Source organism: Pseudomonas shirazensis, assembly GCF_050496565.1.
In the GTDB taxonomy this organism is placed as follows: domain Bacteria; phylum Pseudomonadota; class Gammaproteobacteria; order Pseudomonadales; family Pseudomonadaceae; genus Aquipseudomonas; species Aquipseudomonas shirazensis_A.
Window position 1 is genome coordinate 54,552 of the sequence record NZ_JBNWAE010000017.1, and the last position, 57,671, is coordinate 112,222.

Below are 57,671 nucleotides of genomic sequence, written 5' to 3' on the forward strand. Positions count from 1 at the left end.
TCAAGGTTCTTTTGCGTGGCGCGGCGTTCGGCCTGAACCAGCGCCAGTTCATCGTCAGCAGCCAAGGCAACGAAGTAGCGCTTGGCCAGGTCGACGGTCGCTTCGGCCAAGGTATCTTCCGCCTGCTGACCCTTCTGGTCCTTGACACTCTTGGACTTCTGATAACGCTCCCACGCAGGCTTGTTGTACAAGTACTGAGTCAAGCTGAGCGAGTAGTTTTCGTTGTTGTAGATGTCGCGCGTGTTTTCATTCTTGCGCAACACACGGCTGGTATTGGCATTGGCCGACACTTGCGGCAACAAGCCACCGAGGGCTTCGCGCTGTTGCTCAGCGGCAGAACGCGCACGGGCATAGGCCGCCAGCACACGGGGATCTTCCAGGCGGGCCTCGCGATAGAGACCTGCAAGGTCAAGCGCGTAACTGGAGGCTGCAACTTGCCGGGGAACTTCACCCTGGGGTTGCGCCGCCAGCGCCTGGCTGGCGGCCATGCACATCAAAACACCGGGTAGCAAACGCACAATCATTCCTCGATCAGCGATTCAGCGAACATGTTGCGCGCTGGTTTCAGGAGGTACTGCAACATGGTGCGCTCACCTGCGTTGATCAGGACGTCAGCCGGCATACCGGGTTGCAGTTTGCGATTGCCGAGTTTTTTCATGCCGTCTTCAGATACCTTGACCCGCACCAGATAGTACTGATCGCCGGTGCGCTCTTCGGTCAGGCTGTCGGCGGAGACGCGGATCAACGTGCCTTCGATTACCGGAGTAGTCGCTTGGTTGAAGGCGACGAAGCGGATATCTGCTGTCCTGCCAAGCTCAAGGCGGTCGATATCCTTGGTTGCAACCTTGGCTTCGACGACCAGCTCGGAACTTGCTGGAACGATGTCCAGTAGCGGAGTGGCAGCACTTACAACGCCACCGATGGTGTGAACCTTCATGTCCAGCACCATGCCGCTCTCCGGGGCACGGATGACTACCCGCGACAAACGATCACGCAGCGCCGCTTCCCGCTCCTGAAGATCGAACACCTGAGCCTGGACTTCAGAAAGCTCATTGGCCACATCCGAGTCGAACTTCTTCTTCAATTGCACGATCTGCAGTTCGGTCTCACCGATCTGCAGCTTGGTCTTGGTGATACTCGACTGATGATCAGCCACCTCGGTCCTGAGCAGGTCGAGCTTGCGCTCCTGCTCGAGCAAACGCTGATTGTCGACGAAACCCTCGGCCAGCAATTCTTTCAACTGCTTGATTTCACCCGTATAGGACTTCTCCAGGTTGCGCTTGGTGCGGATCATGTCGTCGAGGCCGGCAATCTGCTGCTTCATCTGCTCGATGCGCTCGCGATTGACTGATATCTCACCCATCAGCGAGTCATGCCGAGCCTTGAATACCTGCAGCTCTCCGGCCAACGCCTCTCTGGCCCGCTCGGAATCGGTGCCATCCATGGTGACTGCCGGGATCTCCTCGAGGCCATCGCGCTCGGCACGCAGGCGCGCTTCCTTGTAGCGACCTACGATCAGCTGGTTGCGGGTGGATTCATACTCGGCGCTCAACTGGGCTTCATCGAGCACGATCAGCGGGTCGCCTTTCTGTACCAGATCGCCATCGCGAGCGAGCAGCTCCTTGACGATGCCGCCTTCCAGATGCTGCACAGTCTTGCGGTAGTTCTGCACGGTTACCACACCGGAACCGTGTACCGCATTGCTCAGTGGGGCGAATGCAGCCCAGGTGCCGAAGACGCCGAAGGTGATCACGATGATGGTGATGCCGATACGGCGAATACCGCGATCGGAGGTGGGCATGTCGTCGAAGTTGTGGTCGAACGTGGTGATCGCTTTACTGCTCATCTGGAAATCCCTTCACACGCCGGGGCTGGTGGTGGTAACCGGCCCTGCGGCGGCCGTCGCTGGTGGCGCTGATTTTGGAGCGGCAGGACCCGCCGCCGGAGGCTGCGCTGCATCGGGCTGAGCGACACGCTGCTGACCCTTGGCCTGCTGAGCCGCCAGCTCGGCAATGACTCGGTCGCGCTCGCCGTACAACGAAATGGTGCCGCCCGACATCACCAGCACGCGATCCAGACGACTGAGGATGTTGGGCCGGTGCGAGACGATAAATACCGTCGCGCCGGTTTCCTTGAGTTTCTGCAGCGCCACACCCAGGGCGCGCTCGCCGACATCGTCAAGATTCGAGTTGGGCTCGTCGAGCACGATCAGTCGCGGGTTACCGTAGATGGCTCGGGCCAGTCCGATACGTTGCCGCTGGCCGCCCGAGAGGTTGATGCCATCCGAACCAATCACGGTGTCATAGCCGTCAGGCAGCATCAGGATCATTTCGTGGACGCCGGCCATCTGTGCGGCCTGCACAACCTTGTCAGGGTCAACCTTGTCGAATCGAGCGATATTTTCGCTGATGCTGCCTTCGAACAGTTCGATGTCCTGCGGCAGGTAGCCGACATAAGGACCCAGCGCGTGCTTGTCCCAGCTATGGATGTCGGCGCCATCCAGACGCACTACGCCATGCTGCGGCGGCCAGATACCCATGATTGCCCGCACCAGCGTGGACTTGCCTGCCGCACTTGGGCCAACGATACCGACGATGGAACCTGCGGGCGCCACGAAGCTGATATTGCGGATAACCGGCGCTTTCGCGCCTGGGGGTGCAACAACCAGATTTTCCACCTGGATGTGCCCTTCCGGCGCGGGCAGTGGCATGCGCTCCGGCTCTTTGTTGAGGTCATCCATGACCTTGCTCAGGCGATCGTATTGAACCTTGGCAGCGACGAAACCCTTCCAGCTGCCGATCATCTGGTCGATAGGTGCCAGGGCACGCCCCAACAGCAGAGAGCCCGCCATCAGCAGCCCGGGATTGATTTCGTGGGTGACTACCAGGTAGGCGCCGATACCCAGCATGATCGACTGTGACCAGGTGCGGAAGGTCTTCGAGATGGTGGTGACGATACCGCCTTTGTCACTTGCCTCGGACTGCAGCAGCATGATTCGCCGCTGACGTTTGGCCCAGCGATTCATCAGTGTCTCGAGCATGCCCATCGACTCGATGACTTCGGCGTTGCGCAAGGTCTTGGTCGTCACCATGTTGGAGGCGACGTTTTCCTTGTTGGCGTTGGCCAGGGCGTTGGCAGTCAAGCGGTGGTTAATGAAGGCCAGGACGGTCAGAACCGCCCCGCATGCCAGGGTCATGTAGCCGAACCAGGGGTGGAAGAGGAACATGACCAAGGTGTAGATAGGGAACCAGGGCGCATCGAAAAAAGCGAACAGCCCGTTGCCGGTGAAAAACTGGCGCAGCGCAGTGAGGTCATTCAGCGATTGCGCGGTAGCGTCGCCGCCACCACTGTTCAGTGCTCGTTTGAAGCTGGCGCGGTATACATCGCGACTGAGCATCACGTCGAGCCGGTTGCTGATGCGCACCATCACCCGCGATCGCACCCACTCAAGGGAGCCCATGGTTGCCAACAACAACGTCAGAATCACGGTCAGCATCAGCAAGGTCGAGGTACTGCTCGAAGGCACCACACGTCCAGAGATCTGGATCATGTAGAACGTTGGCACGAGCATCAGCGTGTTGACGAAGAAGCTGAAGAAACCGACCGAAAGGAAGCTGCTCTTACAGGCTTTGAGGGCGGCTTGCAGGTTGTTTTCGGATAGTGAACTCATGGTATCCATACTGGGGAGGCAAAAAAACGGCAAGCAGTGTAACACTCGATTAGGGGGGCAGCGTGCCTGATTCCCCGTGGCACCGCTTGACGAGCCGATGAAGCGTTTTATTTATGAAAAAATAATGACCAGCGTCAACAAACGAGCATAAGCGAACTTTCAGGATCAACTTAGATATCACAAGGCCAGCAGCGAGAGTGTTCAGCGACCAACGGCACTAAGCCTGGTTGCGCACAACAGGCCTTGAGACGCCCCAGCCAAAGCATTGACGCACGCTCATCTTAACGCTGCAAGCATCTGAAAAATATAATGAATTTCGATGCTGACATAGAGTCATAGGAGCGCCTGCATCGCACTCGGTCCGACCCTGCGATCATTGAGCCAGACATTTAGTTCAGAAAAAAAATGAAAATTATTTTACATGAGTGAGTTGACAACATTTTCACATCCCTGCATCTTCGTCCCTCGCATGGAGCGTCCGCTGTCCGTTCCAGGTGTATGCACGGGTTTGAGCAAGTTAGCTGCCAGTGTTTTTGTTTAAAAGGAGCTTAACAACGCCATGTCCTCGCCTTCACAGCCGCTAGATGGCCTGAAAATCAGCTCGAGAGTCACGCTGCTCGAGCCGGGCATGTACATCTTCCGGTACGCCTCTCAGCCCCCCGCCGACAAGCCAGTGTGCATCGCTTTGCAGCAAGCGCCACTCGGTAAGGGCTCGATCGATTTCTTCCCCGCCGAGGGTGTCAGCAAGAACATGCTGAACAATCTTGGCGACACCATCGTTGCGCGCGTCAAGGGCGGCGTGACCACGGTTCTGATCACCGAATATCACATGTTCGACGACGTGATCGACCCCGTTGACCTGCGCATAGACCGCATCGATAACTCCCCTGCCATCATGCGTACATTTGCCGTGGTCGCCACCAGCGATCCGGAACTGGCGCTGGAAGCCAGCACTGCGCCCATGGCACTGGAGCTCACTGCACACCTGCAACATGCCGGCGAAGTCGTCTCGAGCGAAGGCTGGGTAGGCGCCCCTGACAGCGAAGAATTCATCGAAGCGTTCGCCATTGGTTGGCCAGACAAACCAGCGGGGGTAGACCTGCTTTACACCTGCATGGTGGCCGGCTCCGGCCCCAGCCGCAACGTCTCGACCGGCACTTTCGTCGGCATTCGCGGCGAGGGCCTGCCACTGATCTGCGCCGGCTTCAGCCTGGTCGGGCCGCAGCGCAAACATTACGAACTTTCCGGTCATATCGTTTTCGGCAACGCCGAACCACAACGGTTGATCGCCAATCAGATGATGCATGGCCCCACTGGCAACGAGCCACTGGTGGCGCTGCATATTGCCATAACTCCCGTCACGAAGATGAACGCTGCCCGCTCTAAGTCTCCGTGGGAAAACTCTGCTTACCAGCAGAACATAAGTATCGCAAGCCAATTGGCTTGAAGTCGTAGGAATCGATCATGCAATACGATAGCCCCGTTTCGTCTACCGAGTTTCAGTCCTTCCTGACAGCTACCACGCTGACTGACAGCACTGTCAACGCCATCAGCTCGCTGCTGGGCTTGGACGTTGAAGGCGCAACCGTCAACGTTGCAAGCTTCGACGGCGTGAACCTGGAGCTGCCAGCTGGCGGCGCAGTAGATGTTGTTACTGGCGAAATCGCTGGTGTTGCAACCGACCTGGTGACCCTGGACCTGTCCGAAGCTGAAGCTGCTGGCGCTCGTGCTTACATCCTGGAAAGCGATGCAAGCCTGAACGTTACCCTGCAAGGCCAATCGGGCGCTGCCCCTGCTGCCTTCGCTGCTCTGGCTGCCGACATCGCTGTCAGCGCTGACGCCAACGCCGAAATCGGCCTGGTTGTCACCACCGGCAACGGCAACGACGTGATCACCGTTAACGGCGACCAAAACACCTACATCGACGGCGGCGACGGCAACGACACCATCGTTACCGGCAACGGCAACAACACCGTTATCGCTGGCGCTGGCAACAACAACGTCAAAACCGGTTCGGGCAACGACACTGTCGTCCTGAGCGGCGTCAACCACACTGACATCGTCGACACTGGCGCTGGCTACGACGTGGTTCAACTGGACGGTTCGCGTGCTGACTACGAGTTCGCTACCAACTCCAACTTCAACGTTACTCTGACCGGTAGCCAAACCGCTTCGATCTCGAACGCTGAGTTCCTGACCTTCGTTGACGGCGACACCGTTGAGACCGTTGCACTGGCTCACAGCGAAGCTGAAGCTTCTGCCCTGCGTCTGTACCAAGGTATCCTGGGCCGCGATGCGGACCTGCAAGGTGCCAAGGACTTCGTAGGCGCTGTTAACGGTGGCACTTCGCTGACCGACATCGCCAACCTGTTCCTGAACTCGTCCGAAGTCACCAGCGTTGTCAACGCTGCCGACATCAACGACCTGTACCAAGCTCTGCTGGGTCGTGACGCTGACGCCGAAGGCGCTGCAGATTGGGCTGGCCTGCTGGCCAATGGCGGTTCGCTGACCGACATCGCTGCTGCGATCGCAGTTTCGCAAGAAGCTATCGCTGCCGATGCGTCCAACGGCGACTTCGTACGCGACCTGTACGAAAACGTCCTGGGCCGTGAAGCTGAAGAAGAAGGCCTGAACGCTTGGGTCGGTCAGCTGTTCAACGGTGCAAGCCGTTCCGAAGTGGCTTCCGCCATTGTTGGTTCCGCTGAAGCTCAGACCAAGTCCGATGCAGACTTCATCGAAGGCCTGTACCAGACCGCTCTGGGTCGCGACTCCGACGCAACTGGCAAGGCTGCTTGGCTGGGCCTGCTGGCCAACGGCGGCACTCATGCCGATGTTGCCCTGGGCATCGTTGGTTCGCCAGAAGCTGTTGACCACATCGACAACGTCGTTGTGCTGCACGGCCAGGTGTAACTAGCCCTGTCGTAGCGATGCGTATGCCCGGCCGCAAGGTCGGGTATATGCGAAAAGGGGCGACTTCCGGGTCGCCCCTCTTTTTTATTTTCACTCAAGCCAAGTTTATGTCCAGACACCTCGACCATGGGCGAGAAACGCTCATGGGCATGTTCCACCGCCATCGCCTAGCCAACGAGCAGAGCCTCGCGGCTGCTGCGCTCGAGCGTGCCATGCAGACCGCCGAGTACCGGCCGGAAGCCTTGGTGTGGAAAGGCATTGCGGCACTCCCGCAAACGCCTGACCTGGCTTTTATTTATTTTGCCAATGCAGCCCAGGCGCTGCCCGACCGTGCCGACATCCATGCACTGGTTGGCCGCAGCCTATTGGCGCAAGGCCACTTCGAACTCGCTACCCGCTACCTGACGACAGCCTGGAAAACCCAGCCTAATGACCTGGCGCTGCGCATGACGCTATGGCAGGCCCGCAGTCAGTCAGAGTCTCCCGCCGAGCTGCGCCGGATGATCCTTGCGCATTTGCCAGAAATCCATACAGCGCAGGAGCTCACACAAGTGCTCAAGCTGCTGGCCGCGCAAACCGACGCCCCGGGCAGGATTGGGGTGGTGCGCTACATCCCTGAACAACGCGTGATCCAGGGCTGGGCCATCGACCTGCACCATCTGCAGGCCCCCGTTGCACTTCGACTCGACGCCAACGGCGTCAGTGTCGACACCCACGCCAGCGCACCGCACCCCTTGCTCAGCGCTGCCGGCCTGCCGACGACCCATGGCGGCTTGCGCGTGAACGTACCCAATCCGACTGCGGCAGTTCATCTGCACTTTGCTGATGGCACACCGCTGCTGGGCAGCCCGGTGTTTGCCATGCCTGCGTTTGTGCCGCCACCCGCATCGAGCGGGGGTGGTGAAAAGCACCCAGTGGACGTACTGATACCGGTCTACGCTGGCCTCGATGAGACGCTGGAATGCATCCACAGCGCGCTCGAGGCACGCAAGCTCAATCGCACTGCGCACCGCGTGGTCGTTGTCGAGGACGCCACTCCCCTGCCGGCCCTCGCCAAGGCGTTGAGGGTACTCGCGAGCAAAGGCAAGATCACGCTGGTAAACAATGCGGTGAATCTGGGCTTCATTCGCAGCATGAACCGCGCCATGGCGTTGAGCCCGAACAAGGATGTGGTGTGGCTGAATGCCGACACCCGGGTGCACGGCAACTGGCTTGATCGTCTGCGCAAGGTGGCCTACAGCGATATCAGCGTCGCCTCGGTGACGCCGTTCACCAACAATGGCGAGCTGATGAGCTTCCCCCAGAGCAGGGTCAGCCACCCCATGCCCAGCGCCACCGAGCAGGCGCAGCTGGACGACCTCGCCCGGCAGACCGACAGCCCGCCGGTAGAAATCGAGACCGGCTGCGGGTTTTGCCTGTACATCAAGCGCAGCGCGCTGGATCAGGTGGGTTATCTGGACGAAGTGCACCTGGCGCGCGGCTACGGCGAAGAAACCGACTGGTGCCTGCGTGCGCGCAGTCTCGGTTGGCGTCATATGGGCGCGGCGAATGTGTTTGTCGCGCATCAGGGCGGGATTTCATTCGGCGCCGAAAAAACACTGCGCGTGGCACACAACAACGCCATCCTGCGCAAGCGTTACCCCGACGCGTCTGCTCGCTACAACGCATTTTGCCTTCGCGACCCGATAAAACCGGCTCGCGAGCAATTGCAGCGAGCCCGTGTAGCCAATCTGGCAGGCCTAAGCACGACTGCGCAAAAAGCATTTTGGAGCCAGCAGACCAGCCAAACCCTTTATGTAAGTGGCGGCGATACACATAGCGAATCGGTATTCAGCCTCGCATGGCGCCACGAGCATCACCGCGTCTGGGCCACGCTACAGGCGCCCATGCGGCCGCTGGCGCTGAGCCTGGACTTCGAGCTGCCGGGGCAGTACGAGCAATTGGTTGAGACGTTGCAGGTGCTGCCCATTCGCGACATTCAATATGAGCAGCTGACCCGCTGCCCTGCTGAGCTGTGCGAGCTGCCTTCCCTGCTCGGACTGCCCTACCGGATCATCTGCCAGGACAACCGGCTCCTCAGTCAGGACGCTACCTTCGACTGGCAGCGCTTTGCCAACGCAGCAACTGCCATCCAACTCCCTTGGCACGCGTTGCAGGCGGGCTACGCTAGTGGACTTCCAGAAGCATCCTTGCTGCCTCCCACCCATGCCCCTGCATCCGTAGCGGACTCTGTAGCGGCTGCAACCCACCAGCAGGTGTTGCTGATCGGCGACAGCCTTAGCCGGCCAGCCCTCGCCCAGCGCTGGCTAAGCCTGGCCAGACAGGCCATTCGTGAACAATTACCGCTGGTACTGTTAGCCAAGGATGATGGGCCTTGGCTCAAGGCTCTACAGGCGACCGGTGTCGTTCACCGGCTTCCGCTGCTGCACGATTTCAGTCTGGCCGAGCGCGCTCGCGCTGCGGGCTGCGGCGCCGTGCTAAGCCTCGATGATGCACCAGGCGCCGACTGGATCGCTCCAATGCTCGCCAAGACTCTGGCTGTGCCACTGTTTGCCAACCCAGGCGCGGTGGCGACCGAAGCCGGTGCGAGCGCTTTGACTTCTTTACCCTTTTCAGTGAGCCAGGCCTGATGACTCAAGATCTCTTGGAAAAGCCCCAGGCGGGCCAACACCCAGTACTGCCCTGCACGCATGCCGGTGTCATCCTTGGCCTGCAAGGGGATGTGTTACATGGCTGGGCGATGAACACGGCACAACCAGAACAACGACTGATTGTGGAAGTGATCATCGATGGCGCACCGGTCGCGCTCGCCCGTGCAGACCAGTATGAGCCTTTGGCCCCCATGGGTGACCAGTTCCACGGGTTTACCGTGCAACTGCGGCAGAGTTGGTTGGATGAAGCAGCGGTGATTACGGTGCGGATTGCCAATGATGGTTTCGAGCTCGACTGCAACGTGCTGCTCCCGGCGGGCCCGCCAGATTCGAGCCATGCAATCGCGGCACAGGTTTGGCACACGGGTGGACTTCGACTCAGTGGCTGGTGCTGGGACCCACAGTCACCCAGGCGGCATGTGGAAGTCACAGTCAGCGAGGGCAATGTGGTCATCGCTAGCGCGACATGTAACTCGCACAATCAAGCACTGGCATATCGCGCGACGAGCGATCATGGTTTCTCCATTGACCTTCCCTGGGAGCTGGCTGATGGAATGGTACACAAGCTGGAATTGACCGATGATCGAGGTCAGCAACTTGCTGGGAGCCCCATTAGTGTTTGCTGCTGGCCTGAAGGTGTTACAGGCCTGCTGCAGAAGTTGGAAGTTGAACCAGACCCTGCGCTCATTTCGCTGCTGACAGATGTCGCAAATGAACATACGGTTCTGTTGCCCAAAAGTGCCGGCTGGAACCTGTACCCGAGCTGGTTTGAAGCATTTCAGCGCTTGGACAGTTTGCCGGCGGTGGAACTGCGGGGTAAGGTTGGAGTGGTCCTGATAAGCGACGGGAATCGCGCACAAGAACAGCTAACGCTGGACAGCCTGGGCGAAGACCGGGCCTTGGTACATGAGATTGCCATCACGCCTGCTGAAGACTTAATGCCTGCTGTGGATAAGTTGCTGGCAGCAGGCTGCGATTTTATATTGCCCTTAATTGCCGGCGATCGTCTTGCCCCATCGGCACTTGGTCATCTGTGCGCACTGCTCGACGGCAATAATGCGTGGGCATATGGTGACTGCGACCACGACAGCCCCACAGGCGAGCGGACACATCCCTGGCTGAAGCCGATATGGGATATCGACTTGTTTATCGGGGCCGATATATTCACGCCGGGGGCCATCTTCAGCGCTCCATTCATCGCCCAGGCACTGAGCCTTCTCCCGGATCGAGTAACACGTTCTGCCGTGAATTGGCATGACCTGACTGCAGCAATTGCACTGGCGACAGAGCAAAACAAAGCATCCGTGGCCCACTTACCCCGCGTGCTTTATCATCGCTCAGCTTGCGCTCCGGAAAGCCCCGAGCAAGGGGAACCTTCGGCGCATCGTAGGCGCGCGGTGGAATGGTTATGTGAGTCGCTAGCGACTGGCACAACTGTTAGTTCTGTTGAGCATTATCCAGCGCTTTTGCGGCCACTCTGGCCACTGCCGCAGCAACTACCGCGCGTGAGCTTGATTGTTCCTACGCGCGACCAATTCAGGTTGCTGCATACCTGTGTTGAAGGTTTATTAAACGAGACCGATTACCCCGACCTGGAAGTCATTGTCGTCGACAATCAGTCGAGTGACCCGCAGACCCTTGCGTATTTCGAGGATCTCAAGAAGCGAGGTGTTGCGGTGGTCTCCCACCCCCACCCGTTCAATTACTCGACAATCAATAATGTTGGTGTAAGCCACGCGACGGGCGACCTGATTGGTCTGGTCAATAATGATATCGAGATCGTTGAAGGCGGATGGCTAAAGGAGATGGTTTCGCATGCGCTGCGCCCAGATGTCGGTGTGGTCGGTGCTAAATTATTGTGGCCCAACCATATGGTCCAGCATGCAGGCGTGGTCGTCGGCATCAACGGGCTGGCGGCGCACACTGGCAACCTACTCAACGACCAAGACCCGGGCTACCTCGCGTTCAACCATCTTACCCGAGAGCAGAGTGCGGTCACTGCAGCCTGCCTGTTGATCTCTAAATCCCTGTTCCAGGCAGTCCAAGGACTCGACGAGTTGGCATTCCCAGTGGCATTCAATGACGTCGATCTTTGCCTGAAGGTGAAAGCCGCGGGCAAGCGCATAATCTGGTCCTCCAAGGCCAAACTCATTCATGCAGAGTCGGCCAGCCGTGGCAAAGATCTAACGCCGGAAAAAAAGGCGCGCGCGCTGCGAGAGCAGAAAAACTTTATAGAACGCTGGGTTTCGACCCAAGGCGGTGATCCTCACTATCACCCAAGCCTCTCGCTGGATTATCTGAGCGGCGCCTATGGAGGGTTGGCTCTTCCTCCAAGACCCCCGGTAACGCGCTAAGACAACGTCTATATCCATTACCTACGCGGTCTGCTCAGCAGGCCAAGGCATTAATCTTGACTATTAAAAACCCCAGAAAAAAAGTGCAAAATCTAAAAAACACCAAAGACGCTCGTACGCCAGTACTGTCCGCAGAAGTCGTTAGCCATAAATCGACTGCAATCGCGGCCCAACCGGCGACTACCCCCCAAGATATGCCTAAGCTTGAGCAAGTGGCACCGCCTGTCACCATGATCACCAATCAAGCTGGTTATGTGTTCACCGGGTCGACGAACCCGACAAAAAGGTTTGCAGAGCAACTGATCCGTGACCGGCCTGACATCGACCCGAGTCATATATACAAGTGCCTGATTGATCACAAGAAATATACTGCGAAATACAGCGACGTTCTTAAAAATGAGATGCACGCTGCGGATCACTACTTCACGTATGGATTCAAGGAATCACGCGAGCTGATCCGGCCGGGGTTGGTCAGGCATTCGCAAACCTTCAAGAATACCCACGAAGCAACGCTTTTTCTCTCGAGCGCGCCGCGACGTGACGGCTCATTCGTCTATCGGTGCCTGTTTCAATCACAAAAGATTTCGAAGAATCTGGTGTACCACGGCCAGACCGAAATCCATAAAATGGTTCGTGCGATTTTCAACTGTAAAGAGCTGATATTTTCAAGGCCTGAACATAACGAGATGTCGCTTTATCTCATCGAACTGGCTAAAAATATTGGCGTTAAAGTTACACTTGACTACGATGACCTGCTACTCCCCGAACACTGCGAGTATCTCGGACATGTCAGATCGAGCGACGGTAAAACCGTCGAACATGCGCGCAAGAACATCATGGGGAAGTCCGCATTCCTTCTGTATGCCGATGAATTCCGTTGCAGTACACCATTGATCGCCCAAGCAATGGCGCATCTATCGAAGCCCATTGAAGTGCACAGAAATCAAATTGTTTCGGCAATGGTATTGCCTAAACAGCAGTGCGCTGAAAAATTGAAAAACATTACAAGCCGCAAGGTAAAAATACTCTACCTGTCTGGCACCGCCACCCATAAAAAAGATTTTTCTATTGCCCAGGGCCCACTCCTGAAGCTGGCACAAGAGTACCCGGACCGATTTGAAATTACCTTCCTCGGGAATACCGGCACCCACTCCAACCCGATTGAACTGTTTAACACTAAGGTCACAGTCATCTCTCGCGTCAATTTCAACGAGATGTTAAGTGTTATTTCCGAACATGACATCGCCCTCGCCCCCCTCGAGGACACGATTTTCAATAATGCGAAATCAAACATTAAGTTCATCGAGTGTGGGTCTCAAGGTGTTCCGGTGATTGCCAGTCCACGAGACGAGTTCGTCGAGGCCGTCACGCATGGCGTCAATGGCTGGCTGTGTGAGTCGCAAGCAGAATGGTACTCCACGCTTGAAAAGCTGATCAAAGACCCTGCAGTCATAGCTCGTGCCTCTCTGAAGGCCAGGGAAGCAGTCCTCAAACATCACGTGGTAAGCGCACAATGAGCGGCGTCATCAGATCTGAGCAACTGAATCTAAAGCAGTCCAAGCAGACATTGCTTTATGTGACGAATAACTTTTCGCAAGTGGAGTTGGCGCTGCTGTCTGCGCTCGGCTCCAAGTTTGATTACTTGATATACAACAACAGTCCGCAGAAAGACTACAATCTAGCTACGGATTATGTGCTGCCGGACAATGTTAAAATCACATCCGATGCGAAGTCGGTGATCATGCTCGCGGGCGTCTTTAGCGCCGCGATTACAACGGTAGGTCATATCAGCCCCGTGCTGGAAAAGGGCATTCTTACAGTGCTCAAAGCATGCGTTGCCATTTCGATTCCAATCATCGAGGTACCGCACGGCCTGTATCAGCTTGGTTTCAACTTGTCCGACGATTCCAAATTCGTGAATACGGCGTCACATACATCAGGCGCTGGATATCCAGTTCCATCTTTTGCCGATCATCAGTTGAGCTGGTTTGCCGACGCCTCTATCGGGTATCCCAGAAATCGGGCTCAACGCGTGAAAAAGGAAAGCCCACCGGTCGTACCCGTGTTTACGGTGATTACTACCAACACCAACTGGTACTTGTATAGCTATCAGGATCAGCGTGTACTTGCACAGTCCATATTTGAACTGGCGAGGGCCAATCCTGAAAAACTGTACATCTGGGCGCCCCATCCTGCAGAGTTGAACACTCAGAACTTGATTCATTACATGCTCAGTGCAAAACCGAGTAACCTCCTCCGCTACGGGCATGATAGAGAGATCTACTTCCACTCGATTGACACAACCGAGGAGCTCATCAAGCATGCTTCCGAAGGCGTCTCGACCGTGTCCACCTGCCTACTCGAGTACGAGATGTACGGTGTACCTGTATCGATATTTTGTAATGAAGGCTTGAAGACGGTCACAGATTCCCTCTCAGGGGCATCGCTGTTCTCAACACCTGAAGAGTTACAAGCCAGCAATCCGGCAGTTCCAGCCACCGGGTTGCTTCACAGCTTTAACGTAGAAGGCTTCGACCTTGCGATTAGCCAGATTCTGGCAAAACCTCAGATTCGTAACCCCCTGAAGAATCTGATAATGGAAATTTGATTCAATTTTGCTGGTGGGCCAGCGCAGGCTAGTAAATTTTTAGCAGCCTGGCCCCCTCAAACTGCTCATTACAAGAATGCGTGCGCCCAATACGCTCAAGCTGATCAATCAGCTCATCCATGCCAGGCATTGATATTTCACTCGGCACAACCCCATGCTTGCCTTTGAATATATCCAATGCGGCCGCTACGCTGGCCTCATGGTCTGCGCGCGACGCAATGTTCGACTGCTCCACACTCCACCCGTCATCACCAATATACTTATAAGACTCAGCGATATCCGCAAAGCTCCAGAAAGACGGGTGCATACCCGCCTTGATGATCTCGTAGGTATGATCCACATGTTCCAAAGCGTTAAAATAACGCTCATCTATCAGGCCAACCGTGTCCAGACACTTTCTCGAATAGTAGGAGAATGCACCCACACAGTGCTTATAGATATCCAACTCAACGCCGCCGCTGATAACGCGCGCGATCGGCTTGGGCACACCTGACTTCCTCCTGTTCAGGTTGCCATGCTGGCTAAAGTTGAGATGCTGTATACCGGTACGCTCAGAAGCCGCTATATACCTGTCAAAAACTGTACAGTCTTTGACATAGACGTCATCTTCCACAAGAAAAATATGGTCACAGCCTTTGTCAAGCAGGTACCTTAACGCCTTGTTCTTAGATCGCCCGACCCCGAGGTTAAACTCGTTTGTAATAACCTCAGCACTGACTGAACCTGCCATTTCCGTGCCGTCATTGACAATGACCAACGCGTCCAGGCTAGTACCTTCAAGAGATCGTAGTAATCGCTGAAAACTCTCAGCTCGGTTGCATGTGATAATCCCACAACCTATTCGTTTTCGAGACATATAGGCCCCTGCCTGCGCCAGCTATTCAAATGGAGAGATGAGAAACCTACTTGGCATTGGACCATCCATCTTATCCACGGTCCTTGCCAGCGTCGGTTTCGCCCCCCCATGGAGACAAGGTCCCGGTGCACCGCGCACAACCCAGCGCGGATGCAGATCAATGATGAGATCAGGATCGTTGCTGGGACAGGCAGACTACCCTGCCCGGTTGCACCATTTGCCGGTGTCCTGTAAAGGCAAAGGCACTCGCTAGTCAAAAATTTCTACTACGCCCAATACCGCACCATCATCGCTGGTTACAGCCAGGGCTCTGATCTTGTTTTCCTGCATATATATCTCAGCCTCGGACAGCTGAGCATTGTCATTAATAGTGTGAGGCTTGGCAGTCATGAAATCTGATACGGGCTGACGAATAACCCCCTCATTATCAAGCAGCGCTCGACGCAGATCGCCATCGGTGACAATCCCGACGAGCTTTCCCTGGTCCATTACTACAGCCATGCCCAGGCGGCTTTGAGTCATTACCATCAGGCAGTCATGAAAGCTGGTATGAGGCGACACTGCTGGCGCAGGCGAGTGCATGACATCTTTGACCCGGGTCAACAGCTTGCGGCCGAGGCTGCCACCGGGATGGTACCGGGCGAAGTCCATGGCCTTGAACTGGATAGCCTCGATAAGGGCCACTGCCAATGCATCGCCCATGGCCATGGTGGCCAGCGTTGAGGTCGTCGGCGCCAGATTGTTAGGGCACACTTCGCGTTCGACGGATACATCAAGCCAGATGTCGGCATGCTTGGCCAGGGTGGATTTGCCGTTGCCGGCCATCGCGATGACCTGGTTGCCAAACGACTGCAAACTCGGAATAAGTTTGATCACCTCTTCAGTTTCACCGCTGTAGCTGATGAGAATCAGCACATCGACCGGTTTGAGCATGCCCAGGTCACCGTGGAACGCTTCTGCCGGGTGAAGAAAGAAGCTGGGGGTGCCGGTCGAGGCAAAGGTGGCCACCATCTTCTTACCAATGAGTCCGGACTTCCCCATACCACAGACCACGACCCGGCCCTTGCAACCGAGTATCAACTCAATTGCGCGTTGAAACTCCTCGCCTAAACAGTCTGCAATAGCACTCACCGCAGTAGCTTGAGCCCGCAGTGCTTCTTTGGCGATCTGAAGGTGATTCATAGTCTTCCGTAATGATTTGATTAATACGTAAGCGGCCATGGTACGGTCTAAAACGGCCCTGTGCAAAGTATGCTCAATGGCTGGGCGTGGGGCGGTTGGTGCGCCATCAGTTGAAGACGTCCGCCTTGATCTTGTCGATCAAGTACACCGACCCATGTTTGCTGAGATGGCCAAAGTCGACCACAGGGAGATCGGTCACGTCGTCGCCAAGACGACTCAAGCAGGCTTGCGCCTTGCAAAAAACGTCCAAAGCCGAGATATAGGATGCGCCGATGGCAGGTACGCGCGTTTTGAAGAAACTGTCCCAGGCCATGACTTGTGGGTTGAGCCCGTACTCCATGTACTGCGGGGGCAACTGCTTGTATTGCGCCCAGTAGTCCAGGATCTTCGAGCTGAGATTGCCATTCCAGTGCGGTACCGGGCCAATCACAACCACCTTGGTTGATGGCGATGCCGCGGTTATTTTTGCCACTGTATCGCCAAGCAGTGCCAATGCCTGATTTTGCTCGTGAGGCGCGTTGCTGCCAAATACCAGCCAACTCAGCACCACCACATCTGGCTTGTACATCGCCACCGCAGCCAGCCGATCATTATTCGCCTCGACAACCGGCTTGCCTTCATCGGTCTTGCCCGAGACGGTGAAGAACGGTGGCCCGTTACCGTCCGTCATTTGCGCTATCCCATACTCCGGATAACCGTCATCACGTACTTTCAGCACCCCTTGGTAGAGGGCAGCGGCATACGAATCACCCCAAATGAAGATCATCTTGCGCCCAGATTCGATGCACTGTGCATAGCTCGCATCTTTGGGCACCGAGTGGCACACCCCGTAGCGGATATTCTGCTTGAAATCGAAATATTCGTAGACGTTGGTAATGGCCGACAGGGCTTTGATTTCGTCTGCAATCCGGTAAGGGGCGCCGTTGCTTTTGGCAATGGTATACCCGCTGACAACTACCAAAACGAAGGTGCTGATGGCCAGCGGTCGTCGTGTTCTGGAGCGCCATCTACCAAGCGTGCCCACGGCAGACGCTCGGCGGGTGCCAGACTGCTCCACCGTCCAGTAGGAGGCAGAGCCCAGTGCAAATGACAACGCGATACCACCCACAATTGCCCATGGTTGGTCGGCCAGCCCATGTTTATAGAGATAGACGCAGACCGGCCAATGCCAGAGGTAGGTTGAGTAGGACGTCTTGCCTAGCCAGGCGACCAGGCCATTGGTAGTCAGCCAGGATCCTGTAAAGCCTGCGACAATGACAAGACAGGTACCGGCGACAGGCAGCAGCGCCCATTGCCCTGGCCACGGTGTGGTGCTATCGAGCGCAACCAACGACAGGATGATCAGCCCCAGTCCCGTCAGTGCCACCAATGCTTTAATCCGGCCTCGCAGCTGCAGCGGATAGAGGTACACAACACCACCAATCAGCATTTCCCATGCGCGTGACGGCAGCATGAAGTAAGCAAAGCTCTCTGCGCGGTAGGACAACCACGTTGCCAGCGCAAAGGAGAGACACATCAGTGCCACGATCGCCAACCGGCCCAAACGAGCGCCAACGGTCTTAAGCAACGCCATGATCAGAAGCGGATAAAGCAGATAAAACTGCCACTCGACCGACAGCGACCATGTGTGCAGCAACCACTTCAGGTGCGATGCCGAGTCGAAGTAACCAGACTCGCTGTAGAACACCAGGTTCGAGGTAAAGGTGAGCGCGCCTGCGACATGCGTTCCGAGCTGCTTGTAATCAACAGGCAGGAGGTTGAAATAACCCCAGACCAGCATGGCCGCGCACAGTACCACCAATGCTGGAATCAGCCGCCTGGCCCGGCTGACATAAAAACCAGGCAACGAAAAAGTGCCCGATTGAACCTTGGGATAGATCGCCCCTGTCATCAGGTAGCCAGAAATGACGAAGAACACATCGACGCCAGCAAAACCGGCCGGCAGTAGCGTTGAATTGAAATGAAATACAACAACGGCCAAAACTGCCAGTGCCCGCAGGCCATTTATATCATCCCTGAATCGCATACCTATCCTTTGGTAGTCATCAAATGCGCTTGAAACAACACGCTGAATCTACCACACAATAGGTATCCGACAGTGGCACAAAGCCTTACCGTCTGGCGGGCAATAGGGTGGCTAATTGCAAATCACCAGTCAAACTGCCACGCCCCGCAAATGCAGGCGTTATCTCCCATTATTCGGGTACAGCTTTTGGCAGTATCACCCTCTGATGTTCGACTTGTAGCTTATCGCCTCGTCTGGCCTCGCTGGAGTCCTGTAATCATCCCGCTCAATGACCTGGCAGGTACCGTGTAAAGACGAAGCCCTATATGCTTGTGCTCAATGCCCGCGGTTAAAACGAGAATCTACGGGCCCGTCACAGTGGCGCTCGGACTCCAGTTTTAGCTGGAAATCGTCAGCAGGCTGTTTCATTATTCACTTGTTATTCAATGGCCTGCGCGCCCACAAGCGGTTTATCGTAGAGCTGATCAGCTCACGCAACCGACGCGGCTGCGGCCAATCGCAGACGTGCCAGCCCATCTCACGCGGTAGCTGTCACGCACGCGTCTCTACAGGAATCCTCAACCGCCATGACGGAAGATCCAACCCAGACGGTCGCACCCGGCGTCGTTGCCCAGCCCCCGCACCAAGAACATTCGCCGACGCCGGCTCACAGCGTCGAACCTGATAGCAGCGTTGGCCACTCCTCGCCTCTCACTGAATTGGACCTGCCGTGCGCCGATGGCGTCTGGGAGTGGCAGGACTATGCCCAGGTCCGAGCGCGCATCGCCGCAGCCAAGGCCGCGCACCGCGCTGCCCAGCCTGTTTCGCTGATAGACGTTCTGGATTTCGCCGAAGCCGACCTGCCCAGCCATGCTGAGCAGCTTCGGTTCCAGCCCGCTGGGGCGTTGCCTCTGGTGTCGATACTGATCCCGGTATTCAACAACGCCAAGCTCACCCTCGAGTGCCTTGCATCGATCCAGCAGCACCTGCCCGCCGACCTGGCCGTAGAAATCATCGTTGCCGATGACGCTTCCAGCGACGAGACCCAGACCCTGCTCGAGCCGATTGCCAACATCCGCTACCTGCGCAGTGAAGAGAACCTCGGGTTTCTGCGTAATTGCAACAGAGCGATGGCCGCGGTCAACGGCGCCTTCACCGTTTATCTGAACAACGACGTACAGGTGACTGCTGGCTGGCTGGAAGCGCTGCTGGCGACGTTCGTCGACTACGATCAGGTGGGCGTGGTTGGGCCAAAGTTCGTCTACCCAAGTGGCCATCTGCAAGAGGCCGGGGCAGCACTGGCGCCAAATGGCGTTTCGACCATGATCGGCTTTGCAGAACACCCCGACCAGCCACGTTTCAATTACACACGGCGAGTCGACTACGTATCGGGTGCTTGCCTGATGGCGCCTACCGCGTTGCTCAGGCGCATTGGGGGTTTCTCGGAAGAGTTCTTGCCCTGTTACTGCGAAGACAGCGACCTGTGCCTGACGATTCGAGCTGCTGGTTATGAGGTCTACTACAATCCGCATGCAACCATCGTCCACCACCTGTCCAAAACCACCGCCGCGACGGGCAATGATTTCAAGATGGCTGCCATTGCCAACAACGTCAGCGTACTGAACAAGAAGTGGGGCCCTACGCTGGATCAGCACTTTGATCCGCGCCTCATCACCTTCTTCCTGCCACAATTCCATCCGGTGCCGGAAAACGATCTGTGGTGGGGCAAGGGCTTCACCGAGTGGACCAACGTCAGCAAGGCAAAGCCAAACTTTGTGGGCCACTACCAGCCCCGGGTGCCTGCCGATATGGGTTACTACGACCTGCGCTTGCTTGAAGTGCTGCAAGCTCAGGCAGACCTGGCGCAGCGCTACGGCATCCATGGGTTCTGCTTCTACTACTATTGGTTCGACGGCAAACGCCTGCTGGAACGTCCAGTCGAGCAGTTGCTGCTCAGTGACAAGCCGGACATCCCGTTCTGCCTGTGCTGGGCCAACGAAAACTGGACACGGCGCTGGGACGGGCTGGAACAGGAAGTGTTGATCGCTCAGGCCCACAGTGAAGACGACGACCTTGCGGTTATCAACGATCTGATCCGTTTCTTCAAGGATGACCGCTACATCAAAGTGGATGATCGTCCGCTGATGGTGATCTACCGCCCTGCCCTGTTCCCGGACTTCGCTAAAACCGCTGCGCGCTGGCGAGAGGCGTGCCGCGAGCAAGGTGTGGGGGAAATCTACATTGCCATGGTCGAGTCGTTCGAACTCGCCACAGCCGGCTTCCATCCGTCATTGTTTGGCTGTGATGCGGCAGTGGAATTCCCGCCAGGCGGGCTGGTAGAGCCCAAACCGCCAACCGGTGCGATGCTCAATCCGGAGTTTGTTGGCCACTCGGCTGACTACCGCGACCTTGCGGTAAGCTTCGCCTCGCGTCCTGCCCCTGGATACACCCGTTTCAAAGGGGTGATGCCAGGCTGGGACAACACCGCCCGCCGCCAGCATGCCGGCGGCTGTTTCGAGATGTCGACGCCCGGCGCATTCCAGGCTTGGCTCGAAGAGTCGATTACCGATACCCGTGAGCAACACTTTGGCGACGAGCGCCTGGTATTCATCAATGCCTGGAACGAATGGGCCGAAGGCGCTTACCTCGAGCCCGACCGTCGCTTCGGTCACACTTACCTCGAAGCGGTGAGCAATGCGCTGGACGCCTCGCGTCTGTTGAAGAAAAACTGAGTGGCTGAAGACTGATGACCGATAGCATTAAAGACAGCAGTGACGTATGTCTGGCCGGCCACCCATTCGCCCCAATCGGTATGGGCGAACATGTGCGAGCCACCTTCAGGTCGCTGAACGCTGTTTATCAACCGCCGCAGCTGCACGATATCTACAAGCTCGTGCCCGCCAGCGACGATGAAGTGGCCGAGTTTGGCCAGGCCATGGTTGAAGATCCTGCGCCGATCAATATTTTCCATATCAACGGCAATGAGGTCGCTGGCGCCCTGGAGCACATCAACCAGGCTCGTCCTTGGACCGGCTACAACATCATCTACCCGCTCTGGGAGCTGCCGCGCTACCCGCAGGAGTGGGCAGAGCAACTGGATCGCTTTGACGAAATCTGGGCAGCCTCCCGTTTTGTCATGGACGGCCTCAAAGAGGTCTGCAGCAAACCTGTAGTCCATATGCCTCTGGCCACAGAAATCAAATTGGACGGGTTTTACAGCCGACGCTATTTCGGCCTGCCTGAAGCTGACTATGTGTTTTTGTTTTTCTATGATCTGCGCTCGTACTCGGCCCGTAAAAACCCGCGCGGGGTGTTTGAAGCATTCAAGCAACTGCTCAATAAAAGGCCTTATACCCGCACCCATCTGGTGATCAAAGTGAACGGGGTCGACATGAACCCGCAGGCGTTCGCAGAGCTGCAGGCAGAGGTACAGGCACTGTATGGCCGGGTAACGTTGATCGATCGAATGATGAGCAGCAGTGAGGTCAAGAATCTCTTGCGTTGCAGTGACTGTTTCGTGTCACTGCATCGGTCCGAAGGCTATGGTTTTGGTGTCGCCGAGGCAATGGCACTGGGCAAACCAGCGATCGCCACTGCGTATTCGGGCAACATGGACTTCATGACGCCCGACACCAGCCTGCCCGTGGGTTACAGGTTGATCCCGGTACTGGAGGGTGAATATCCGCACCATCATGGCCAACACTGGGCTGAGCCGGATCAGGATCAGGCTGTGGCCTACATGCTGCAACTGGTCGATGACCCGGCAATGGGCCGGGCGCTAGGCAAAAAGGCGCAATTGCACATGCAGAGCAACTTCAGCTACCGCTACACCGGGCTGCGCTACAGGGCACGTCTGGACGAGATCCGGAAAGCACATCTGGCCTGAACCTCATACGAGGCAAGCGCTCAATGCTGCAAAGTCTGCCTGACGTGCTCTCGCCAATAGCCAAGGATGGCATCCACCGTCTGCGCAAGCGGGATGGTGGGTTGCCAGCCCAGTTCGGCCTTGATGCGCTGGTTTGACCCTGCTGCAACCGGGATGTCCGAGGGACGCAGGCGCGCGGGGTCTGTGTGAATTTCGATAGGCACTGTGGTCTGCGCCAGCATCTCGTCCAGTACGCTACGGATCCGCGTGCTGGCTCCGGAGGACAGGTTGTACACCCGATGCGCAAGGCTGCGGCTACTTACCTCGACCAGACGTGCATACCCGTCACAGACATCGTCAACGCTCAGGAAGTCGCGACTGGCATCAAGATTGCCCACCTTGAGGACAGGCTCCTGCAAGCCAGCCTCGATCAACGCGATCTGCCTGGCGAACGACGCGGTGACAAAATCTGCGCTCTGGCCAGGGCCGATATGGTTGAACGGGCGCACAATCACCCCGCCCAGGCCTTGACGTAGATATTGCGTGACAGCATGTTCGGCCGCCAATTTGCTCGCTGCGTAAGGGTTCATCGGCGCACACGGGGCAGACTCGTCAAGCGCTTGCCCACGCTTGAAGGTTTCACCGTAGACCTCTGATGAGCTCACAAAAAGAGTGAAACAACCCGGCGCGTGTTTTTTCAAGGATTCCATCAGGTTGAGGGTGCCGATGACGTTGGTGTTCCACGTCAGCAGAGGTTCCTTGAAACTCAACGCCACGTTGGAAATGGCCGCCAGATGAATAAGATGGGTCGGCTGCAGGCGTGCGATGACCGCATCCACCGCAGCGCCATCGCAGATATACATCACCTCGTAATCGCCACCCTGATCATCGGGCGACGGGAGGGATGCAACGGTGCCGATGAGTTCATGCTGGTCCTGGCGCAATCTGCGCTGCAGCACCTTGCCAACGAAACCGTTGGCGCCTGTCAAAAGAATCCGGGCCATCGTCCAACTCCAAATCGTGCTCACCTACCGCTCGGGGCAGGCTCGCGGATACGCTCAGCCTTTAGAAACAGACACCCGATTCATTACGGCGAAGGTCTGCTTCGACCATCATGCGGCACAGCTCTTCGAGCGAGGTCCGGGCTTCCCAGCCCAATACTGCTTTGGCCTTTTCCGGATTGCCCAAGAGCAGGTCGACTTCAGTCGGGCGGTAAAACTTGGGATTGACCGCTACCAGGGTCTGCCCGGTGGCATCGTCGATACCAATCTCGTTTTCGTGCTTGCCCTTCCAGACGATATCGATATCGACGGCCTTGCACGCCAGAGTGACGAAGTCGCGTACGGACTCTGTACGGTGGGTAGCAAGTACAAACGTGTCGGGCTCATCGGCCTGGAGCATGCGCCACATGCCTTCGACGTATTCCTGGGCGTAACCCCAGTCCCGCTTGGCGTCCATGTTGCCGAGTTCCAGCAGGCTCAGCTTGCCCTGCTTGATCTTGGCCACACTGTCGGTGATCTTGCGGGTAACAAACTCACGACCGCGCAGGGGCGACTCGTGATTGAACAGGATGCCGCTGGCACCGAAGAGACCGTAGGACTCTCGATAGTTGATAGTCATCCAGTGCGCGTAGAGCTTGGCCACACCGTAAGGGCTACGCGGGTAGAACGGGGTTGTCTCGACCTGAGGGGTCTGCTGGACCTTACCGAACATTTCCGAGGTCGAGGCCTGGTAAAAGCGCACCTTCGGATTGACGATACGAATCGCCTCCAGCAGGTGAACAGCGCCAAGGCCTGTGATTTCAGATGTGGTGATCGGTTGGTCGAACGAAACGCCTACAAAGCTCTGTGCGGCAAGGTTGTACACCTCGGTCGCCTCGGTTGTCTGCAGCAGCCTGATGCTGGCCGACAGATCAGTCAGGTCGTACTCCACCAGGTGCAGATTGGGATGCTGCTCAACGCCCAACTCGGCCAGCCGCCAGAAGTTGACGGAGCTGGTGCGCCGATAGGTGCCGTACACGGTGTACCCTTTGCCGAGCAGAAGCTGCGCAAGATACGCTCCATCCTGGCCTGTAATACCGGTGACGATAGCGATCATGAATCCTCCAGAAAAGTCACCATCACAGCCTTCTCTTGAAGTGCCCTGACGGCTTGATGGACCTGCATAGCGACATGATACTGACTAAGCGCCACGGGTACGAGGTTGAAAGTTAATCCGACCGTTTATGTCGGGCTTACCCTATGTGCCCACTTTTTTAAGTTCTGGTAAGTGTGCGTATGGATTACTGCCAGCAACCATTCCAGTACTCGCTTAAGGCAACTGCGGAACCTCGCTCTATCCCAGCCTGTCCTACCTGCCGACTCGGGTGCTGCACAGCCCGTCGGGCCCGCTAGCTGCGCATCATCAATTGCCGTAGCTGTGGGCTAATCGGGTATACTTTTGCATCGTGTGTATATGATGGCTAAGTCATAACGTGCAGGGACTTATGCAGAGTTCATAGGCTCTGTCAGAACCTCAAGGTAGAAAATTCTCGTGAAGATCTTAGTAACAGGTGGTGCCGGCTTCATCGGTTCGGCAGTTGTGCGTCACATCATCTCGAACACCAATGACTCAGTGGTCAACGTCGATAAGCTGACGTATGCCGGTAATCTGGAGTCGTTGCAGTCGGTCGACCAGAATGCGCGCTATGCCTTCGAGCGCGTCGACATCTGCGACCGCGCCGAACTCGACCGAGTATTCCGCGAGCATCAGCCTGACGCCGTGATGCACCTGGCCGCCGAGTCCCACGTCGACCGCTCGATCAGCGGCCCGTCGGAGTTCATCGAGACCAACATCATCGGCACCTACAACCTGCTCGAAGCAGCGCGTGGGTACTGGGCGACGCTGGACGAGACGCGCAAGTCGGCCTTTCGTTTCCACCACATTTCCACTGACGAAGTGTACGGCGATCTGGAAGGGCCGGAAGACCTCTTCACCGAGACCACTCCCTATCAACCAAGCTCGCCCTACTCGGCCAGCAAAGCCAGCTCCGACCATCTGGTTCGCGCCTGGGCCCGTACCTACGGCCTGCCGACTCTGGTCACCAACTGTTCGAACAATTACGGCCCATGCCACTTCCCGGAGAAGTTGATCCCTCTGGTCATCCTCAACGCCCTGGAAGGCAAGCCGCTGCCTATCTATGGTAAGGGCGATCAGATCCGTGACTGGCTGTATGTCGAAGACCACGCCCGTGCGCTGTACAAAGTTGTAACCGAAGGTGAAGTAGGTGAGACCTACAACATCGGCGGTCATAACGAAAAACAGAACATCGAAGTTGTGCGTACCGTCTGTGCCTTGCTCGATGAGCTGCGCCCTGAGTCGGCATTCCGTCCTCACGTCGAACTGCTGACCTACGTTCAGGACCGACCAGGCCATGACCTGCGCTACGCGATCGACGCCAGCAAGATCCAGCGGGAGCTGGGCTGGGTGCCTGAAGAGACGTTCGAGTCGGGCATTCGCAAAACTGTACAGTGGTACCTGGACAATCCTGAATGGGTTGCCCATGTCAAAAGCGGCAGCTACCAGCAATGGATTGACACCAACTACGCCACACGCGTAGGCAAGGCATGAGGATTCTGCTGCTGGGTAAAAACGGTCAGGTTGGCTGGGAGCTGCAGCGCGCCCTCGGCATCCTGGGCGAAGTCGTAGCCCTGGATCGTCATCGGGTAGACACTGCCTATGGTGAGCTGGCCGGTGACCTTTCTGACCTTGAAAGCCTGCGTGCCACCATTCGCGCCGTTGCGCCGCAGGTAATCGTGAACGCCGCCGCCTACACGGCAGTGGATAAAGCCGAGAGCGAGCGCGAGCTGGCCCACACGGTCAATGCCCTGGCAAGCGAGGTAATGGCGCAAGAGGCCAAACGCCTCGATGCATGGCTGGTGCATTACTCCACCGATTACGTGTTTGACGGCAGCGGCCAGTCTGAATGGACCGAAACTGACACCGTAGCGCCAGTCAACTACTACGGCGCCACCAAGCTTGAAGGTGAACAGCTGATTCAGGCGTCGGGTTGCAAGCATCTGATCTTCCGTACCAGCTGGGTGTATGCAGCCCGCGGCAACAACTTTGCCAAGACCATGCTACGCCTGGCCAAAGACCGCGAAGAACTCAGTGTGATTGCCGATCAGACCGGCGTACCGACCGGCGCCGACCTGCTCGCCGATGTGGCCGTGGCCGCTCTGCAGCAAGCGCTGCGCAATCCTCAGCTGGCCGGTATCTATCACCTGGCCCCGGCTGGCGAGACAACCTGGCATGCTTATGCCAGTTACGTCATCGACTTTGCCCGCACCCAGGGTGAAACGCTCAAGGTAACGTCGGTCAAACCGATCAACACCAGCGAGTACCCAACGCCGGCCAAGCGCCCGTCGAATTCGCGGCTGTCGACAGCAAAACTTCGCAACTCTTTCTCTCTGCACTTGCCGGATTGGCAAAGTGGTGTAACCCGCATGCTTATGGAAGCTCTGAACAAATGAACACAACCAATCGTAAAGGGATCATTCTGGCTGGTGGTTCGGGAACGCGCCTTCACCCGCTTACGCTGGGCGTCTCCAAGCAGATGCTGCCGATCTACGACAAGCCAATGATCTTCTACCCGTTGTCGGTGCTGATGCTGGCGGGTATGCGCGAAATCCTGATCATCTCTACCCCGGAAGACCTGCCTTCGTTCCGCAAACTGCTGGGTGATGGCAGCAATTACGGCATTGAGCTGAGCTACGCCGAGCAGCCCACCCCAGATGGCCTCGCTCAGGCCTTCATCATTGGTGAAGAATTCATCGGCAGTGACCCTTGCTGCCTGATCCTGGGCGACAACATCTTCTATGGCCAGCACTTCTCGGATAACTTGCGCTCCGCTACCCAGCAAACTGAAGGCGCCACTGTGTTCGGCTATCACGTAGCAGATCCGGAGCGCTTCGGGGTGGTTGAGTTCGACGCCAATGGCCGGGCTTTGAGCATTGAAGAAAAGCCTGCCGAGCCGAAGTCGAGCTACGCGGTCACAGGCCTCTACTTCTATGACAATCAGGTTGTCGAGATCGCCAAGAACATCAAACCGTCTGAGCGTGGTGAGCTGGAAATCACCGATGTGAACCGGGTCTATCTCGAGCAGAAGAACCTCAGCGTTGAAATCCTCGGCCGTGGTTTCGCCTGGCTGGACACCGGCACTCATCAATCGTTGATGGAAGCCAGCCACTTCATCCAGACCATCGAAGAGCGCCAGGGCTGGAAAGTGGCCTGCCTTGAAGAGATTGCCTTCACCAATGGCTGGATCACTCGCGAGCAAGTTGCCAGCCAGGCCCAGAAACTCAAGAAGACAGGCTATGGCCAGTATTTGCAGAGCCTTCTGGAGCCAGGTCATCGCTGAGTATGACTACAGGTAGCAGCTCTACCGAGGTGGCCTCCGGGCCCGCCCGGATCGCGGTTCTGCTGGCTGCCTACAATGGTTGCGAATGGATAGAGGAGCAACTGGCCTCTATCCTCGCCCAGGCTCATGCCAGTGTTGATATCTACATCAGTGTCGACCCTTCGACCGACGGTACCGAAGCCTTGTGCGCTCGGCTGGCGCAGCGACACGCCAATATTTCTGTACTGCCTCCCGCCGGCCCATTCAAAGGCGCCTCACGCAATTTCTTTCGCTTGATCAAAGATGTTGATCTGTCAGCCTACGACTACGTCGCGTTTTCCGATCAGGATGATGTGTGGTACGCAGACAAGCTCGATCGCGCGGTGACCACGCTGCGAGCCAGCGATGCCGACGGCTACTCGAGCAACGTGGTCGCCTTCTGGGATGATGGGCGGCGCCTGCTGGTGAACAAAGCACAACCACAGGTGCGTTGGGACTATCTCTTCGAGGCCGCTGGCCCTGGCTGCACGTATGTCCTGACCCGCAGGTTGGCATCAGCGTTCAAGTCGCTGCTGTTGAGCCATTGGGATGAGGTTCAGCGTATCGATCTGCATGACTGGTTCTGTTACGCGTTCGCACGTAGCCACCACTACTCATGGATTATCGATCCAACGCCCAGCCTTGATTATCGACAACACGCACGTAATCAGGTCGGGGTGAACAACGGCTTAGCCTCGGCGCGTTCACGCTTGCGCAAAATCACTGACGGCTGGTGGTTTTCCCAGATTCAACTGACCGCCACTCTGCTGGATATCCATAGCCCCTTCAGGGTACTTGACGGTGAGTCGAGCAACGCAAAAGCGTGGATCACGCTGGCGTTCAGTGTCGCTCACTGTCGCCGCCGCCCGCGTGACAGGGCGATGCTGTTCGCCATTTGCTTGCTGAACAGCATTACCCGACATCGATAAAAGTCGGGCACAAAAAAAAGGCTATCAGATCTCCTGATAGCCTTTTTTTACACGGCGCTCGGCTTACACAACACCTCGGCCGCAATAGTGATCATCCAGCATGACGTGGTTCAGCATCTTCAGCTCGTCGGTGGAGTGCTTCGAGAAGAACTCATCAGCGATCGCCCTGCTCACTTCCAGCGAGGGTGCAAAGCTGCCCAGCAATGCGTTACGTACCTGCAGCGCATCCTCGGCAAACTGGATGACGCCATTGCGCAGCTCTTGCCTGAACGCGTCGCCGGTGCGCTCCTGAGCAGACAACTGACGATGGTGCGCCTGGACACTGATACCATCTTCAGAAGTGTACTTGACCACCTGTCCATCGCTCGAACTGAGCAGTTTCTCCAGCTCAAAGCTGCGCAGGTACATGATCGGTGCCGCCAGGCTGTGTTCGACGTTATGCATCAGGCAGCCCCGAATGATGACTTCGTGGCTGTCGGCAACTTCGATTGAGCGCTCGTCGGTCGCCAGGTAGTAACCATGAATCTGTTGGCCAGTCAGCTTGCACAGGTAGTTCTGAATGGTTGCGCCATAGCCTACATCGACCACTGCGTTTTTCTCACCGCCCACCAGCCCCATCGACTGCAGGTAAAGGCTCAGCGCAGCATGCTCTGCATGCGCCTGCTCGAAGATGGTCTCGGCCAGCTTGGTCAACAACGGCTTCAAAGCGGTCAGATTGCCGTTGCGAACCTCCACAGGCGTCTGTTGACCAATACCGGTTTCAGCTTGCAGTTGGCTCCAGACATCGTCGCTCAATTCAAGACCGAAACGCTCCAGCAAATAGTTGGATGCGGTATTGATGTAGTAATCACCCTTGGCCACGGCGAAAATATCGTCAATGGTCTTGAGCAGCGGCACGCTGCAGGTTCGACGCGAAACCACCAGATATTCGGCCGGCGGTGCGCTTGTCACACCTTGCGCCCAGACATCGTAAACAGCCTTCATCAACTGTCCCTCACGGGCCAGGAAGTGCAGCCGTTCGACGCCGTCGCGCTGGGCATTGTCTATCAGCCACTGGGCCATACCGGTCAACATCGGACCCACAAGGCTGTACCCGATATTGTACGCCGTGGCGTGGAATAAAGAGCCCGGGTTCAGCTCGGGGTAAGTCACCGCCGGGAAGTTCTGCCTGAACAACAAGCCCAGGGTCAGCTCGGCGTTGAGGTCGTGGGCAAACTCGTATTTTTCCACAATGCCGCGCAAGCGCGGCATGCCCCGAGCCAATTCGGTCGGGCGCAGAATATGCAAGCCTACACAACCCTTGTCGCAGGGTATCTGCAGATCGGAGCGCTCGTTGTCGCCCACCATGATCAGTTCATCAGGCTGCAACCCGTGAACTTGCAGAACATGGTCATATAGCTGCCCGCTGTCCTTGCGCACTCCCACTTCGTTCGACAGGTAGAACTCGGTCCAGCCATGGATGCCGTTGGCGTTCAGTGCGCGGGTGATCAGCGCTTTGGGCAGGAACATATCCGAGATGAGCACCACCGGCTTGCCCGCCAACTTGGCACGCTCGAACAGCTCGACGCCACCACTGCGTGCGGACAGCGATTTGTACTCGGTATGCTCTTCAAGCTTGCGGATGGTCGCTACGTCCTGGTCTGACAGCTGACTCAGGTGCTGGAATGCTTTATAGATATCATCCAGGTCAACGTCGCGGCCCTTGTTCTTGCGGGCTTCGCCTTCTGCCGCCACACGATAATCGCTGTACAGCCCAGCCAGATTTTCCGGCAGATTCGCGGCAACGATACGCTTGGTCGACTCTGCGTCGATCAGCGGACGGATCAGCAGCGTGTCGAATATATCGAAGCCGATGCACTTGATCTTCGGATTCAAGAAATGGTCGGCCATCGAATCGAACGAGCGTCCGACCGATTGGTCGAGCCGCCAGGAAGACCAGGTCGGGTTTACAGTATCCTGGATGATCCCTGGCTGCAGACCCTGCTTGCGTGCACTCAAGGCCAGCAGCCGCTCCAGACAGTGAGCGAATGTCCCATCGGTCTGGCCGGCTTCCTCATTGAAGTCGTTGATGGTTATGTTGGCATTGAACAACGGCCGCAATGCGTCTCCCCGGGCCCAGAACATGGAACCGGCCGGGAAATCGAAATACCCCTGCGGCACTGGCGCAATACCCAGGCGTGCACACCAGGCAGTACCCATGCCCTTGTTGGCCAGCCAGGTATTGGCCTGACTGGGCACCGACTTGAAGTTTTGCGGATAGACAATGCCCTTGTCTGCAGCCAGCAAGGTAAAGATTCTACGAATGGTTGCAGTGCTTCCCAACAGATTGCCAGCCAGATACTGGCGCCATCCTTCGGTGGCGCCAGCGTTGTACAGCGACTTCTTGCTGTGCAAATGGGCGATGTAGTCATAGCGGCGCAGCGCTTCGCCGAAGGTGCAGAACATCGGCGCAATATCGCGGCCGCGATTGTCGACGATCTGGAATGTCTGCGCCTTGCAATGCTCCAGTTTGGCGAACGCTGCGCGGCAGGCACTTTCGCCCTCGGCGTCTTTGACCGACACGTAAAGATCATAGTCGAAGGGCATATTCTTCAAATACCCGGCAAACTCAGGAGCCAGGTCTTCGTAATACATATGCAAGTGGATAGCGATAGTGCCCTGGACATGCTCGGCTTGTTCTACGCCGTCGAGCGTGATCAAGGTGTTATCGACTGCTTCGATGTGCACCTGAGCGCCGTTTTTCCACAGCTCGTAGTGAGGGCTGCCGCGGAACACCCCACCCAGATTGCGATAACCCCAGTGCAGCACCGGGGTGCGATACTTCGGCGGTATCGCCCAATACAAGGGCTTTACCTGATCAAGCAGCCGCGCACGCAGGCCACCGGCAACCAGCGGACGCTGACCACGCACAGCGCGCGAGAGCACCCGCAACGGAGCCGTGATCTTCCAACTGGTGGAGCTGTGAAGGCCGTGCATGATCGCTGCATAATCTTCGGCAGAACGTTTGGCCTGTTGTTGAAGGCTCGCAAGCTGCATGCGCAGGCTCTGCAGCTCTTGCTTGGTCCTGGCAGTCTCATTGCGCGCGTTTACCAGTTCATCCCGCAGACTGGAGAGCGCCTCTCGGTCAAGCTCGGCGGCGAGCGCCCGCTGCTGGGCATCGGCCAATTGCGCTTGCAGCGCTGCTGTCATTTGCGCGGGCGCCTTTTGCGCTTCCGCCAATTGGCCCTGCATCAGACGTCGATTTGTTTCAGCTTGGGCAAGCTGAGCTTGCAAATGATGCCGGCTCCCCTGCAATGCGGCGTTCTCTTCACGCAGCTGGCTGATCAACCGTGCCTCCGGCGTGCTTTGCTCAACGTTCACTAACTCAGCCTCCCCCGACATTCGGGTATCTACGATATCGCTAAAGCGATCGAGTATTTTATTCTGCAAATGCATCTGCAAGCCTGTGGTCTGACGACGCCAAGGGCAGCGCAGTGCCCGTGTGCGTCCAAGGCCCCGGCCGCTCCGGCCGGACGCCAGTCCTGTTACAGGTCTGGCTGAGCACTGACATGTAGTTGAATATCCAACATCGGAATCCCGATCAGACCAGACGCCGATGGATCATGACTGCAGTGGAAAATGACCGCGTCGTGAATCCAGTGATGGGATGTGTGGTCTTGCTGGGTGCCATCTGCAATCGCCACCTGAATCGAGTAGTCACCACTGGCAAGCCAAGGCATGGCAAAGGTGAACTGCGCATTGATGGCTTGCCCTGGCGCGGCAGCGGGCCGCAGTGTGTCTTCGATGCTCAGCGTGTTGCTGCCAAACAGGAACTGCCCGAGACGATCCTTGATGTAAAAGCCCAGCACAGGGCTTTTCAGTTCGGTGAAGGCGATTGCATGAATCGACAGGGTCACCACTTCGCCGCCGGTAAGCGCACGAATGTCACTGCCATCCTCTGCCGTCACATTGACATGCTTGATCTGCGCGCCCAGCGGATCTGTCTGAGGTGAGGCTTGCAAGTTGGACTGGAACAAGCTCATCGGGCCGGCTGAAGCATAGCGATGCTCACCGGCCCAGATTTCGCGCAACTTCCTGGCGGTCGACGATGCCTGTGTCTGGTCTTGAAGGCTCTTGTCCTGAGTGGCACCGAGAATGAAGTTCAGATAGTGCTCACTGGTTTCCTTGGCATCGCCAAGTTCCTGGGTCTGCCCATCGGATAACCACAGTGCCTTGTCGCACAGCGCAATGACGGAGGTGCTGTCGTGGCTGACAAAAAGCAGCGTCTTCTCTTCTTTAAACTTGCGCAGAAAGCGCATGCATTTCTGAGTGAAGATGGCGTCACCAACAGCCAATGCTTCATCGATGATGAGGATGTCGGCATCGACGTGAGCAATGGTGGCAAAGGCAAGCCGCACGAACATGCCACTTGAATAGGTTTTTACCGGCTGATCGATGAAATCCCTGATTTCGGAGAAATTCACGATGTCATCGAAACGCTCGTCTGTCTGCTCTTTACTCAAACCATAAAATGCAGCGCTGAGGTAGACGTTTTCTCGACCGGTGAATTCAGGGTTGAAGCCTGCACCCAATTCCAGCAACGCAGCAACTCGGCCAAACGTTTGCACTTGACCATGAGTCGGGCTCAAGGTGCCGCATATAAGCTGCAGCAGGGTCGACTTGCCCGAACCGTTGCGGCCTATGATACCGAGGGTTTCACCCTTGTTAAGGGTAAAGGAGACATTCTTCAGGGCCCAGAATTCACGGCTGTAGGCTTTCTGCTTGAGCCCTAGGGCTTGCTGCACACGCGGCATGATCGACTGCTTCAGGCGATCCTGCGGCTTGCTGTAGATATGAAAGCATTTCGATACGCCTGTTACGACGATCGCCGGTTCTGCAGACTGGGGGGAATTATAAGACATCAGCAAAGCCCTTTCTTGTTCTCTGGAACCATGCATAGCCAAGCCAGGCAGTGAGCAACGCCATTAACATGTAACGGCCCAGTCCCATCCAATCTGGCAGATGGCCCCAAATCAGGACTTCGCGCACCTGCTCGATAATAAAGGTCAGCGGGTTTGCCTCCATCAATGGACGCATTTCGACCGGCAGCGAGCTGACGGGAAAGAACACAGGGGACATGAACAACATCACCATGGTGATAATGCCGATGGTTTGCCCCACGTCACGCAGGTATACGCCCAGCGATGCGAGCACCCATGCCAGGCCTTGTACGAATATGATGAAAGGCAGCACCACCAAGGGTACCAACAACATGGTCGCGTGAAACTCACCATTGACGACAATGATGGCGCACAGCAAGACCAGCAGGCTGACGCCACTGTGGAATAGCGCGGTGCACATCGAGATGACGGGCAATATCTCGAGCGGAAACACCACTTTTTTAACGTAGTTGACGTTCGCCAGGATCAAGCCCGGCGCCCTGTTCAACACCTCGGCGAACAAGCCGTGAACGATCATGCCGGCAAACAGCAGCACGGCGAAATCGCCTTTGCCTTCATCGGGAGACGTCGTCCAACGCGCCTTGAATACGACTGAAAAGACAAAGGTGTAGACGGCCAGCATGAATAATGGCGTCAGGAAGGACCACAACAGCCCCATCACCGAGCCTTTATAGCGGCCTGCCACTTCTCGACGCGCCATCTGCATGATCAACCGGCGGTATTGCCAGAGATTGCTGATCAGCGCCTGCGGCGATATGGGGGCCTGCGAATGCGGGTTCATTCAGTTACCTCGGTGAATTAATCGATCTTTGCATACGCGAAAACCCGCGCAGGCCCAAGCACCGCAACATGTGGCGGTGTCGAACCTGCGCGGGCCTCGAGACAATCAGGCGAAGGTATCCGCGTCCTCGAATGCTGTATTGTGCAGATCTTTTGCTGACAGTGTCGGCGTGCCCTGGTAGGGCCACTCAATACCAACGGTAGGGTCATCCCAGGCCAGGCTGCGCTCGTGCTCAGGTGCCCAGTAGTCAGTGGTCTTGTACAGGAACTCGGCGCTTTCCGAGAGCACCACAAAGCCGTGGGCGAAGCCTTCAGGCACCCACAGCTGATGTTTGTTCTCAGCACTGAGATGAGCGCCCACCCACTGCCCAAATGTCGGCGAGCTCTTGCGCATGTCGACCGCGACGTCGAACACTTCGCCCTGCACGACGCGCACAAGTTTGCCCTGGGGTTGCTGGATCTGGTAGTGCATGCCACGCAGCACGCCCTTGATCGAACGGGAATGATTGTCCTGGACAAATTTCACAGGCCGGCCAACGACCTCTTCGAACACTTTGTGATTGAAGCTCTCGAAGAAGAAGCCACGATCATCGCCAAAAACCCGCGGTTCGAAGAGGATGACTTCAGGAATTGCCAGAGCTGTTGCTTTCATGTGAAAAAAAATCTCCAAATACTATTCGTTCCGGTGTGCCATCGAGGGCATTCCCGAATGCTGCCCCACCCTTGAAACAAAGGCTGAGGACGTTACGCGATGATCAAATTCTGGCTAAGAATGCAGCGATAGTCAGCGTGATGTTACCGGCAAAGGTCTGTCGATACACACCTGATCGACGCAATGCTCGCAAGCGTGAAGGCAGACCGGATCGCCGGGCGCCCTCAAAGTGCTCGAGAATGGCGCGATTTTGCGGTGTCAAGCCAGCCCTGAAGGTACACAGCAACCTTAGATTGGCGTCATTCCAGGTTACAAAACGACCTGTCAGCATCTTGCCGAACCGATGCAGCATCTGCTTGAAGCTCGTGTTCGCGCCAATCAGATTATCGTCATGCTGACGGTATTCCAGACTGGGCTCAGCATCGTAGATCGCGGTACCACCACACCCGGTGACCAGGATGTAAGCCAGCCAGTCATGGGCCACGATCTCAGCATCGGGCGGTAACTGCATGATCAGCTCGCGAGCGGCCGCATTTATCACCATGGTATTGGCGCCAGCAAGGCTCTGAACCAACGCGTTCTGGAAGGATGGCGGCCGCGTGAACAGCGGTGAGTACCCCACAGTGCGCCGTGCTGCATCGACCAACTGAGTCCTTGAGCAATACAGAGCCGGCTGGCCAGGCGCTAATTTGACCAGATGAGCCAGGCTTCGTTCCAGCTTGTCATTGAACCAGATGTCGTCCTGATCGCTAAACGCGTAGTACTGGGCGTTGACCTGCGGGCGCTGCAGCAGCGAGATGAAGTTTTTTGCGAACCCTTGGCGCGGCCCCTCAAATACCTGCACACGCCCGGCACCCCATCGTTGTTGATACTCAGACAATATCAGACGCGTCTCATCGGTAGACCCGTCATCCGAGACGTACAGAGTCCAATGAGTGAACGTCTGACCGTGGAAAGATTCAAGCTGCTCACGTAAAAACGATGCACCATTGTAGGTACACATCAATATGGCAATGCTGACAGGTGCCTCAACTGCAACATCGGTAAAGCTATAACCACCTATCAAGTTGTCACGCTCTCCATGTAGTCTGCCCTTGTCCAAATGAGTAGATCTGGACTGCATAATTTCGTTCACTGGCTCAGTCCATACCGTAGCGGCGTACTACGCGCTTTCAGTTTTAGGTACCGCCGAGTGTAATTATAAATACTCAATTCACGAGCCGCAGCGACCGTAGTTGTCCTCAAAGCGAACGATGTCATCCTCGCCAAGGTACTCACCACTCTGTACTTCGATCATCACCAGATCAATAACACCCGGATTTTGCAAACGGTGCTGATTGCCTGCTCGGATGTAGGTTGACTCATTGGTATTGAGCATTAGCTCGTCGCCATCATTGATCACAACAGCCATACCACTGACTACAATCCAGTGCTCGCTGCGATGGTGATGCAGTTGGAGTGAGAGAGAGGCCTTGGGCTTGACCACGATGCGCTTGATCTTGAAGCGGTCACCTTCCTCCAGGGTGGTATACGTTCCCCAGGGTCGGTGCACCGTTCGGTGCATGAGGTGTGCGGCATGACCCTCGCTTTTCAGCCGAGTGACAATGTGCTTCACCTCTTGCGCATGGTCTTTGTGGGCAATCAACAGTGCATCTGGTGTATCAACCACCAACAGATCCTGCACACCGACCAATGCTGCAAGGCGGTCTTCAGTGTGCACATAGTTGTTGCTTGCGGCGTATGCCATGACGTCGCCTTCGAAGCGATTGCCCTGCCCATCTGCCTTGGTCAGTTCACTGACCGCATTCCAGGAGCCAATGTCACTCCAGCCCAGATCGCAAGGAACGGTCGCTACTTTGCTGGAGCGCTCCATCAGCGCATAGTCGATGGAGATGTCAGGCGCCTTGGCAAATTGTTCGCTATCCAGCACCAGACAGGCATAGCCAGATGCACTTGAGGAGCGTGAGACACTCAGCGTACGCTCAACCGCTTCAAGTACGTCTGGCGCGTGCTGCCTGAATTCTTCGAGCACGGTGCCGACCTGGAAGCAGAACATGCCGGTATTCCAGAAGTAGTTGCCCGTTGCCAGATAAGACTTGGCCGTTTGCAGATCCGGCTTCTCGACGAAACGCTCGACTTTCAAGCCAGCGCCAACCACCTCGCTGGCCGTTTCGATGTAGCCAAAGCCGGTTTCCGGATACTTCGGCGTGACGCCAAAGGTGACCAACCATCCCTCGGAAGCGAGGCTGATGGCTTTGGCAACCGCGTCGCGGAACGCATCATCCTTCTGAATCAGGTGATCAGCAGCCAGAATCAGCATATAGGCCTGTGGGCCATGACTCTGCTGCAAGCGCAGCGCTGCGGCAGCAACTGCACTTGCAGTGTTGCGACCAAAGGGTTCGAGGATATAGCCTAGCGGCAGCTCACTGGAATTCACCGAGCGGTATTCGTCTTCGGTCTTGAACAACAGCTCGCGATTGGTGACAGTGAGGACTTCGGCCACCCGCTCCAAGCCAGCAGCCCGAAGAAAAGCCTTCTGGATCAGGTTCTGTCCACCTGGCAATGTCATGAATGGTTTCGGATGAGTTTCTCTGGATACTGGCCACAGCCGACTACCGACGCCACCGGATAAAATAACCGGAATTAATTCCATAGTGAATCCTTAACGGTCATACGAAGTTGATAACTTCATGGACCTGGCATTAGTCTGCTTATGACGCCGCCACGACTAGACGGAATGGGGCGGGACGACGTGAAAAGCATGCGTCCCCAACGTCCGATCCCTTCGCCGTCCATAAGCAGGGATTTCAAGCACTGCCGCCTAGAATACCAGAGATCTTTCATGGAGGCTTGCGCGCTGGCCAGCAGTTGCGGGCCTGCATCAATGACAAGACACAGTAGCCAGAACATCCAAATCATCTCGGGACGGTGATCTCACATCGCCATCCATGCCGCTGATAGCGCCACTGCAGAGCCCTGCGCAACGCGTCCTTGGCGGCGGGCTCGCCATGCACCAGGATAATTGACTCAGGCGCGAGCCCGGCGCCCGAAGCGAATGCCACAAGACCGGCCTGGTCTGCATGCGCTGAATACCCCTGCAGAGTAATAACCTTGGCCCGAATGACGTGCATCTTACCGTCGAGGCTTACCTGCGATTCGCCCGCCCTGCCCTGACTCGCCTGAATGACCGCACCCGGCGAACTCCTGACCTGATACCCCACAAACACCACTTCATGCCGCGGATCACCCAGCATGGCCTTGAGGTAATTAACGATCCGCCCACCCGAACACATGCCATTGCCGGCAATCACGATCGCTGGTCGGCCAGTGCTCTTCAGATAATTGACCACTTGCCTGTGTTTGGCATGGCTGTCGACGCACACCAACTGAGCGAAGCCAAGCGGCTTGCGACCTTCGCTCAAGCGTAGGCGGGCTTCATCATTCCAGTACTGATGCAGCTCCCGATAGACCTGAGTGACGCGCTGAGCCAGCGGCGAGTCGAGGATAATCGGTAACTGTGCCCAGTCGAACTGGTCGTTGCTGACGGCACCAGCCGAGCTATCGAGCAGGCCTTTGAGGTGGAGGATCTCTTCGATCTCGTAGAGCAGCTCTTGTGTCCGGCCGAGGCTGAATGCCGGGATCAGGATCGTGCCCTGGTCAGCCAAGGCACGATCTATCGCTGCTTCCAGACGCTAGCGCCGATCGCTGCGGTCTGCGTGCAGGCGATCGCCATAGGTGCTTTCAAGTACCAGCACATCGGCGCGCTCCGGTGGCTGGACCGGACGCAACAAGGGGCTATGAGGCGCGCCGATATCGCCAGAGAACACCACCCGGATGCAGCCCGATGGCGCAGGGGTACTGATGTCACACTCGATGTACGCTGAACCGAGCAAATGGCCGGCACGTTGCAGGCGAATACGGCACTGCAGGTTCGCGCGCTCGAGCAGACTGTGCCACTGACCGAAAGCGATCGGCTCTACCAGACTTTTTAGCAGGTGCAGAAAACGCGTTATGTGCGCGGACTCGCTACTGATGCCGAGCTTGAAAGCATCTTCAAGAATCAGCGGGAGCAGTTTGGCGGAAGGCTCGCTACAGAAGATCGGGCCGCGAAAGCCTGCGGCCAGCAGTGCCGGAATGCGACCGACATGGTCGAGGTGCACGTGAGTGATAACCAGCGCCTGAATGCCGCTGATATCGAAGCCCAGCGCGGGGGAATCAGGGCGGGCATCGGCGCCTTGCTCAAGACCGCAATCGATAAGCAGACTGGTGGCGGGGTCCAGGTGCAGCTGATGACAGGACCCCGTGACGCCGCGGGTACCGCCATGGTGCGTGATAACGGGGAAGGTCATGCTGCTGAAGCCCTGCGCAGGGGGTGAAAATGAAGCGGGCTATTACTCCATTTTCTTCGCAGGCCTCATATCGGCTACGTCTGCTAACGCTGTAGGACGTTTCCTCAGCTCTCTGCCAAGGCCGCCTGACGTGCCGATGCACGAATCCTGCGCTTACTGCGCATGACGCCGTAGGCACCAAGCAACGGACCGAGGGCCAGGCCAACCACCAGGGCCGCGAGTACTGGCAGTGCTACGGGCACTGCGGGGGCAGTCCAGCCGAACAGTACCAGGGCGACGGTTTGCTGGTTCTCCACCACGAAGAACATTACCACTGCTGCCAGCAGCAGGACGAACAGCAGCGCCAGGGCGCGCTTGAGGTTACGCATCGGTCTGATCCTTTGATTGCACTCAGGCTTCGGTTTCGTGCTCTTCTTCGTTGACCCGGTCTCGCAATTCCTTGCCCGGCTTGAAGTGCGGCACGAACTTGCCCTCAAGGCTCACCGACTGGCCAGTCTTGGGGTTGCGACCCACGCGAGGTGCGCGATAGTGCAGCGAGAAGCTGCCAAAACCGCGAATCTCGATGCGATCGCCGGTAGCCAGGCACTGGGCCATTTGCTCGAGCATGGTCTTGATGGCCAACTCGACGTCCTTGGACGAGAGTAAACCCTGGTGGGTGACAATACGTTCGATCAGCTCCGACTTCGTCATGTTTTTCCCTTCGTTATCAAGCAGCTAGATCATTGCTTAACCAGTTTGTAGCACGCTCTGGGGGATTTGAACAGGGCGCGTCTTGACTTAATAAAAAAATTCAAGATTGGTGCGCGGGGAACTTTTTCGGTGCAGGGGGTTGGGGTGGTGCTGGGTAGAGGGGTTTGTTGGGGCTGGGTTCTAGATAGCCGGGGCTGCTGTGCAGCCCTTTCGCGACACAAGGCCGCTCCTACAGAGAGCGTTGCGGTGGAAGAGTTGCGTAGCGATCAGGCCTTCTGTTGGCAGGCAACAAATCGCAGGCAATAAAAAAGGGCGACCTAAGTCGCCCTTTTTCTACCGATCAAGCAGAACTCAGTTCTGTTTGGCCATTGCTTCGCGCAGCAGCGCAGCCATGGTGGTGTCGGCAGCAGCTGCCTCAGGAGCCTGTTTCAGGCTCTGGATAGCTTCACGCTCTTCAGCATCGTCTTTCGATTTGATCGACAGGCTGATAACGCGCGACTTACGGTCAACGCTGATGATCTTGGCTTCGATCTCTTCGCCTTCCTTCAGAACGTTACGCGCGTCTTCAACGCGGTCACGGCTGATTTCGGAAGCTTTCAGAGTAGCTTCGATGTCGTCGGCCAGGGTGATGATGGCGCCTTTGGCGTCAACTTCCTTGACGATACCCTTGACGATTGCACCCTTGTCGTTGACAGCAACGAAGTTGGAGAACGGATCGTCTTCCAGCTGCTTGATGCCCAGGGAGATGCGCTCGCGCTCTGGATCAACCGACAGGATGACAGTTTCCAGCTCGTCGCCCTTCTTGAAACGACGTACGGCTTCTTCGCCGGTTTCGTTCCAGGAGATGTCGGACAGGTGAACCAGACCGTCGATGCCGCCGTCCAGGCCGATGAAGATACCGAAGTCGGTGATCGACTTGATGGTACCGGTGATCTTGTCACCCTTGTTGAACTGGCCGGAGAAGTCTTCCCATGGGTTGGACTTGCACTGTTTGATGCCCAGGGAGATACGACGACGCTCTTCGTCGATGTCCAGAACCATAACTTCCACTTCGTCGCCAACCTGAACGACTTTCGACGGGTGGATGTTTTTGTTGGTCCAGTCCATTTCGGAAACGTGTACCAGACCTTCAACGCCTTCTTCCAGCTCAGCGAAGCAGCCGTAGTCGGTCAGGTTGGTAACGCGAGCTTGTACGCGAGTACCTTCTGGGTAACGAGCAGTGATAGCTACCCACGGATCTTCGCCCATCTGCTTCAGACCCAGCGAAACGCGGTTGCGCTCACGGTCGAACTTCAGGACGCGAACATCAACTTCGTCACCAACGTTGACGATTTCCGACGGGTGCTTGATACGCTTCCAAGCCATGTCGGTGATGTGCAGCAGGCCGTCGATGCCGCCCAGGTCCACGAATGCGCCGTAGTCGGTGAGGTTCTTGACGATACCTTTGACTTGCTGGCCTTCTTGCAGAGTTTCGAGCAGAGCTTCACGCTCGGCGCTGTTCTCGGCTTCGAGGACGCTGCGACGCGAAACAACGACGTTGTTGCGCTTCTGGTCCAGCTTGATGACCTTGAATTCCAGCTCTTTGCCTTCGAGGTGGGTGGTGTCGCGCACTGGGCGGACATCAACCAACGAACCTGGCAGGAACGCACGGATACCGTTAACGTCGACAGTGAAGCCGCCTTTAACCTTACCGTTGATAACGCCCTTGACAACTTCTTCGGCAGCGAAAGCAGCTTCCAGAACAATCCAGCACTCGGCGCGCTTGGCTTTTTCACGGGACAGCTTGGTTTCGCCAAAGCCGTCTTCGACCGCGTCCAGCGCAACGTGAACTTCGTCACCGACCTTGATGGTCAGCTCGCCAGCTTCGTTGTAGAACTGCTCGAGCGGGATGACGCCCTCGGACTTCAGGCCAGCGTGTACGGTAACCCAGTCGCCGTCGATGTCGACAACGATACCGGTGATGATCGCACCCGGCTGAAGATTGAGGGTTTTCAGGCTTTCTTCAAAGAGTTCTGCAAAGCTTTCGCTCATTTTAATTCCTGTAGATTTGGGCGAAGAAGACGCCCCTAACCACACTCCAGACAATGTGGGTTTCGTTATTTAAAGGAAAACCGGCAAGACGTTGACTGGTGCCCCTGCCTGCTTTCCTGATCATCAGGCGATACCGCGAAGTGCGATCTCGCTTTTGATGCGTTGCAACACCTGCTCGATGGACAACTCGGTAGAGTCCAGCTGTATCGCGTCGGCCGCCGGTTTGAGCGGGGCCACCGCACGCTGGGTGTCGCGCTCATCGCGCGCACTAATCTCATCTAGCAGACTCGCCAGCCTAACATCGTCGCCTTTCGCTTTCAACTGCAAATAACGACGACGCGCCCGTTCCTCGGCGCTGGCGGTCAAAAACACTTTAAGCGGCGCGTCCGGGAACACCACAGTGCCCATGTCGCGGCCGTCTGCGATCAGCCCGGGAGCCTCCTGAAACGCGCGCTGGCGTTGCAGCAGGGCATCGCGCACCGCGGGCAGCGAGGCCACCATCGAGGCGCCGGCGCCGACTGCTTCGGTACGGATGTCGAGGCTGACGTCGTCACCCTCGAGCATGATGCGCTGCAGCTTACCCTCCTCGGCCGGGTAGAACTGCACATCCAGATGAGCGGCCAGCTTGGTCAGCAGCTCTTCGTTGGTCAGGTCGACGCCATGATTGCGCGCGCTGAAGGCGAGCAAACGGTACAGCGCGCCGGAATCGAGCAGGCGCCAGCCGAGCTCACGTGCCAGCAGCCCGGCTACGGTGCCTTTGCCCGAACCGCTTGGGCCGTCAATGGTAATGACCGGGGCCTGGGCGTTCACGACTTGGCCTCTTCGGCCACACGAATGCCGACTTCGGCGCACAGCGCGAGGAAGTTGGGGAATGAGGTGGCAACGTTGGCGCAGTCATGGATACGCACCGGCGCGGTAGCCCGCAGCGAGGCGATGCTGAAAGCCATGGCGATACGGTGGTCGCCGTGGCCGTGCACTTCGCCGCCGCCGATCGGGCCGCCGTCGATGATGATCCCGTCCGGGGTCGGCTCGCACTTCACGCCCAGGGTGATCAGGCCGTCGGCCATTACCTGGATGCGATCGGATTCCTTCACTCGCAGTTCTTCAGCGCCGCGCAGGATGGTCCGGCCTTCGGCGCAGGCCGCGGCGACGAACAGCACCGGGAACTCGTCGATAGCCAGCGGTACCAGCTCTTCAGGGATCTCGATGCCTTTGAGTTTGGCGCCGCGCACGCGCAGGTCGGCTACCGGCTCGCCACCGACCTCACGCTGGTTTTCCAGGGTGATGTCGCCGCCCATCAGGCGCAGGATGTCGATGACACCGGTGCGCGTCGGGTTGATGCCGACGTGCTCAAGCAGCAGGTCCGAGCCTTCGGCGATCGACGCAGCCACCAGGAAGAATGCTGCAGACGAGATGTCTGCCGGCACTTCGATGCGCGTTGCAGTGAGTTTACCACCGGCCTGCAGCGAGGCAACCGGGCCATTGCTTTCGACCGCATAGCCAAACCCGCGCAGCATGCGCTCGGTGTGGTCGCGGGTTGGCGCAGGCTCGGTAACGGTGGTCACGCCTTCGGCATACAGGCCGGCCAGCAGCAGGCAGGATTTGACCTGAGCACTGGCCATCGGCAGCGTGTAGTTGAGTGCCTTGAGCTTCTGCCCACCACGAATGGTCAGGGGTGGCCGGCCATCGGCGCCGGTCTCGACCACTGCGCCCATTTCCCGCAGCGGGTTGGCGACACGGCCCATCGGCCGCTTCGACAGCGAGGCATCACCGGTCATGGTCACATCGAACGGCTGGCCGGCGAGCAGACCCGACAGCAGGCGCATCGAAGTGCCGGAGTTGCCGACATAGATCGGCCCGGGCGGGGCTTTCAGGCCGTGCAGGCCGACACCGTGAATGGTGACCTTGCCATGGTTGGGGCCTTCGATGACCACACCCATGTCGCGGAAGGCCTGCAAGGTTGCCAGCGCATCCTCGCCTTCAAGGAAGCCTTCAACTTCAGTGGTGCCTTCGGCCAGCGAGCCGAGCATGATCGAGCGATGGGAAATCGACTTGTCGCCTGGAACGCGGATCCGTCCGGACACGCGGCCACCAGGTTGGGCCAGGAAAATCAGATCGTTGGCGTTCATAGCGTCCACATAGGCCCGGCGGGCCAGGATTTTACTGAAATGCTCGCGGGCAACCCGTGCGCGGGTAAATACCCCCAGCAGCTGGTGCCCATCCCCTGCATCGACCGCGTCGCGCAAGGCGTCGAGATCGGTGCGAAATGTATCTAGCGTGCGCAGCACCGCCTCGCGGTTGGCGAGGAAGATGTCATGCCACATGATCGGGTCGCTGCCGGCGATTCTTGTGAAATCGCGAAAGCCCCCTGCAGCGTACCGGAAGATTTCGAGGTTTTCATTGCGCTTGGCCAGCGAATCGACCAAGCCGAAGGCCAACAGGTGTGGCAGGTGACTGGTAGCCGCCAGCACTTCGTCGTGACGCTCGACCGTCATGTGCTCGACATCGGCGCCCAATGCGCGCCACAGGCGGTCGACCATGGCCAGTGCGCCAGGGTCGGTTTCCGCCAGTGGCGTAAGAATGACTTTATGCCGGCGGAACAGCGCGGCGTTGGAAGCCTCTACCCCGCTCTGCTCGGAGCCGGCGATCGGGTGGCCGGGAACGAAGCGCGGCAGGTTGCTGCTGAACACTCCGCGGGCGGCACGGACCACGTTGCACTTGGCGCTGCCGACGTCGGTGACGATGGCGTTGCCGAGGTCAAGCCGGGCCAGCACGGCGAGCAGTTTTTCCATGGCCAGGATCGGCACGGCGAGCTGGATCACGTCGGCGCCGATGCAGGCGCTGGCGAGGTCTTCTTCGCAGCGATCGACTACACCGAGGGCAACCGCCTGCTTGCGCGACGGGGCATCCAGGTCGACGCCGACCACTTCGCGGCACAGGCCGCTTTCACGCAGGCCCTTGGCGAACGAGCCGCCGATCAGGCCGAGCCCGACGACGACCAGGCGGTTGATGATTGGCGTGGGTTTGGGAGTTGGTGCGTTTACCACTGGTGCGAACCCTGTTGATGGATCAGGTCAGTCTGGGAGGGCCATTGGGGCTGCTTTGCAGCCCATCGCGACACAAGGCCGCTCCTACACGATGCTACGGCTGCCCGCAGAACCTGTAGGAGCGGCCTTGTGTCGCGATGGAGCGCATCGCGCTCCCAAAGGCCTGCAATCAAAGCACTGCCTTCGGATAAGACCCCAGCACTTTCAGCGCCACGGCTTCCTGGCTGATCTGCTCCAGCACTGCCTTGATCAACGGATCACGGTGGTGCCCAACAAAATCAATGAAGAACACATAGGTCCACTTGCCACTGCGCGACGGCCGGGTTTCGATCCGGGTCAGGTCGATGCCGTTGTCGTGAAACGGCACCAGCAGCTCGTGCAGCGCGCCCGGCTTGTTGCTCATCGACACGATGATCGAAGTCTTGTCGTCGCCGGTCGGCGGCACTTCCTGGCTGCCGATCATGAGGAAGCGCGTGGAGTTGTCCGGGCGGTCTTCGATTTTCTCGGCAATACGGGTCAGGCCATACAGGTTGGCTGCCATATCGCCGGCAATCGCCGCCGAGTTCCATTCACCCTTGACCCGCTTGGCCGCTTCGGCGTTGCTCGACACCGCCACCCGCTCGACATTCGGGTAATGCGCATCGAGCCACTTGCGGCACTGGGCCAGCGACTGCGCATGGGAATAGATGCGGGTGATGCTGTCGGTCTTCGTGCTCTCGCCCACCAGCAGGTGATGGTGAATGCGCAACTCAACTTCGCCGCAGATGACCATGTCGTGCTCGAGGAAGCTGTCGAGGGTGTGGCTGACCGCACCTTCGGTGGAGTTTTCCACCGGCACTACGCCGAAGTTGACCGCACCGGCGGCCACTTCACGGAACACTTCGTCGATCGCCGCCATTGGCCGGCTGATCACCGCGTGGCCGAAGTGTTTCATCGCCGCCGCCTGGGTGAAGGTACCTTCAGGGCCGAGGTAGGCGACTTTCAGCGGCTGCTCCAGGGCCAGACACGAAGACATGATTTCGCGGAACAAACGCGCCATCTCTTCGTTGCCCAGTGGGCCGGCGTTGCGCTCCATGACGCGCTTGAGCACGGCAGCTTCACGCTCGGGGCGGTAGAACACCGGCGCCTCGCCTTCGGCCAGGTTGGCCATCTTGACCCGAGCCACTTCCTGGGCGCAGCGCGCGCGCTCGCTGATCAGCTCGAGGATCTTCTCGTCGAGGCTGTCGATGCGTACTCGCAGGGCTTTGAGTTCGTGCTCGACCATCAGGCGTGCTCCTTCTCGAATTCAGCCATGTAGCCGACCAGCGCTTCCACCGCGTCCTGACCCAGGGCGTTGTAGATCGATGCGCGCATGCCGCCCACCGAGCGATGGCCCTTGAGGTTGAGCAGGCCGCGTGCGTCGGCCCCTGCGAGGAACGCCTTGTCCAGGCGCTCGTCGGCCAGGCGGAACGGCACGTTCATCCACGAACGGGCGTTGACGCTGATCGGGTTGCTGTAGAAATCGCTACCGTCGATAAAGCCGTACAGGCGGTCTTTTTTCGCCCGGTTGCGCGCTTCCATGGCTTCGACACCGCCCTGCTCCTTGAGCCACTCGAAGACCAGCCCCGAGAGGTACCAGGAATAGGTTGCCGGCGTGTTGTACATCGAGCCGTTGTCAGCCGAAACCTTATAGTCGAGCATGGTCGGGCAGCTGCTGCGGGCGCGACCGAGCAGGTCTTCACGCACGATCACCACAACCAGGCCACTTGGGCCGATGTTCTTCTGCGCGCCGGCGTAGATCAGGCCGAACTGGGACACGTCGGTCGGGCGCGAGAGGATGTCCGAAGACATGTCGACCACCAGCGGTACGTCACCGGTCTGCGGCACCCAGTCAAACTGCAGGCCACCGATGGTTTCGTTGGACGCGTAGTGGACGTAAGCGGCGTCCTTGCTCAGGGTCCAGTCGTTCTGGCCGGGGATGGCGAGGTAATCGTAAGGCTTGGCGCTGGCAGCAATGTTGATGTTGCCGAAGCGACGCGCTTCTTCGATGGCCTTTTTCGACCAGATGCCGGTCTCGATGTAGTCTGCGGTGCCGTTTTCCGGCAGCAGGTTCAACGGGATCTCGGCAAATTGCTGGCTGGCGCCACCTTGCAGAAACAGCACTTTGTAATTGGAGGGGACGGACAGCAGGTCACGCAGGTCCTGCTCGGCCTTTTCGGCAATGGCCACGTAGTCATCGCTGCGATGGCTCATTTCCATCACCGACAGACCCTTGCCATTCCAGTCCAGCATTTCCGCCTGGGCGCGCTGCAGGACTGCTTCAGGAAGCGCAGCAGGGCCTGCGCAGAAGTTAAAGGCTCGTTTGCTCACATCCACTCTCGCTCTGCTCTGGTCAGTAAGCGGGGCGACCATGGCCGCCCCGCTCGGGTTGTTGCGCTGTTTATTCCTGCGGCGCCTCTTCGGCGGCGCCGGCGTCATCATCTGCCGCCTCTACCGCATCGAGTTCGACGCCCTCTGCGCCCTCCTCGCCTTCGAGCAACTCCTCGAGGTCTTCGGATGGCTCCTGGATCCGTTCAAGGCCCACCAGGGTCTCGTCGCTGGCCAGTTTGATCAGGGTCACGCCCTGGGTGTTACGACCCAGGCTGGAGACTTCGCCAACACGGGTGCGGACCAGCGTGCCCTGGTCGGAGATGAGCATGATCTCTTCACCTTCCTGCACCTGGATCGCGCCGATCAGCAGGCCGTTACGGCCCTTGGTGCCCATGGCAATGACGCCCTGACCACCACGACCGCGCCGTGGGAACTTGGACAGCGGGGTACGCTTGCCGAAGCCACGCTCGGAGGCGGTGAGGATCTGCGCACCAGACTCGGGGATCAGCATCGAGATGATCCGCTGGCCTTTGCCCAGCTTCATGCCGCGCACACCGCGAGCGGTACGGCCCATTTCACGCACGACGCTTTCAGCGAAGCGGATGACCTTGCCGGCGTCGGAGAACATCATGACTTCCTTGGCGCCATCGGTGATGGCGGCGGCAATCAGGGTGTCGCCTTCTTTCAGCTTCAGCGCAATCAGGCCGCTGGTACGTGGACGCGCAAACTGCGCCAACGGGGTCTTCTTGACGGTACCGGACGCCGTCGCCATGAAGATATAGGCACCGGTAGGCTCTGCAGCCCACTCGGCAGTATCGCCGTCTTCTTCGTCGACTTCTTCGGCTTCGACCAACTCACCTTCGAGCACGGTGTCGTCGCCGTCCTCCAGTTCCTCATCGACATCGGCGCTCTGTTGCAGGGCTTCGAGGTCGATCTGCAGCATGGCGGTAATGCGTTCGCCGTCTTCCAGCGGCAGCAGGTTGACCAGCGGACGGCCACGGGCAGCGCGCGAGGCTTCCGGGATGTCGTAGGTTTTCAGCCAGTACACCTTGCCCTTGCTGGAGAACAGCAACAGGGTGGCGTGGCTGTTGGCAACCAGCAGGTGTTCGATGTAGTCCTCGTCCTTGACGCCGGACGCCGACTTGCCCTTGCCGCCACGGCGCTGGGCCTGGTACGCGGTCAATGGCTGGGTCTTGGCGTAGCCGCCGTGGGAGATGGTCACCACGCGCTCTTCTTCCGGGATCATGTCGCCGTAGCTGAGGTCGTGACGGGCATCGAGGATCTCGGTGCGGCGCACGTCGCCATATTCGGCGCGGATCGCTTCGAGTTCTTCGCGGATCACTTCCATCAGGCGCTCAGCGCTGCTGAGGATGCGGATCAGCTCACCGATCTGCTCGAGAATCTCCTGGTACTCGGCCAGCAGCTTCTCGTGCTCAAGGCCGGTCAGGCGGTGCAGACGCAGGTCAAGAATCGCCTGGGCCTGCTCTGGCGACAGGAAGTACTTGCCATCGCGCATGCCGTACTGGGCATCGAGGTTTTCCGGGCGGCACGAGTCGGCGCCTGCGCGCTCGACCATGACCTGCACCGCGCTCGATTCCCACGGCATCGCAACCAGGGCTTCCTTGGCTTCGGACGGGGTCGGCGAGGCCTTGATCAGGGCGATGACCGGGTCGATGTTGGACAGCGCGACGGCCTGGCCTTCAAGGATGTGGCCACGTTCACGGGCCTTGCGCAGTTCGAATACGGTACGACGAGTCACCACTTCACGGCGGTGACGGACGAACGCTTCGAGCAGGTCCTTGAGGTTGAGCAGGCGCGGACGACCGTCGATCAGGGCGACGATGTTGATGCCGAACACGCTCTGCAGCTGGGTCTGCTGGTAGAGGTTGTTGAGCACGACCTCAGGCACCTCGCCGCGACGCAGCTCGATGACCACGCGCATACCGTCCTTGTCGGACTCGTCGCGCAGCTCGGTAATGCCTTCGAGCTTCTTCTCTTTGACCAGCTCGGCGATCTTCTCGATCAGGCGAGCCTTGTTCAGCTGGTACGGCAGCTCGGTGATGACGATCTGCTGACGGCCACCGACCTTGTCGATGTCTTCGATCTCGGAGCGGGCGCGCATATAAATGCGGCCACGGCCGGTACGATAGGCCTCGATGATGCCGGAGCGGCCGTTGATCAGGCCGGCAGTCGGGAAGTCCGGGCCAGGGATGAACTGCATCAGCTCATCGATGGTGACTTCCGGATTGTCGATCAGCGCCAGGCAGCCGTCGATGACTTCGCCGAGGTTGTGCGGCGGAATGTTGGTCGCCATGCCCACGGCAATACCGCTGGAACCGTTGACCAGCAGGTTGGGGATGCGCGTTGGCATCACCGCCGGGATCAGCTCGGTGCCGTCGTAGTTGGGTACCCAGTCGACGGTTTCTTTGTGCAGGTCAGCCAGCAACTCGTGCGCCAGCTTGGACATGCGCACTTCGGTGTATCGCATTGCCGCAGCGTTGTCGCCGTCGACCGAACCGAAGTTGCCCTGGCCGTCGACCAGCAGGTAGCGCAGCGAGAATGGCTGGGCCATACGCACGATGGTGTCGTAGACCGCAGTGTCGCCGTGCGGGTGGTACTTACCGATAACGTCACCGACCACACGGGCGGACTTCTTGTACGGTTTGTTCCAGTCGTTGCCCAACTCGCTCATCGCAAACAGAACGCGGCGATGCACGGGCTTCAAGCCGTCACGCGCATCGGGCAGTGCACGCCCGACAATCACGCTCATCGCGTAGTCGAGGTAAGACTGTCTCAGTTCGTCTTCGATATTGACCGGGAGGATTTCTTTGGCCAGTTCGCCCATGAGAAGCCTGATTCCTTTTTCTGGTGAAACCTCGTCCAAGTCCCCAGAGGACGAACGAAGCTCGTCGCCGCAGCGCACAGTGGTGCGACGACTTACGACAAATCAATAGGTTGTGCCTTGGATCTGCGCAATGAAGACCGCATAAACGGGCGGCCTTGGAAACTGCCGGATGGTACCACAAAAATGCATCAGGCTTAAGCCTCAAGCTGCAACAACAAGCAGCGCTGCCGAGCAACGGCAGCTTTGCCCTGACAGCTGCGCCCTGCACGGCGCGCAGGCGCTCAATGCAGGCGCTTGCGGCACATCAACTGGGCGATCTTGGCGGTGTCCGGGCGCTCTACCACGCCTTTTTCGGTCACGATCACATCAACCAGGTCAGCCGGGGTCACGTCGAACACCGAATTGAACACCTCGACCTGTGCGGCAACCCGATTGCCGGCAACGTCCAGCAGCTCGTCTGCTTCGCGCTCTTCCAGCGGGATATCGTCACCGGTTGCCAGGTTCAGGTCGATGCTGGTGCTTGGCGCCACCACCATGAAGCGCACGCCGTGGTGCATGGCCGCTACCGCCAGTTGGTAGGTGCCGATCTTGGCCGCGACATCGCCGTTGGCCGCGATGCAATCAGCGCCCACCACCACCCAGGTGATGCCCTTGACCTTCATCAGGTGGGCCATGGCCGAGTCCGCGCAGACGGTTACTGGTACGCCCTCCTCGGCCAGCTCCCAGGCGGTCAGGCGCGAGCCTTGCAGCCAGGGCCGGGTTTCGCCGACGTAAATCCGCTCGACCATGCCCTCAAGGTAAGCTGCACGCAGCACGCCCAGCGCGGTACCGAAGCCACCACCGCCCAACGCCCCGGCATTGCCGTGGGTCAGCATGGTCTGCTCGTTGCCTTGCTGGCGGCGGATCAGCTCGATGCCGTACTGAGCCATGGTCAGGTTGGCTTCGCGGTCGCTGTCGTGGATGGCGATGGCCTCGGCTTCCATGGCCGCCAGCAGGTTTTCGTTGGGGCGCAGGCGCTGCAAGCGGTCACGCATGCGGTTGAGCGCCGAGAACAGATTGGCCGCAGTAGGCCGCGCTTCGGCCAGGTCAAGAAAGTCTTCTTCGATCGACTCTTCCCAGTCGCCCTTCTCGGCAAGCCGGGCACGCAGCGCCAGGACCAGCCCGTAAGCGGCGCTGATGCCGATGGCGGGCGCACCGCGCACCGCCATCGAGCGGATCGCGCTCACTACCTGAGACACGTCGGTACAGGCCAGCCAGCGCTCTTGCGCCGGCAACAGGCGCTGGTCGAGCAGATGCAGGGTGCCGTCACGCCACTGAATGCCGGTCACCTTCTCTGCCGCCAAAAGTCGCTCGCGCATCGCCTCTCCCCGTGCTTTGCTGATCAAAAGCCGGCGATTATAGCGAGCCTCAGCCGCGGGCGCTCGGGTATACTGCGCGATCCGCCCAAACCCTTCAGGTAGCCGCCGCATGCCGACCTCCGCAGCCCCCCTCGACCTGCTCCTGGTACCGACCTGGCTGGTGCCTGTGGAGCCCGCCGGAGTGGTGTTCGAAGGGCATGCACTGGGCCTGCGCGACGGCTTGATCGCCTGGCTCGGACCCCGCGAACGCGCGCCGGCGGCGCTGCAGGTGCGCGAGTTGCCCGACTGCCTGCTGTGCCCAGGCCTGATCAACGCCCACGGCCATGCCGCCATGAGCCTGTTCCGCGGCCTGGCCGACGACCTGCCACTGATGACCTGGCTGCGCGAGCACATCTGGCCGGCCGAGTGGCGCTGGGTCGACCCGGGCTTTGTCCGCGACGGCACCGACCTGGCCATCGCCGAGCAGCTCAAGGGCGGCATCACCTGCTTTGCCGACATGTACTTCTATCCGCGCGAAGCCTGCGAGCAGGTCGAGCAGAGCGGCATCCGCGCCCAGGTAGCGGTGCCGCTGCTGGACTTCCCGATCCCCGGCGCGGCCACCGCAGACGACACCCTGCATCAGGCCATCGAATTGTTTGGCGAACTGCGCCACCACCCGCGCATCACCATCGCCCTCGGCCCCCACGCGCCGTATACGGTCGGTGACGAGACGCTGGAGAAGATCCGCGTGATCGCCGATCAGCTCGATGCGCCGCTGCACATGCACATCCACGAGACCGCCAGCGAAGTCGAGCAGGCCGTTGCCGAGCACGGCGAGCGGCCGCTGGCCAGGCTGGCGCGGCTTGGCCTGCTGGGCCCGAGCCTGCAGGCGGTGCACATGACCCAGATCAGCGACGACGACCTGGCCCTGCTGGTAGAAAGCAACACCAGCGTGATCCACTGCCCGGAATCCAACCTGAAACTGGCCAGCGGCTTCTGCCCGGTTGAGCGTTTGTGGCAGGCCGGGGTCAATGTCGCTATAGGCACCGATGGCGCGGCCAGCAACAACGACCTCGACCTGCTCGGCGAGACCCGCACCGCCGCCCTGCTGGCGAAAGCCGTGGCCGGCTCGGCGGCGGCACTGGACGCCCATCGAGCCTTGCGCATGGCGACACTCAATGGCGCCCGCGCCCTGGGTCTGGACGCACAGATCGGCTCGCTGGAGCTGGGCAAGGCCGCCGACCTGGTGGCGTTCGACTTGTCTGGCCTGGCCCAGCAGCCGGTGCACGACCCTGTGTCACAATTGATCTATGCCACCAGCCGCGACTGCGCGCGGCATGTCTGGGTTGCCGGCGAGCAACTGCTCGAAGAGCGCCGCCTGACCCGTATGGACGAGGCAGCGCTGACCGCCATGGCCCGCGCCTGGGGCGCGCGCATCGCAGGCAAGGAATGACCACGCGCCAGCTGCGGCTGGCGCTTAGTGACACCTTTTATTCAAGTTTCAGAGGATCTGTTCAATGAGCAACGTCGACCACGCCGAAATCGCCAAGTTCGAGGCCCTCGCCCACCGCTGGTGGGACCGCGAAAGCGAGTTCAAACCTCTGCACGACATCAACCCGCTGCGGGTCAACTGGATTGACGAGCGCGTCAGCCTGGCCGGCAAGAAGGTGCTCGATGTCGGCTGCGGCGGTGGCATCCTCAGCGAAGCGATGGCGCAACGCGGCGCCACCGTGACCGGCATCGACATGGGTGAAGCGCCGCTGGCGGTCGCCCGCCTGCACCAGCTCGAGTCGGGCGTCGAGGTCGAGTATCGGCAGATCACCGCCGAGGCCCTGGCCGAAGAAATGCCCGAGCAGTTCGACGTGGTCACCTGCCTTGAGATGCTCGAGCACGTGCCTGACCCGTCATCGGTGATCCGCGCCTGCTACCGCATGCTCAAGCCGGGCGGCCAGGTGTTCTTCTCGACCATCAACCGCAACCCCAAGGCCTACCTGCTGGCGATCATCGGTGCCGAGTACATCCTCAAGATGCTGCCGCGCGGCACCCATGACTTCAAGAAATTCATCCGCCCGTCCGAGCTGGGCGCCTGGAGCCGGGTTGCCGGGCTTGAAGTCAAAGACATCATCGGCCTGACCTACAACCCGCTGACCAAGCACTACAAGCTGAGCAGCGACGTCGACGTCAACTACATGATCCAGACCCTGCGCGAGGTGTAAGCATGCGTTTGCGAGCAGTACTTTTCGACATGGACGGCACTCTACTGGACACCGCGCCAGACTTCATCGCGATCTGCCAGGCGATGCTCGCCGAGCGCGGCATGGCGCCGATCGCCGACAAGCTGATCCGCGACGAGATCTCCGGCGGCGCGCGGGCGATGGTTGCCGCGACCTTTGCCATGAATCCTGAAGACGAAGGCTTCGAGGCATTGCGCCTGGAGTTTCTCGAGCGCTACCAGCGTGACTGTGCAGTGCACAGCAAGCTGTTCGAGGGCATGCCCGAGCTGCTCGACGATATCGAAAAAGGCGGCCTGATCTGGGGCGTGGTGACCAACAAGCCGGTGCGCTTCGCCGAGCCGATCATGCAGCGCCTGGGCCTGGCCGAGCGCTCCGCGTTGTTGATCTGCCCGGACCATGTAAAGAACAGCAAGCCTGACCCCGAGCCGCTGATCCTGGCCTGCAAGACCCTGGATCTGGACCCGGCCAGCGTGCTGTTCGTCGGTGACGACCTGCGCGATATCGAGTCCGGCCGCGACGCCGGGACCCGTACCGCAGCGGTGCGCTATGGCTATATTCATCCGCAGGACAACCCCAACAACTGGGGTGCAGATGTGGTGGTGGACCACCCGCTGGAGCTGCGCAAGGTGCTCGACAGCGCGCTGTGCGGCTGCTGATCAATCGCTTGAGGCGCGCCCGCCGCGCCCTGGCTTGCAAAGGATAGACCTATGTTCGATTACACCGCCCGCCCTGGCCTGCTCGCTGGCCGAGTGATCATGGTGACTGGCGCCGGCCGCGGCATTGGCGCTGCGGCGGCCAAGGCCTACGCCGCGCTTGGCGCGACCGTGCTGCTGCTGGGCAAGACCGAAGCCAACCTCAATGAGGTCTATGACGAGATCGAAGCCGCCGGCCACCCGCAGCCGGTGGTGATCCCGTTCAACCTGGAAACCGCCCTGGCGCATCAGTATGACGAGCTGGCCGTGATGATCGAGAACGACTTCGGTCGGCTTGACGGGCTGCTCAACAACGCTTCGATCATTGGCCCGCGCACGCCGGTGGAGCAACTCTCGGGCGACAACTTCATGCGCGTGATGCACATCAACGTGAATGCCACGTTCATGCTCACCAGCACGTTGTTGCCGCTGCTGAAGTTGTCCGAGGATGCGTCGGTGGTGTTCACCTCCAGCAGCGTCGGGCGCAAGGGCCGGGCTTACTGGGGCGCCTATGGTGTGTCGAAATTCGCTACCGAGGGCTTGATGCAGACCCTGGCCGACGAGCTGGAAGGCGTGGCACCGGTGCGCTCCAACAGCATCAACCCGGGCGCGACCCGCACCGCCATGCGTGCGGCGGCGTATCCGAGCGAGAATCCGCAGGATAACCCGCTGCCTGAGGAGATCATGCCGGTGTACGTGTATTTGATGGGGCCGGATAGCAAGGCGGTGAATGGGCAGGCGTTTAACGCCCAGTAACGGTGGCGCAGTCCTAACGCCGTCTCTGTAGGAGCGGCCTTGTGTCGCGAAAGGGTCGCGCAGCGGCCCCCCAATTGCAGCTCCGCCGCCGACATTGCTGGGCCAGCTACGCTGGCCTTTCGCGACACAAGGCCGCTCCTACAGGGGGACCGCGCATGTGGGTAATGCGCGGTCCTGTACCGCGATCAACCGGCCGCCAAACCCAACCGCGTACGCCCCGCCTGGCGCTGTTCCAGCTGCATGCAGCGCTCGAGGAACAGGTACATGCAGTCGTAGCTCTTGCACACGGCCTTGCGCAACTCGGCGCGCAACAACGGCGTCGGACTCTCCCCTACCAGTGTGCAGATGATCTCCAGCGCCTCCCAAGGATGCGCATCGTCATACTGGGCATGCATCTTCAGCCACTTCATGGCGCGCTTGCGGGTCTCTTCCGGGAAGCCTTCGGCATACGCGCCATCCGCACAGACAACCGCCGACCATTCGCCGGTAGCGCCTTCAATCGCATAGTTGGTGGCCGCCATGGCAATCGCCAGCGACTCGGTCGAGCACACCCGCCAGCACCAGTCATTCAAGCCATTGAGCTCGGCCGGCACTTCCTGCGCCTGCAGATCACCCAGGGTCACACCGTGGGCATGGCACCAGTGCACCCAGTAGTCAGCATGGTTGAGTTCGACGCGGATATTGCGCATCAGCCAGCGCCGGGCCATGTCCTCGCCAGGGTGGCGGGCAAAGCGGGTCTTGGTCAGGTTGTGCGCCATGTACAGGGAAAACTGCTCGACCACCGGCCAGCCGCCAATCAGATACTGGCGAATGGTCGCCTGACGCAGCTCACCATCGCGCAAGCGCTGGTAGAACTCGTGCTCGACTACTCGGCGCTTGCTCTCGCGGCAGTCTTCAATCATTTGTTGCGCCCACTGCGGGTAGCTGGCGGGATCCATCAGCGGCCCAATCCGAACGAATGCGTCACTCACTGTCAGCTCCTTGATTCCTTGTGATTTAGCCGTCCACTCTCAGCGAAACGTCCCTGGCGCGCGCTGCAGCAAAGGCCGTGCTGCAATTCGTTGGCGTTGCAGGCTGTCGCAGGTAAACACCTGCGGCCGCTCGATCAGGTAGCCCTGGGCGTAGTCCACGCCGATTTCCTGCAGGGCCTGCTCGATCAACGGCGTTTCAACAAATTCGGCAATGGTGCGTTTGCCCATGACGTGGCCGATGTGGTTGATCACCTCAACCATAGCGCGATTAATCGGATCATCCAGCATGTCTTTTACAAAACTTCCGTCTATCTTCAGGTAGTCCACCGGCAAATGCTTCAAATAAGCGAATGACGACATTCCGGCGCAAAAGTCATCCAGCGAGAACTTGCAGCCCAGCCCTTTCAATTCATTGATGAAGCGAATGGCACTGCCCAGGTTGGCAATGGCGCTGGTTTCGGTAATTTCGAAGCAAATCATCCGTGGCGGGATTTCAAACTCGCTGAACAGCCGTTGCAAATAATCGAGAAATTTATCGTCGCCGATGCTCGAACCGGACAGATTGATCGCTACCAGCGCCAACGGCCCCGGACGCCCCTCGTTCAGGCACTGGCGGATAACCTGGAATACGTTGCGCACCACCCAACGATCCAGCGCGGTCATCAAGCCGTAACGCTCGGCGGCGGGGATGAAGCTGTCGGGCAGAATGGTCCGCCCGCTTTCGTCGTGCAGACGCAGCAGGATCTCGATATGCCCCGGCCCTTCCTGGTCACTGAGGGCGGCAATCTCCTGGGCGTACAAGCAGAAGCGGTTTTCCTCGAGCGCCACATGCAGACGCTGAATCCAGGCCATTTCACCAAAGCGCATGGACAGCTCGCTGTCGTCGGCGTGGTACACCTGGACCCGATTGCGCCCCTTCTCCTTGGCCATGTAGCAGGCCATGTCGGCAGCGCGCAGAGAGGCCTCAAGGGTGCCGGGCGCTTGCGCCATGCTCACCAGGCCAATGCTCACAGTGGTAATGAACGGCCGCCCCTTCCAGACAAAATGCAGGCTCTGCACCGCCTGGCGCAGCTGCTCGGCGATGCGCTCGGCCTGCTCCTGCGGGCAGTTCTCGAGCAGCACGCCAAATTCGTCTCCCCCCAGCCGCGCCAGGGTGTCGCCCTCGCGCAGGCCGGACTGCAGCACCGCGCAGATGTGGCGCAGCAGCTCGTCGCCGGCGGCGTGGCCACAGGTGTCGTTGACCAGCTTGAACTGGTCCAGATCGAGGAACATCAACGCATGCCGGCCAGGCTGACGCGCCAGGCCGTTGAGCGCCTGTTCGAGGCGGTATTCAAATTCGCGGCGGTTGGCCAGCCCGGTCAGGGCGTCATGGGTGGCCTGCCACGACAGGTTGGCGATGTACTGCCGCTCCTGGGTCATGTCGTGCAGCACCAGAACAATGCCAGTTGCCTGGCCATCGCTGAGGATCGGTGAGCCCACCAGGTTGACTGAAACCGTGCTGCCATCCAGGCGCTGGATCAACCGTGCATGCTCGGCGCCACCGCGCAGGCTG

The 57,671-nt window shown here is 58.6% G+C and carries 41 protein-coding genes and 2 pseudogenes (2 of these 43 cut by a window edge); 17 read left to right on the forward strand and 26 right to left on the reverse strand.

From position 1 onward, the window contains the following. The 3 genes in view from ACQZ2L_RS21180 to ACQZ2L_RS21190 are tightly spaced (at most 12 nt apart) and all read right to left on the reverse strand, a layout consistent with a single transcriptional unit that may run on beyond the window. Positions 1 to 524: the start of a TolC family outer membrane protein gene (locus tag ACQZ2L_RS21180; RefSeq protein WP_430327714.1), read on the reverse strand. It extends 925 nt beyond the left edge of the window; only the first 524 of its 1,449 coding nucleotides appear in the window; it begins with the start codon at positions 522 to 524; the stop codon falls past the left edge of the window. Then, positions 521 to 1,846, reverse strand: coding sequence for an HlyD family type I secretion periplasmic adaptor subunit (locus ACQZ2L_RS21185; protein WP_430327715.1), 1,326 nt, complete (start codon positions 1,844 to 1,846; stop codon positions 521 to 523). The genes ACQZ2L_RS21180 and ACQZ2L_RS21185 overlap by 4 nt, the downstream gene beginning before the upstream one ends. Positions 1,847 to 1,858: 12 nt before the next feature. Next, positions 1,859 to 3,670 carry a type I secretion system permease/ATPase gene (locus ACQZ2L_RS21190; RefSeq protein ID WP_430327716.1) on the reverse strand — a complete coding sequence of 604 codons (1,812 nt, stop codon included), beginning with the start codon at positions 3,668 to 3,670 and terminating at the stop codon, positions 1,859 to 1,861. Between the two features lie 628 nt (positions 3,671 to 4,298). Here ACQZ2L_RS21190 and ACQZ2L_RS21195 point away from each other — a divergent pair. From ACQZ2L_RS21195 to ACQZ2L_RS21220, 6 genes are all read left to right on the forward strand, one after another. Further along, positions 4,299 to 5,117, forward strand: a complete 819-nt coding sequence (locus ACQZ2L_RS21195) for a hypothetical protein (protein WP_430327747.1) — start codon at positions 4,299 to 4,301, stop codon at positions 5,115 to 5,117. 17 nt (positions 5,118 to 5,134) lie between these two features. Next, positions 5,135 to 6,580: a DUF4214 domain-containing protein gene (locus tag ACQZ2L_RS21200; RefSeq protein WP_430327717.1), complete on the forward strand. Its 1,446-nt coding sequence runs from the start codon at positions 5,135 to 5,137 to the stop codon at positions 6,578 to 6,580. 143 nt (positions 6,581 to 6,723) lie between these two features. Then, positions 6,724 to 9,210 carry a glycosyltransferase gene (locus ACQZ2L_RS21205; RefSeq protein ID WP_430327748.1) on the forward strand — a complete coding sequence of 829 codons (2,487 nt, stop codon included), beginning with the start codon at positions 6,724 to 6,726 and terminating at the stop codon, positions 9,208 to 9,210. Next, a complete protein-coding gene (locus ACQZ2L_RS21210; protein ID WP_430327718.1) occupies positions 9,210 to 11,585 on the forward strand; it encodes a glycosyltransferase family 2 protein in 2,376 nt (791 codons plus the stop codon). The genes ACQZ2L_RS21205 and ACQZ2L_RS21210 overlap by 1 nt, the downstream gene beginning before the upstream one ends. A 56-nt stretch (positions 11,586 to 11,641) precedes the next feature. Next, a complete protein-coding gene (locus ACQZ2L_RS21215) occupies positions 11,642 to 13,102 on the forward strand; it encodes a glycosyltransferase (RefSeq protein ID WP_430327719.1) in 1,461 nt (486 codons plus the stop codon). Then, positions 13,099 to 14,193: a hypothetical protein gene (locus tag ACQZ2L_RS21220; protein WP_430327720.1), complete on the forward strand. Its 1,095-nt coding sequence runs from the start codon at positions 13,099 to 13,101 to the stop codon at positions 14,191 to 14,193. Before ACQZ2L_RS21215 ends, ACQZ2L_RS21220 begins: the two co-directional genes overlap by 4 nt. A 28-nt stretch (positions 14,194 to 14,221) precedes the next feature. Here the strand turns inward: ACQZ2L_RS21220 and ACQZ2L_RS21225 are convergent, their stop codons facing one another. The 3 genes from ACQZ2L_RS21225 to ACQZ2L_RS21235 all read right to left on the reverse strand — a co-directional run bounded on the left by ACQZ2L_RS21225 (position 14,222) and on the right by ACQZ2L_RS21235 (position 18,257). Further along, the gene (locus ACQZ2L_RS21225) at positions 14,222 to 14,923 is read right to left on the reverse strand and encodes a glycosyltransferase subfamily GT2 protein (RefSeq protein WP_430327721.1); all 702 of its coding nucleotides are present in this window, start codon (positions 14,921 to 14,923) and stop codon (positions 14,222 to 14,224) included. A gap of 375 nt (positions 14,924 to 15,298) precedes the next feature. Next, complete coding sequence (locus ACQZ2L_RS21230; RefSeq protein ID WP_430327749.1) at positions 15,299 to 16,231, reverse strand: KpsF/GutQ family sugar-phosphate isomerase; 933 nt, start codon at positions 16,229 to 16,231, stop codon at positions 15,299 to 15,301. A gap of 106 nt (positions 16,232 to 16,337) precedes the next feature. Then, positions 16,338 to 18,257, reverse strand: a complete 1,920-nt coding sequence (locus ACQZ2L_RS21235; RefSeq protein ID WP_430327722.1) for an acyltransferase family protein — start codon at positions 18,255 to 18,257, stop codon at positions 16,338 to 16,340. 704 nt (positions 18,258 to 18,961) lie between these two features. Here ACQZ2L_RS21235 and ACQZ2L_RS21240 point away from each other — a divergent pair. Next, positions 18,962 to 20,968: pseudogene (locus ACQZ2L_RS21240) on the forward strand (glycoside hydrolase family 99-like domain-containing protein); the annotation flags it as partial. Positions 20,969 to 20,982: 14 nt separating this feature from the next. Further along, positions 20,983 to 22,122: a glycosyltransferase family 4 protein gene (locus ACQZ2L_RS21245; protein ID WP_430327723.1), complete on the forward strand. Its 1,140-nt coding sequence runs from the start codon at positions 20,983 to 20,985 to the stop codon at positions 22,120 to 22,122. Between the two features lie 20 nt (positions 22,123 to 22,142). On the opposite strand, the gene ACQZ2L_RS21250 is transcribed toward ACQZ2L_RS21245, so the two are convergent. After that, positions 22,143 to 23,105, reverse strand: coding sequence for a GDP-mannose 4,6-dehydratase (locus ACQZ2L_RS21250; RefSeq protein ID WP_430327724.1), 963 nt, complete (start codon positions 23,103 to 23,105; stop codon positions 22,143 to 22,145). 61 nt (positions 23,106 to 23,166) lie between these two features. Then, positions 23,167 to 24,198 (reverse strand): GDP-mannose 4,6-dehydratase, encoded by a 1,032-nt coding sequence (gene gmd, locus ACQZ2L_RS21255; RefSeq protein WP_430327725.1) that lies wholly within the window; start codon positions 24,196 to 24,198, stop codon positions 23,167 to 23,169. 435 nt (positions 24,199 to 24,633) lie between these two features. Here gmd and rfbB point away from each other — a divergent pair, with 435 nt between their 5' ends. The 4 genes from rfbB to ACQZ2L_RS21275 are packed head-to-tail and all read left to right on the forward strand — an operon-like array spanning position 24,634 to position 28,446. Then, positions 24,634 to 25,710 carry a dTDP-glucose 4,6-dehydratase gene (gene rfbB, locus ACQZ2L_RS21260; RefSeq protein WP_430327726.1) on the forward strand — a complete coding sequence of 359 codons (1,077 nt, stop codon included), beginning with the start codon at positions 24,634 to 24,636 and terminating at the stop codon, positions 25,708 to 25,710. Beyond that, entirely contained in the window at positions 25,707 to 26,612 is a 906-nt protein-coding gene (gene rfbD, locus ACQZ2L_RS21265; RefSeq protein ID WP_430327727.1) for a dTDP-4-dehydrorhamnose reductase, read from the forward strand. The genes rfbB and rfbD overlap by 4 nt, the downstream gene beginning before the upstream one ends. Beyond that, complete coding sequence (gene rfbA / locus ACQZ2L_RS21270) at positions 26,609 to 27,499, forward strand: glucose-1-phosphate thymidylyltransferase RfbA (protein WP_430327728.1); 891 nt, start codon at positions 26,609 to 26,611, stop codon at positions 27,497 to 27,499. The genes rfbD and rfbA overlap by 4 nt, the downstream gene beginning before the upstream one ends. 29 nt (positions 27,500 to 27,528) lie before the next feature. After that, complete coding sequence (locus ACQZ2L_RS21275) at positions 27,529 to 28,446, forward strand: glycosyltransferase (protein WP_430327729.1); 918 nt, start codon at positions 27,529 to 27,531, stop codon at positions 28,444 to 28,446. A 63-nt stretch (positions 28,447 to 28,509) separates the two neighbouring features. Here the strand turns inward: ACQZ2L_RS21275 and ACQZ2L_RS21280 are convergent, their stop codons facing one another. Then, positions 28,510 to 31,422 (reverse strand): rhamnan synthesis F family protein, encoded by a 2,913-nt coding sequence (locus ACQZ2L_RS21280; protein WP_430327730.1) that lies wholly within the window; start codon positions 31,420 to 31,422, stop codon positions 28,510 to 28,512. Between ACQZ2L_RS21280 and ACQZ2L_RS21285 the strand changes: the two genes are divergently transcribed. Beyond that, positions 31,408 to 31,809, forward strand: a complete 402-nt coding sequence (locus ACQZ2L_RS21285) for a hypothetical protein (protein ID WP_430327731.1) — start codon at positions 31,408 to 31,410, stop codon at positions 31,807 to 31,809. The genes ACQZ2L_RS21280 and ACQZ2L_RS21285 overlap by 15 nt on opposite strands. Before the next feature lie 161 nt (positions 31,810 to 31,970). Here the strand turns inward: ACQZ2L_RS21285 and ACQZ2L_RS21290 are convergent, their stop codons facing one another. From ACQZ2L_RS21290 to mtnA, 15 genes and pseudogenes are all read right to left on the reverse strand, one after another. Next, positions 31,971 to 33,347 (reverse strand): ABC transporter ATP-binding protein, encoded by a 1,377-nt coding sequence (locus ACQZ2L_RS21290; RefSeq protein WP_430327732.1) that lies wholly within the window; start codon positions 33,345 to 33,347, stop codon positions 31,971 to 31,973. After that, a complete protein-coding gene (locus ACQZ2L_RS21295) occupies positions 33,337 to 34,167 on the reverse strand; it encodes an ABC transporter permease (protein ID WP_430327733.1) in 831 nt (276 codons plus the stop codon). Before ACQZ2L_RS21295 ends, ACQZ2L_RS21290 begins: the two co-directional genes overlap by 11 nt. 105 nt (positions 34,168 to 34,272) lie before the next feature. After that, positions 34,273 to 34,818 carry a dTDP-4-dehydrorhamnose 3,5-epimerase gene (gene rfbC, locus ACQZ2L_RS21300; RefSeq protein ID WP_430327734.1) on the reverse strand — a complete coding sequence of 182 codons (546 nt, stop codon included), beginning with the start codon at positions 34,816 to 34,818 and terminating at the stop codon, positions 34,273 to 34,275. A 103-nt stretch (positions 34,819 to 34,921) separates the two neighbouring features. Then, the gene (locus ACQZ2L_RS21305; protein ID WP_430327735.1) at positions 34,922 to 35,953 is read right to left on the reverse strand and encodes a glycosyltransferase family 2 protein; all 1,032 of its coding nucleotides are present in this window, start codon (positions 35,951 to 35,953) and stop codon (positions 34,922 to 34,924) included. 78 nt (positions 35,954 to 36,031) lie between these two features. Further along, positions 36,032 to 37,471, reverse strand: coding sequence for a mannose-1-phosphate guanylyltransferase/mannose-6-phosphate isomerase (locus ACQZ2L_RS21310; RefSeq protein ID WP_430327736.1), 1,440 nt, complete (start codon positions 37,469 to 37,471; stop codon positions 36,032 to 36,034). Between the two features lie 262 nt (positions 37,472 to 37,733). Next, a pseudogene (locus tag ACQZ2L_RS21315) lies at positions 37,734 to 39,167 on the reverse strand (MBL fold metallo-hydrolase RNA specificity domain-containing protein). Between the two features lie 104 nt (positions 39,168 to 39,271). Continuing rightward, positions 39,272 to 39,535 carry a LapA family protein gene (locus tag ACQZ2L_RS21320; RefSeq protein ID WP_430327737.1) on the reverse strand — a complete coding sequence of 88 codons (264 nt, stop codon included), beginning with the start codon at positions 39,533 to 39,535 and terminating at the stop codon, positions 39,272 to 39,274. 22 nt (positions 39,536 to 39,557) lie between these two features. Next, the gene (ihfB, locus tag ACQZ2L_RS21325) at positions 39,558 to 39,857 is read right to left on the reverse strand and encodes an integration host factor subunit beta (RefSeq protein ID WP_101321649.1); all 300 of its coding nucleotides are present in this window, start codon (positions 39,855 to 39,857) and stop codon (positions 39,558 to 39,560) included. A 351-nt stretch (positions 39,858 to 40,208) separates the two neighbouring features. Next, on the reverse strand, positions 40,209 to 41,888 hold the full coding sequence (gene rpsA / locus ACQZ2L_RS21330) for a 30S ribosomal protein S1 (protein WP_101321650.1): 1,680 nt from the start codon (positions 41,886 to 41,888) through the stop codon (positions 40,209 to 40,211). A 123-nt stretch (positions 41,889 to 42,011) separates the two neighbouring features. Continuing rightward, entirely contained in the window at positions 42,012 to 42,698 is a 687-nt protein-coding gene (gene cmk, locus ACQZ2L_RS21335; RefSeq protein ID WP_101321651.1) for a (d)CMP kinase, read from the reverse strand. Beyond that, positions 42,695 to 44,935 (reverse strand): bifunctional prephenate dehydrogenase/3-phosphoshikimate 1-carboxyvinyltransferase, encoded by a 2,241-nt coding sequence (locus tag ACQZ2L_RS21340; RefSeq protein WP_430327738.1) that lies wholly within the window; start codon positions 44,933 to 44,935, stop codon positions 42,695 to 42,697. The genes cmk and ACQZ2L_RS21340 overlap by 4 nt, the downstream gene beginning before the upstream one ends. A 169-nt stretch (positions 44,936 to 45,104) precedes the next feature. Continuing rightward, the gene (gene pheA, locus ACQZ2L_RS21345; RefSeq protein WP_430327739.1) at positions 45,105 to 46,199 is read right to left on the reverse strand and encodes a prephenate dehydratase; all 1,095 of its coding nucleotides are present in this window, start codon (positions 46,197 to 46,199) and stop codon (positions 45,105 to 45,107) included. Continuing rightward, on the reverse strand, positions 46,199 to 47,284 hold the full coding sequence (gene serC / locus ACQZ2L_RS21350) for a 3-phosphoserine/phosphohydroxythreonine transaminase (protein ID WP_430327740.1): 1,086 nt from the start codon (positions 47,282 to 47,284) through the stop codon (positions 46,199 to 46,201). The genes pheA and serC overlap by 1 nt, the downstream gene beginning before the upstream one ends. A 70-nt stretch (positions 47,285 to 47,354) precedes the next feature. After that, positions 47,355 to 50,129 (reverse strand): DNA gyrase subunit A, encoded by a 2,775-nt coding sequence (gene gyrA / locus ACQZ2L_RS21355; protein ID WP_150571400.1) that lies wholly within the window; start codon positions 50,127 to 50,129, stop codon positions 47,355 to 47,357. 281 nt (positions 50,130 to 50,410) lie between these two features. After that, positions 50,411 to 51,487: an S-methyl-5-thioribose-1-phosphate isomerase gene (gene mtnA, locus ACQZ2L_RS21360; RefSeq protein ID WP_430327741.1), complete on the reverse strand. Its 1,077-nt coding sequence runs from the start codon at positions 51,485 to 51,487 to the stop codon at positions 50,411 to 50,413. 109 nt (positions 51,488 to 51,596) lie between these two features. Here mtnA and ACQZ2L_RS21365 point away from each other — a divergent pair, with 109 nt between their 5' ends. From ACQZ2L_RS21365 to ACQZ2L_RS21380, 4 genes are all read left to right on the forward strand, one after another. Then, positions 51,597 to 52,919: a TRZ/ATZ family hydrolase gene (locus tag ACQZ2L_RS21365; RefSeq protein WP_430327742.1), complete on the forward strand. Its 1,323-nt coding sequence runs from the start codon at positions 51,597 to 51,599 to the stop codon at positions 52,917 to 52,919. 64 nt (positions 52,920 to 52,983) lie between these two features. After that, positions 52,984 to 53,682 carry a bifunctional 2-polyprenyl-6-hydroxyphenol methylase/3-demethylubiquinol 3-O-methyltransferase UbiG gene (gene ubiG, locus ACQZ2L_RS21370; protein ID WP_430327743.1) on the forward strand — a complete coding sequence of 233 codons (699 nt, stop codon included), beginning with the start codon at positions 52,984 to 52,986 and terminating at the stop codon, positions 53,680 to 53,682. Positions 53,683 to 53,684: 2 nt separating this feature from the next. Further along, positions 53,685 to 54,356, forward strand: coding sequence for an N-acetylmuramic acid 6-phosphate phosphatase MupP (mupP, locus tag ACQZ2L_RS21375; protein ID WP_101321658.1), 672 nt, complete (start codon positions 53,685 to 53,687; stop codon positions 54,354 to 54,356). Positions 54,357 to 54,407: 51 nt separating this feature from the next. Next, positions 54,408 to 55,148: a YciK family oxidoreductase gene (locus tag ACQZ2L_RS21380; protein ID WP_101321659.1), complete on the forward strand. Its 741-nt coding sequence runs from the start codon at positions 54,408 to 54,410 to the stop codon at positions 55,146 to 55,148. A gap of 185 nt (positions 55,149 to 55,333) precedes the next feature. Here ACQZ2L_RS21380 and ACQZ2L_RS21385 read toward each other — a convergent pair whose 3' ends face one another. Together ACQZ2L_RS21385 and ACQZ2L_RS21390 are read right to left on the reverse strand one after the other, a co-directional pair. Next, positions 55,334 to 56,119 (reverse strand): TenA family transcriptional regulator, encoded by a 786-nt coding sequence (locus ACQZ2L_RS21385; RefSeq protein WP_430327744.1) that lies wholly within the window; start codon positions 56,117 to 56,119, stop codon positions 55,334 to 55,336. A 39-nt stretch (positions 56,120 to 56,158) separates the two neighbouring features. Continuing rightward, positions 56,159 to 57,671: the 3' portion of an EAL domain-containing protein gene (locus ACQZ2L_RS21390; RefSeq protein WP_430327745.1), read on the reverse strand. It continues 944 nt past the right edge of the window; the window shows 1,513 of its 2,457 coding nt (coding positions 945–2,457); the start codon falls outside the window, past its right edge — the gene reads right to left on this strand; the stop codon is at positions 56,159 to 56,161.

Bases quoted from the DNA above. Each gene is read 5' to 3' on its own strand.
- ACQZ2L_RS21185 (WP_430327715.1), bottom strand. From the start codon at position 1,846: ATGAGCAGTAAAGCGATCACCACGTTCGACCACAACTTCGACGACATG.
- ACQZ2L_RS21190 (WP_430327716.1), bottom strand. From the start codon at position 3,670: ATGAGTTCACTATCCGAAAACAACCTGCAAGCCGCCCTCAAAGCCTGT.
- ACQZ2L_RS21195 (WP_430327747.1), top strand. From the start codon at position 4,299: ATGTACATCTTCCGGTACGCCTCTCAGCCCCCCGCCGACAAGCCAGTG.
- ACQZ2L_RS21200 (WP_430327717.1), top strand. From the start codon at position 5,135: ATGCAATACGATAGCCCCGTTTCGTCTACCGAGTTTCAGTCCTTCCTG.
- ACQZ2L_RS21205 (WP_430327748.1), top strand. From the start codon at position 6,724: ATGGGCATGTTCCACCGCCATCGCCTAGCCAACGAGCAGAGCCTCGCG.
- ACQZ2L_RS21210 (WP_430327718.1), top strand. From the start codon at position 9,210: ATGACTCAAGATCTCTTGGAAAAGCCCCAGGCGGGCCAACACCCAGTA.
- ACQZ2L_RS21220 (WP_430327720.1), top strand. From the start codon at position 13,099: ATGAGCGGCGTCATCAGATCTGAGCAACTGAATCTAAAGCAGTCCAAG.
- ACQZ2L_RS21225 (WP_430327721.1), bottom strand. From the start codon at position 14,923: ATGGCAGGTTCAGTCAGTGCTGAGGTTATTACAAACGAGTTTAACCTC.
- ACQZ2L_RS21230 (WP_430327749.1), bottom strand. From the start codon at position 16,231: ATGAATCACCTTCAGATCGCCAAAGAAGCACTGCGGGCTCAAGCTACT.
- ACQZ2L_RS21235 (WP_430327722.1), bottom strand. From the start codon at position 18,257: ATGCGATTCAGGGATGATATAAATGGCCTGCGGGCACTGGCAGTTTTG.
- ACQZ2L_RS21245 (WP_430327723.1), top strand. From the start codon at position 20,983: ATGACCGATAGCATTAAAGACAGCAGTGACGTATGTCTGGCCGGCCAC.
- ACQZ2L_RS21250 (WP_430327724.1), bottom strand. From the start codon at position 23,105: ATGGCCCGGATTCTTTTGACAGGCGCCAACGGTTTCGTTGGCAAGGTG.
- gmd (WP_430327725.1), bottom strand. From the start codon at position 24,198: ATGATCGCTATCGTCACCGGTATTACAGGCCAGGATGGAGCGTATCTT.
- rfbD (WP_430327727.1), top strand. From the start codon at position 25,707: ATGAGGATTCTGCTGCTGGGTAAAAACGGTCAGGTTGGCTGGGAGCTG.
- rfbA (WP_430327728.1), top strand. From the start codon at position 26,609: ATGAACACAACCAATCGTAAAGGGATCATTCTGGCTGGTGGTTCGGGA.
- ACQZ2L_RS21280 (WP_430327730.1), bottom strand. From the start codon at position 31,422: ATGCACGGCCTTCACAGCTCCACCAGTTGGAAGATCACGGCTCCGTTG.
- ACQZ2L_RS21290 (WP_430327732.1), bottom strand. From the start codon at position 33,347: ATGTCTTATAATTCCCCCCAGTCTGCAGAACCGGCGATCGTCGTAACA.
- ACQZ2L_RS21295 (WP_430327733.1), bottom strand. From the start codon at position 34,167: ATGAACCCGCATTCGCAGGCCCCCATATCGCCGCAGGCGCTGATCAGC.
- rfbC (WP_430327734.1), bottom strand. From the start codon at position 34,818: ATGAAAGCAACAGCTCTGGCAATTCCTGAAGTCATCCTCTTCGAACCG.
- ACQZ2L_RS21310 (WP_430327736.1), bottom strand. From the start codon at position 37,471: ATGGAATTAATTCCGGTTATTTTATCCGGTGGCGTCGGTAGTCGGCTG.
- ACQZ2L_RS21320 (WP_430327737.1), bottom strand. From the start codon at position 39,535: ATGCGTAACCTCAAGCGCGCCCTGGCGCTGCTGTTCGTCCTGCTGCTG.
- ihfB (WP_101321649.1), bottom strand. From the start codon at position 39,857: ATGACGAAGTCGGAGCTGATCGAACGTATTGTCACCCACCAGGGTTTA.
- rpsA (WP_101321650.1), bottom strand. From the start codon at position 41,888: ATGAGCGAAAGCTTTGCAGAACTCTTTGAAGAAAGCCTGAAAACCCTC.
- pheA (WP_430327739.1), bottom strand. From the start codon at position 46,199: ATGGTCGAGCACGAACTCAAAGCCCTGCGAGTACGCATCGACAGCCTC.
- gyrA (WP_150571400.1), bottom strand. From the start codon at position 50,129: ATGGGCGAACTGGCCAAAGAAATCCTCCCGGTCAATATCGAAGACGAA.
- mtnA (WP_430327741.1), bottom strand. From the start codon at position 51,487: ATGCGCGAGCGACTTTTGGCGGCAGAGAAGGTGACCGGCATTCAGTGG.
- ACQZ2L_RS21365 (WP_430327742.1), top strand. From the start codon at position 51,597: ATGCCGACCTCCGCAGCCCCCCTCGACCTGCTCCTGGTACCGACCTGG.
- ubiG (WP_430327743.1), top strand. From the start codon at position 52,984: ATGAGCAACGTCGACCACGCCGAAATCGCCAAGTTCGAGGCCCTCGCC.
- mupP (WP_101321658.1), top strand. From the start codon at position 53,685: ATGCGTTTGCGAGCAGTACTTTTCGACATGGACGGCACTCTACTGGAC.
- ACQZ2L_RS21380 (WP_101321659.1), top strand. From the start codon at position 54,408: ATGTTCGATTACACCGCCCGCCCTGGCCTGCTCGCTGGCCGAGTGATC.